A 40,867-nucleotide genomic window follows, 5' to 3' on the forward strand; every position below is an offset into this window, starting at 1 on the left:
GAAAAAATCAAAAATGATACAAATAGAATGGCTACAGTGGCTACTATTGCTTTTGCTTCCAATACAGTATGGAACGAATTTAAAAATATAGCGCTAAATCATATCCTTTTTAGAACTTAGCCCTTTTTTATTATCACAAGTTTGTAGTAGTTTTCTATGACTAAATTGTAATGTTATTTATGGTTGCGAACATATAATATACATATTGTTTTTATGGTTTTTTCTTATTATTTTATAGTTTTATAAAAGTAAATTTTAACTTTTTATAATACTCTTAGAACAAACGACATGATAAAGCCAAAAACAATGTATACAAGTAGTGGAGGTGTCAATATAGCGTATCAGGTATTTGGCGAGGGGTCTATTGATTTGGTATATATTCCTGGGTGGGTTTCTAATATTGACTTGATGTGGTTTTGCCCAGAATTGGTTAATTTCTTTGAAGAACTTGGCAAATTCGCAAGAGTGATTCTTTTTGATAAAAGAGGTACGGGTCTTTCGGATAGAGTGGTAGAATTTGCTACATTAGAAGAACGTATGGAAGATATTACTGCTGTTATGGATGCAGCAGGATCAGAAAAAGCTATCCTATTTGGTCATTCTGAAGGGGGTAGTGTTTCTGTATTATTTAGTGCAACCTATCCAGATCGTGTAATCGCTTTGATTGCCTTTGGGATTTTTGCAAGACGTATATATTCAGAAGAGTATCCTTGGGCACCTACAGATGAAGAGCGTCAGGAAGTATATGATATGATCTCAAATAATTGGGGAAGTGGTGCTATGAACTTAGAATCTTTAGCACCTTCTAAAGCACAAGATAAAGCATTTATGGAATGGTTGGCTAGCTATTTTCGTTCTGGGGCAAGCCCTAAAGCTGCATTGATACTAACCAAAATGAACACTCAAGTAGATATTATAGATATTTTGGGGACTATAAAAGTTCCGACATTACTATTGCAGTGTAGGGATGATATAGACGTAAAGATCGAAGAAGGTAGATTTATTGCAGAGCGTATACCAGATTCGAGGTTCGTAGAACTTGAAGGGAATGATCACTTATTTTGGGCTGGTGATACCAAGATAGTTTTAGAGGAGATAAAAACGTTTATAGAAACGGAAACGATACTACTAAAACCTGTATATGACAAAAAGTTATATACCTTTATGATAGGATATTTTCAAACCGTAAATGCGTATCAATATACAGTGAGAAATTTGGTAAAGAAATTTGCAAATAAGTATAAAGGAAACTTGATTATTGATACTGAAAATACCTTTGCTATTACTTTTGAAGGGCCTAGTAAAGCAGTAAATTGTAGTGCAGAACTTGTAGAAGCTGTTAAAAGCTTTAACACGCAAATTTCAATAGGTATTGATATTAAAGAGTGTTCTATCAAAAATTATGTTTGTGATGAGACGGATCATTTTGTAAGCTTTATAAAGAGCCAATCATATACTAATGAAATTTTACTTACACAAACGGTAAAAAACTTATTAGTTGGTGTAGATATGGACTTTACACCTAGTAAGACTATTTTTAAAACAGAATTAGGAGCTTCTTTGCTTTTATTTACGGTAACCAAAAGATTACAATCAAACACTAATAAAGTAATTGTACAAAAAAATCTACAGCCTGACTTTTTTTTACATAAGGTAATTAAAAGTATAAATAATCATTTAAGCAATGATTACTATGGGGTTACTATGCTTTGTAGGGAGGTAGGAGTAAGTGAACGACAATTACAACGTAAATTAAAAGCAAGTACCAACAAATCTCCTAATCAATTGATTTCTTCAATCCGACTTAATAAAGCAAAAGAATTAATAAAGAACGGTCAAAATACGATTGCAGAAATAGCTTTTCAAACAGGTTTTTCGAGTCCTTCCTACTTTTCCAAATGTTTCAAAAAAGAATTTGCAATATGTCCATCTGACTTAATATACTCTGATAGTGAATGATTTTTGATGTAGAAAATATTGAAACAAATGTTTTAAATAAAGCATCAATCCTTTATTTGTAAAAATTCATTTCATCAATATACTCCCAAACGGGTTCTGGCAATAATGGCCTAATATTTTTATCTAAGGGGATAGCCTTCCTGATAAAAGTCGAAGAAATCTCCATTATGGGAGCATCTATTCTATGGATTTTTGGGTGATCGGTAAATTGATTTTCTACCACACCTTCTGCAATACGAGGATATACATAAATGTGATGTTTTTCTAAGATCACCTCATAATTTTTCCATTTATGAAAGCTTTTTAAATTATCCTCGCCCATGATCAAATGAAATTCATCTTCAGGATATTTTTCTTGTAAATAAATCAATGTATTTACCGTATAGTTTGGTTGTGGTAATTTAAACTCTATATCGCTAGGATGCAACTTGGGGTAATATTGTGTAGCTCGATACACCATTTCATAGCGATGATGATTATCTAATAAGGAACTCTTTTTTTTATGGGGGTTATGAGGAGTAACTACCATCCATAATTCGTCCAGATCAGAATATTCTGCCATATGATTTGCAATAGCAAGATGCCCAATATGTATTGGGTTAAAAGTGCCAAAGTAGAGTCCAATTTTTTTCATCAGAAAGAATCTTTTTCTTTTAGATACGTTACCATCTAGTATCTAGAAAGCTTATTTAGAAAGAAATTTTTTCACTAGTTGCAGTACTTCGCTTTTTGCATTTTCCAGATTATCGTTAGTGACAATGGCATCAAACTGAGGTGCCGTGGCCATTTCTGTAGATGCTTTAGAGACCCTCATATTGATTTTATCTTCAGATTCTGTTTTACGCTTTTTTAAACGAATTTTTAATTCTTCTATACTAGGAGGTTTGATAAAAACCGCAAGCGTTCTATCGGGATAAATTCTTTTAATATCTAACCCACCTACTACGTCAATATCAAATATTACATGTTTTCCCTGATCCCATAAGCGTTGTACCTCGGTTTTTAGAGTACCATAAAAGTTATCACGATATACCTCTTCCCACTCTAGAAATTCGTCGGCTTTAATTTTATCTTTAAAATCTCTTAAGGATAAAAAATAATAATCTTTTCCATGAATTTCTCCTCCTCGTGGTTCGCGCGATGCAGCAGAAATAGAAAAGCCAAGATTAAGTTCTTCTTGATTCAGTAAATATTTAACTAAAGTAGTTTTTCCGCTTCCTGAAGGAGCAGAAAGCACAATAAGTTTACCTTGGTTCATTTAGCTATAATACGTTTAGTAATTGTTCTTTGATTTTTTCGAGTTCATCTTTCATCTGCACCACCAACTGCTGCATGGGAGCATAATTAGATTTACTACCAATAGTGTTAATTTCGCGACCCAACTCTTGTGTGATAAAACCTAATTTTTTACCGTTAGAATCTGCAGAGTCCAAAGTAGTTGCAAAATATTCGAGATGATTTGATAATCGCACTTTTTCTTCTGTAATATCGAATTTTTCCAAGTAATAGATTAATTCTTGTTCAAAACGATTTTGATCGACTTCTTCTTTTAGTTCGGCAATAGCTTTATTCAGTCGCTCTCTAACACCTTCCATACGTTCAGGATCCATTTCCATCACCTTGTCAAGTAAAGCACTTATATTTTTGATACGAATATTAAAATCTTTTTCTAGAGCTTTTCCTTCATCAACACGATAACTTTCAATCTCAGATAATGCTTTATCTAAAGCTTCCTTGATCGCATTAAACTCTTTTTCATCAATTTCTTCTCGTTCTGTTTTTAATGCATCAGGCATGCGAATAGCCATTTTTAAAAGTTCTGTAGCATCTCCGGGGTGTATAACAGAGAGTTGCTTCATATATTCTTTTACAACTCCTTCATTCACTTTGTTCGACGTCTCTTCTGCTGTTATTTCTACATAAAGCCCAAAATCTACCTTACCTCGTGCTAGTTTTTTGGCTATAGTGTTTCGCATTTCAAGCTCCTTCTCTCTATATTGAGAAGGGATTCTGGCATTGAGATCTAGGTTTTTACTATTAAGTGATTTTACTTCAATAGTTATTTTTTTTGTGGGTAACTGAAGGATAGATTTCCCAAAGCCCGTCATCGATTTGATCATAGAATTGTACTAAAAATTACACGAAGATAATGAAAAGTAGTGAGGTAAGAGCAGTAAGGATAATTTACAGGATAATACAAGGTAAATGTTTAGGTCGTTTAGGCTTCTGGGTTTTTATCTCTTATCTTTTTGTATAGTCTGATTCCTAACATTAGTAGCACTGATAGAGATATGATACCAATAACGCCAAATACCCAATTTACTGCATCTTTTAGTATTACAAGGAAAATAACTGAGAACAAAATTATTGTAGAACCTTCGTTCCAGATACGCATTTTACCAGAAGACCATTTAATTATATCATTCTGAAGTTGATTGTAAATATGATGGCATTTTAAGTGATATGCAAATAACAATACTACAAAACCAAGTTTAACATGCATCCAGGGTTCTTGTAACCATTCTGGGACAATGATCAACAACCATAAAGCAAATAAGGTAGCTAGTATGGCCGATGGCCAGGTAATAATAAACCAAAGTCTTTTGGCCATTAATTTAAGTTGCTTACCTAATATTTCTTTATCAGGGAGTGGTTTTTGAGAAGCTTCTATTTGATAAACAAATAATCTGGGGATATAAAATAACCCTGCAAACCAGGTAATAACAAAGATGAGGTGTAATGACTTTATGTAATTGTAATATTCGCTCATATAAATAATAAATCAATGATAGAAGAAAGAACGTTTTGATTCTTGGGCGAAGATAACTGAAAATCTCGAATGTGTTCTGATTATATAAGTTGCTTTTTTAAGCAACTTCAATTTGTTTTGACTAATAAATAATAATCCTGATAAGTATATTTTTGAAAGTAGCATATTGTTTATCAATGAAGTATTGTAATATTTTTTCTATATTTGTTATAGAAGAAATTATGTAGCGGTTGCTACACACCTATTCTCTGTCATAAGGAAGAAACTGGGAGAATAAGTGAATTTTTTGCGGAAACCTCCGTATACCTTATCCATTTAAATAGGATTTTGGTGTACGGAGGTTTTTTTATGGATAAATTGAGTTAAAGAAAAAAGTAGGGGAATGATTTCAATGTCTGATATAACAAATACGTATCAACTTATTAAAAATGATATTTATGAGACACCACTGATTTATTCATCAGCATTGAGTGCTATATCAGGAGCGAATGTATATCTAAAAATGGAGCATTTACAGCATACAGGTTCTTTTAAAATACGGGGATTATTAAGTAAGTTATATAGTGTTGACAAAGAAGACTTCGAAAAGACGTTTGTTGCCGCTTCAACAGGAAATCACGCAGCGGCTTTTGGATATGCTTCAAAGGTTTTTGGTTTTAGAGGCGTTTTATTCCTTCCGCATACAACCAGTAAGGTAAAAGTAAAAGCGTTACAGTCATATGATTTGACAATCCATTTTTATGGAAAAAATAGCATGGAAGCCGAACAAAAAGCGGTTGCGTATGCCAAAGAAATACAAGGAATTATGATTCATCCTTATAATGATTTAGAAATTATTAAAGGGCAGGGGACCATAGGTTTAGAAATAAAGAAACAGTTACCAAATGTAGATGTTGTGCTTACACCTGTTGGTGGGGGTGGACTTGTTGCAGGCATAGCTTCATATTTTAAGGAGTTTGAAACAGAAGTTGTTGGATGCCAGCCTAAAAATGCAGCAGAGATGTATGAATCTGTGCAGAATAATAGAATAGTGAAACCAAGTATACAAAATACTATTTCTGATGCTACGGCAGGAGGAATCGAAGACAAGGCCATCACCTTTGATATATGTAAAAAACACCTCTCTAGTTTCGAACTTATACAAGAAAACACCATCAAAAAGGCAATAGCATTTATAGTCAATAACCACCATACATTAATAGAGCCTGCATCAGCACTTCCGGTTGCAGCGCTGTTCGAGCATAAAAAGTACCAAGGAAAAAATGTGGTTTTGGTACTTACCGGAAAAAAAATAAACACAACATTACTAACCGAAATATTAATAGAGTATGACCACAATTATTAATCAAAAGGAAATCAAATCTATTGTTAAGGATATCGATGTTGTTGCAGCAATGAAAGAGGGTTTTGTACAATATAGTAACCAGAATACGATGGTTCCGCCAGTAGGAGAATTACTTTTTAATAACCCTAAAGGAGAAACCCATATCAAATATGGATACATAAAAGAGGATGATTATTTTGTGATTAAGGTGGCTTCTGGTTTCTATGGTAATGTTAAGTTTGGGATTTCGACTAGCCAGGGAATGATGCTTCTTTTTAGTCAAAAAACAGGTGAGCCTAGAGGGATATTGTTAGATGAAGGATTACTTACAGATATTCGTACTGCGGCAGCAGGTGCCATGGTCTCACAATATTTTGCTCCCAAAAAAATAAAAGGAATTGGCATTATAGGTACCGGTATTCAGGCAAAATTGCAATTACAATATCTTCAGAGATTTTATCCGAATATTTCGGTTTGGGTATGGGGAAGAGATGCTGAGAATACGAAAAAATTTAAAAATCAATTAGGGGAGTGTGAAATAAAAATAGCGTCATCTACTACCCAGGTTGCACAAAATTGTAACTTGATTGTAACCACAACCCCATCAGAAATTCCTTTGCTTAAAGAAGAAGATATTTTGGAAGGTACACATATTACTGCGGTAGGTGCTGATACAGAAAACAAACAAGAGCTAGAAAGTGCATTGCTACAGAAAGCAGATATTGTGGTGGTAGATAGTATTAGTCAAAGTAAAACAAGAGGAGAGGTATTTAGAGCGTTAAAAGATGGTTTTATAACACAAGCCAATGTCGTCGAGTTGGGAATAGCGATCCAGACTCCCTCTTTACAACGTAAAAACGATACACAGATCACCGTTGCCGATTTAACAGGTGTTGCGGTACAAGATATTATGATTGCAAAAGCAGTGTATAAAAAATATATGAATAATTAAAAAAGATGAAGTATGAATATTCCAATTTTTGAGCTAGAGCGAGTACAGTCATTATTCGAAAATACTGTAGATTATAATTTAACAGAAAGTGGTTTTCATCCTTATACCTTACAAGAATTGTTGACCAATGATGAAATAAAAGACTTAACAAATTTGGTATTAGGATATGGACAAACAAATGGTTCTATACCACTTCGTAAAAGAATAAGCGCACTTTATAGTGGAGCAGATGAGGAGAATATACTGGTAACCAATGGTTCTTCTGAGGCTAATTTTATTGCTTGTCATACCTTATTAGAAAAAGGAGATGAAGTAGTGATGATGGTTCCAAACTATATGCAAATATGGGGGATTGCAAAAGAAATGGGTTGTATTGCAAAAGCATTTCACCTTAAAGAAGATGACCATTGGAGACCTGATTTAGAAGAGCTAAGGTCTTTGGTGACATCAAAAACCAAGATGATAGCACTTTGCAACCCTAACAACCCAACGGGGTATACACTTAGTGGTGATGAAATGTTAGAAATTGTTGATATAGCAAAGAGCGTTGATGCTTGGATTTATTGTGATGAGGTCTATATGGGGGCAGAACTAAATGGTCAAACCATCGATAGTTTTGTAGGGGTATATGATAAAGTAATGGTAAATGGGGGGTTATCCAAAGCATATGCTTTACCCGGATTGCGTCTTGGTTGGTTGGTTGGACCAGAAGATGTTATTGCAGATACCTGGGCATATCATGATTATACTTCTATAACGGCAGGGGTTATGAGTCATCATATTGCAGAAATTGCATTACGACCAGAAAGACGACAACAGATATTGAGAAGAAATAGGACCATGTTGAATGAAAACCTGGTGGCAGTAAAAGAATGGTTAGATCAATATGGGGATTTATTCGAGTATGTCGCTCCCAAAGGAGGTGGGATGTTATTTGTAAAATACAATCTAGATATTAACTCTACCAAATTAGCAGAATGGTTGCGAACAGAAAAAAGTGTTTTTATTCTGGCAGGCGATTGTTACGGGATGGATTATCATTTTAGAATTGGAATAGGAGAACGTAAGCAATATATTTTAGAAGGCCTGGAGCGCATTAAAGAAGCGTTAGAGGAACGTTTTGATATAAAAACGAAAAGAAAAAATGTAATAAGTAATATAATGAGATTCTAAGACTAAAAAACCATAAAGCAACGTCACATCTTATGTCGCATTTTATGGTTTATTTGGTATAAGGTGTCAACTGGTCTTTGCCGTTAAAAGCTTTGTTCTGATTTCTCTATTAAGAAAATACCCGGTAACAATAGTAGCTAATACATCGGCAATAGGAAATGAGATCCAAACCCCTAATTCTCCCATAAATTTTGGTAAAACCAAAATTAAAGGAATAAAAAAGAATCCCTGGCGTGACAAAGTGAGAAGCAATGCAGGGATTGCTTTTCCAACGGCCTGAAAATAAGCACCCCCTATTAACTGAAGCGCAATTATTGGTGTGGCTGCAAATACCAAACGCATTGGTGTTGCTGTATGAGAAAGTACAAATTGGTTTAATGCCAATTCTTTTGCAGTAAGATTAGGGTTGTCACTTAGAAACAATGCAGAGATTTCTGAGGGAAAAATCATTAAACCTACAAACACAAGAGTGGCTACCAAAGCAGCATATTTGATGGCCGTATTGATAGATTCTCGAACTCTGGTATAGTGTTTTGCACCATAGTTGTAACCAGCAATGGGTAAAAATCCTTGCGTAACACCAAAAACAGGAAACAATGCAAACATAAGCATACGTCCTATGATTGCGTATACAGCTACCAAACCTTCTTGTCCCAGATCGAATAAAATATTATTCATCAATAAATAAGTAATACTAACAACCGCTTGTCTGGCCAATGTAACCCCACCAAGTGAGGCAATTTCTGAAACTATTTTTTTTTGCAGTACGAAATGTCTAAATCTTACTTTTAGTTCAGAGTTTTTAGAAGAAAAGAACCATGCAATGTATAAAAAACATGCCAGATAAGATCCCGTAGTTGCCCATGCAGCACCATGCATGCCCATGTCTAATAGTTTAATGAAAACATAATCCATTAGCAAGTTTCCAACCGTTGGTATGATCATGGCCGTCATTGCAAATTTTGGCTTTCCTTCTGCTCGTATTACTGTATTTCCCATCATGGCAAAACCAAGGATGGGGACCCCGTACAAAACGATAATATAATATATTTTAGCGGGATCGAAAATGCCTCCTTTTCCTCCAAACCTTGGGATAATAGTATCTACAAATAGAAGCCCCAAAATTACTAATGAAACTGTGCATAGTAGGGTTAAGATGATTTGGTTTCCAAAAGTTTGTAATGCCTTTTCTTTATTACCAGCCCCTAATGCTCTCGATATAATGCTAGAGCCTCCAATACCAATTGCCATTCCTAATGCTGCAATAAAAAAAGACACAGGTAATACTACATTAATAGCAGCAATGGCAATAGGGCCGATCCAATTACCAACAAAAATAGAATCGATGAGGACATTAAGTGACATCACCAATATTCCTATAGAAGCAGGAACCGCTTGCTTAATAAGTAGTTTTCCTATTGTTTCTGTACCAAGTGCTTCAGAGGTTACTTTGGCCATTATACTGATTGCGTTTTAACAGGTGCCCACTTATTTACCCAATTGGCAATAAGATCAGCCCAATCATCACGATCATTTAGACAAGGAATGGTAGTAAACTCTTTTCCGCCAACTTCATGAAAAATTTCTTCTCCTTCCATAGCGATTTCTTCCAGCGTTTCTAAACAATCAGCAACAAAAGCAGGAGTAACAATAGCCATTTTCTTGATTCCTTCTTTTCCCATTCGTTCTATAGTACGATCGGTATAGGGTTGTAACCAAGGATCAAATCCTAATCGTGATTGAAATGAAGTTGAATAGGTTCCTTCTGGTAAACTTAGTTTTTCTGCAACCATTTTGGTGGTTGTATAGCACTGATGACGATAGCAGAATTCATGCGCAGAAGATGGTGTATTGCAACAACTACCATCTATCTTACAATGTGATTGAGTAACATCACTTTTTCTAATATGTCGTTCGGGTACACCATGATACGAAAACAAAAGATGTTCATAATCCAAACTTTCTAACTTTTCGTCAATACTTTGAGATAAGATATCAATGTACCTTGTATCTTTATAAAATGCGGGTACATTTGTTAGTTTCATTTCAGGAAAGTGAGCTGCTCTCAATTCTTCTGCTAATACCAAAATGGTTTCTGTAGTCGCCATTGCAAACTGAGGATAAAGAGGGACAATCATTACTTCTCTCACTCCTTGATCATGCAACTCCTGTAATCCTTTTTTTATGCTCATAGATCCATATCGCATTGCAAGTCCGATAGGGATAGCCGTACGATCTGAAACTTTTTTTTGTAAGCGTTCTGATAATACGATAAGAGGCGATCCTTCTTTCCACCAGATTTTTTGATAGGCAGCGGCAGATTTTTTTGGTCTTGTATTTAGAATAATTCCTTTAACGATTAATGTACGAGCCCATAAAGGAACATCGATCACTCGAGGGTCCATTAAAAATTCACCAAGATATTTTTTTACATCTTTTGGATCGGTGCTGTCTGGTGATCCTAAATTAACAAGAAGAACTCCTTTACTCATGGTTTGTATTTTTGTAGCGCAAAAATACAAACTATCAAATGTTATGAGCTTAAAAACGATAAGACTTTTTGATGATGGTATTGATGAGCGCATGATATGCTTTAAACTGAAACGGTATAGTATAAGGCTTAAGATATGTAAACAACAGTATTTTTTGCTTTTACAGAAAGGTATTCTGCTAAAATTTAATAAGTGCAAGAGACGATTAGTTCAAAATCAACCAAAGTAAAAGTGTATTCTCATATGGTAATATCAGGGTTAAAATACGTTAAATAATGATAAACTAAAATGCGAAATAGTTTTATTTTAGTATTTTGTAGACAATTAAAAGCAACGATGAACCCGGCTTGGTTATGGCGATTGTAAAAAATATTTTTTTATGATCTTTCTTTCATGAGCTTAAGGTTACATGTGATGATACTATATATTAATTTAAAAACACATGAAACGAATAATTTTAGATGTCGAAAAAGAGAAATTACCTTTTGTAATTGAGTTATTAGAGCAATTCGAATTTGTATCGATTATTGGTGACGCCACCGAGGAAGATAAAGGAATGTATGATTCTATTGTATCCTTACAAAAAGGAGTTGGAATCCCCAGAAACGAATAATTACATAGGTTATGATAAACCTGTTACGTACTTTTTTGGAGTAGTACCGAATTTCTTTTTAAATGCTGCAATAAAATGGCTTGCAGTACTATACCCTACCTTTAATCCTACTTCATTTACATTATGTCCACCAGATGCAAGTAGTTGCCTAGCGACTTCCATTTTGTAATCGAATAAAAAAGCAAATACAGGTTCACCATAGATTTGCTTAAATCCGTCTTTGAGTTTTTTTAAAGGTAACCCTATTTCTTTGGATAATTCCTGTAATGTAGGTGGTTCTGACATTCTGGCGATGATTATTTCTTTGGCTTTTCTTATTTTTAGAACATTTTCTTCATCTACCAAAAATGGACATTGTTCTATGTTAGCATCTTCTGGCCTGTTAAAGTACAAGCTTAGTAATTCATAGCATTTAGCCTTAAGGTATAACAATTTTACAGAAGGATGTAGGCTATAACTCATGATTTGATTTAGAACAACTGCCATAGATGGGGATATGTCTGCATCTGTATAATATTTTTTATCTCTATTGCCTTCACCTAGAAAAGGTATATAATCTGCTTCTTTAGAAAACAAAGCATGAAATTTTTTTATAGATATGAGAACCGTGATAAGCCAGGCATCTGTTTGCATTTCGAGATTCATCGGTAAATCTCGTTGTGGGTTGTATAATAGTAACGAGTTTTCTTCAGAAAGGTTAATCGAATAACTTCCGTTATTAAAGTTAAAGGTTACAGCACCTTTTATACAAAAATGAAATTGAATATAACTACTATCAATATCGCGCACAACGCATTGATTTTCATTTGTTTCATTTTGAAATTTAAGAATGTGAAAACCGGTTTCAATTTGAGTTTCTTCTAGAATTCCTGGAGCGTTGTTTTTCAATTCAATTTCCATAATACAATCTATTAGTTATTTAGAATAAGTCTAAACTGTCGTTGCAAGAACAACCCGTAGCAATACAAAAATAGCCCTTTTTAAGGATTTATGATAAAATAATGCCGCAAATAACGTTTTTCGATACTAAAAACTCTTCTAGCGTTATTTTTTTAAAACTATCTAAAATATTTTTGTCCCAAGGAAAATAGATCATAACTGCATGGAGCCCCATTTAAGAGCGAAAGGAACAAATTTTTATACCATAGGACTTAGCTATAAAAAAGCTGACGCAGAGATTAGAGGACGCTTTAGTGTTAGTGATCATGCCAAAGAAAGCATATTGCAACAGGCAAAAACTGAAGGTATAGAAGCGTTATTGGTTACATCAACTTGTAACAGAACAGAGTTGCATGGTTTTGCCCAACACCCATTTCAGTTAATCAAGTTGTTATGTGAACACACACATGGTACTGTAGAAGAGTTTGAAAAAGTTGCCTACGTTCATAAAAACAGTAAAGCCGTAGCCCATCTGTTTAAAGTGGGTACGGGATTGGATAGTCAAATACTAGGAGATTTTGAAATTATTAGTCAATTAAAACTGAGTTTTAAAACGTCAAAAAAGGTAGGAATAACAAACCCTTTTCTAGAACGATTGATCAATGCTGTAATCCAGGCAAGTAAGCGAATCAAAAATGAAACCGAAATATCTTCTGGTGCCACTTCGGTGTCATTTGCATCGGTACAATATATTCTTAAGAACGTAGAAAATATCTCTGATAAGAATATATTACTTTTTGGTACAGGAAAAATAGGTCGTAATACTTGCGAAAATTTAATTAAGCATACCAAAAATGATCATATTACTTTAATTAATCGTACCAAAGATAAAGCAGAAAAGGTGGCCGGTAAGTTTAATCTTGTGGTAAAGGAGTATGCTAATATTCAATCTGAAATTAAGAATACAGACATTTTGATTGTCGCTACAGGTGCCCAGAATCCTACTATTTCTAAACAATTAATCCATTCTGACAAACCCTTGCTAATTTTGGATCTTTCGATTCCTAAAAATGTAGCAACAAACGTTACAGAATTGCCTAATGTAACATTGGTTCATTTGGATCACTTGTCCAAAATGACAGATGATACTTTACAGAAAAGAAAGCAGTATGTACCACAGGCCGAAGCAATCATAGAAGAAGTAAAAACTGAATTTAATGATTGGCTTGAGACAAGAAAATTTGCTCCAACAATCAAAGCGCTTAAGAATAAGTTAATTACTATGAAGGATATGGAGATTAACTTACAACGAAAAAAGTATGCAGATTTTGATGAGGAACAGGCCGATATTATAAGTAGTCGTATCATTCAGAAAATTACCAATCATTTTGCCAATCATCTTAAAGATGATACTACTTCGGCAAATGAGAGTTTAGAATTAATTCAGAAAGTTTTTCAATTACAAAATAAGTAACATTGACAAAGACAATTCGTATAGGTACCAGAGATAGTGAATTAGCACTTTGGCAGGCCAATACTGTACAAAAACAATTAAATGATTTAGGATACGACACGAATTTGGTCCCCGTAAAATCTACAGGAGATCTTGTTCTTGATAAACCTCTATACGAATTAGGAATAACTGGCATTTTTACGAAAACACTGGATGTTGCCATGTTAAATGGCGATATAGATATTGCGGTTCACTCTATGAAAGATGTACCCACGGCTTTACCAAGTGGAATTGTGGAGGCTGCGGTTTTGAAAAGAGCAGATGTTAAAGATATTTTAGTACATAAGGGATTAGATTTTTTAGAGACAGAGGGAGTGATCGCTACAGGAAGTTTACGTAGAAAAGCTCAGTGGTTACATAAATATCCATCGCATACAGTTGTAGATTTACGCGGTAATGTAAACACAAGAATGCAAAAGCTAACCGATAATGATTGGCAAGGTGCTATATTTGCAGCTGCAGGTTTAGAACGAATTAACCTAAAGCCAGAGAATTATATTGATTTAGATTGGATGATTCCAGCTCCTGCTCAAGGTGCTATGCTGGTTGTTGCAAAAGAAGAAGATACTTTTTGTAGAGAGGCTTTGGCAAGTCTTAATAATGAGGCCTCACAAATTTGCGTTCATATAGAACGTGAGTTTTTAAGAGAGTTAGAAGGAGGTTGTACTGCACCTATTGGAGCATTGGCGAAAATAGATGCCGATCAAATTCATTTTACAGGAGTATTGCATGGTTTGGATGGAAAAGATATGATATCGGTGACAAAAACAGTTAGGATTTCAGAAAAAGAAGATTTTGGTAAAAACTGTGCACAAGAAGTATTAAATAATGGTGGGAAAGCACTTATGAAGAGGATAAAAGCAGCGATAAAATAAACTTAAAATACCCTCACCCTAACCCTCTCCTTTGGGAGAGGGAATTGTGATTGATGAATAAAAAAACTCAAATATCAAGATTACTTCGAAAAGAGCAAACAACAGCTGAGGCAGCATTGTGGAAACTTCTTCGTAATAGAAATTTTGATAATTTGAAATTTAGGAGACAACATCCAATAAAAGAGTATTTTGTTGATTTTATAAATATTGAATACCAAATCGTTATTGAGCTTGACGGAAAATATCATAATAGTGATATCCAGAAAGAAAAAGATCAATTAAGAGATTTGCATTTGGAAGCTTTGGGATATAAAGTACTAAGATTTAAAAATGATGTAGTTTTTGATAATCATAAACTGATTTTGCAAAGTATAAAAAAGAGTGTTGAAGAATTTCTCCCTCTACCTCAGGGAGAGGGTCGGGGTGAGGGAATTGCAAAGAAACATCTTATTAAGGATAATGAGGATAATAAAGAAGAAGGTTATACCATATTATCTACCAAAAAATTATCAGTTGCGCAAAAGGAACTGATATTGAATAGTGGCCTTGGTTTTGTAGAATATGATGCTATAAAGATTGAATTGCTTGAAATTGAAATGAATGATGAGGTGCACCATGCAATTTTTACGAGCAAGAATGCTGTAAAAGCAGTTTTAAATACGACATCACAATTGAATATTAAAAACTGTTATTGTGTAGGAGACAATACTAAAAAGCTATTAGTAGATCATGGGCAAAATGTGATAGAAACTGCTCAAAATGCTTCTGATTTGGCCAAAATTATTGTAGAAAACTATAAAAACACTTCGTTTCAATTTTTTTGTGGAAACTTAAGAAGAAACGAATTACCCGATATTTTGAAACAACACAGTGTAAAATTAAAAGAACAAATAGTATATAATACTCATATGAACTCGCGTATATTTGATCGTGTTTTTGATGGGATTTTGTTTTTTAGCCCGTCTGGTATACAAAGCTATATTGCAAAAAATAGAATTGGAGACAGTATTACTTTCTGTATAGGTAATACTACCGCTTCAGAAGCGATTAATTATACAGATACCGTTCGAGTAGCGAACAAACCTACTGTAGAAAATGTTATTATACAGGCTATAAAATATTTTAAAAAATAAAAGGTAGATGTTGACAGGTGCATAAAAACTTCATGACACTACCCTTAATAAAAGACCCGATAGGGCTGTAATTATATGACACAACTTAAAAACGACTTATTCTTAAAGGCTTTAAAGGGAGAAACTGTGGAGCGACCTCCAGTTTGGATGATGCGTCAGGCAGGTAGATACTTGCCAGAGTTTATGGCGTTAAAAGAAAAGTATGATTTCTTTACAAGATGCAGGACTCCAGAACTAGCATCAGAAATTACAGTACAACCTATAGATATCATTGGGCCAGATGCTGCGATTTTGTTTAGCGATATTTTGGTGATTCCGCAGGCAATGAATATCGAAGTCGAAATGAAGGACGGAATTGGCCCCTGGTTGCCCAACCCTATTCGATCTCTTAAAGATGTAGAACAAGTAGTTGTACCCGATGTTTATGAAGAATTAGGATATGTGATGGATGCGATCAAACTAACCAAAGAACGTTTGGATAATCGTGTTCCTCTTATTGGTTTTGCAGGATCGCCTTGGACCATTTTATGTTATGCTGTGCAGGGACAAGGGTCTAAAAATTTTGATAAAGCCAAAGAACTGTGCTTTACACAACCAGAAGCTGCACATCAATTACTACAAAAGATTACAGATACCACTATTGCCTACTTAAAAGCAAAAGTGGCTACGGGTGTAAATGCTGTACAGGTATTTGATAGTTGGGGAGGAATGCTTTCTCCTGTAGATTATCAAGAGTTCTCATGGAAATATATTCAGCAAATAGTAGATGCATTAAAAGACGAAACTCAGGTAATCGTTTTTGGAAAAGGGTGCTGGTTTGCACTACAGGAAATGGCAAAATCGGGAGCTGCGGCATTAGGAGTTGATTGGACTTGTTCTGCACGTAATGCACGTTACCTAAGCGGAGGAAATATTACGCTGCAAGGTAATTTTGATCCATCAAGGTTGTTATCACCCCCTGCCGAGATTAAAAAAATGGTAAAACAGATGATTGATGAGTTTGGTAAGGATCGATATATAGCTAATTTAGGACATGGTATTTTACCAAACATTCCGGTAGAAAATGCTAGAGCTTTTGTAGACGCAGTAAAAGAGTATCAGGGATAGTATGAATCTATACAGGGTGATCATAGGATTAAGTTACCAACAAATAGGTCGTTTATCCTGGGTCATGCTCCTTAATCCTATATGTATTTTACCAACACTTCGTGCAACACAAAGCACCATGCTTATTTGTAATAAAAATTATGGTAAGGAACACCATGGTAACGGGGTCGCGAATGCATATCGACATGCATTATGGAATATGCTATTGTGTTATCAGGTTTTTATACGCACAAAAAATAAAGAAAAAGCGATAAAATGGGCAAAAACGATTACCGATTTATATGAAAAAATTGCACCTAATGCTCCTATAGAAAATGCTATGGATTTACATAATAATAACATAGGAAGAATGCTTTTTAAGGCCATTACCAAATACACTGAAGAAGAGGTGTTGGTTGTATTGAAAAATAAAGTAGAAAGTGCAATAGAGGTAACTAGTATTGTGACTATGAAAAACCATGAAAATCAACTGGTGTACTTGGTTTAGATATTTGGATTTGATGGTTTTTAGACTGGATATTGACACTATAAATATTTTTTTGAACAATTTTGTACTAATTCTGTTTTTTAGATACGAAAAATAACACTATCTTTGTCAAGATTTGACAAGTCACATGAAAGAAACTTTTGGAGAGTACATTAGACTTTTGAGAACGAAAAGAGGATTTACATTAACTCAGTTGGCAGCACAATTAGATTTGGATGCGGCTAACCTAAGTAAAATTGAAAATGGAAAAAGGGAGTTTGATGTCAAACGACTCTCAAAACTGGCCAAAGTTTTTGATTTAGATATCCAGAAGTTAAAAGAGGAATATGTTAGTGATCAATTGGCAAAACAAATCTATGAAATGGATTGTTCGACAGAGTTACTTAAGGTAGCAGAAGAAAAAGCCGAATATAGAAGAAAACTTAAAAAATAAAATTGCATTTCCTACCCTGCAATTTTATTGTGATCTTATTTCGAACGATACATATATGTATAAAAGTTTGAAAGGAGTTTATATACAATAACATAAAAGATAAAAATTAGATGTAAGAAGTGATGTGCGTTTAGCATATTTGATGGCTAAAAAAAATTGTGTATTTATTTTGATAATAGGCAAGGACAAATGATACGATTTGACCACTAATACGTACAGAACTCTTACATCGATTTTATAGAGAGCTATTCATTTACTGTTAAAAATTAGAACAATTTTAATGGTATTATAGACCCGCTTCATAATAGAAGTTAGCACTTGGTATAGTATTTGGAGACTTTCTACAATACTTGCTTTAGCAAAGGCCGGGAACTACGTTGATGTACGATAGTTTAAAATTATAACAAATGAAAATAGAGCTGAAAACTCAGAACTTTCCAAAATTCGAATTATTACCTAATCAAGACTTTATTTTGTTTTTGATCAAGAATGAATTATTGGGAACCAAGTTTATGAATCAATTAAATACCGTAGGTATTGATACCTCTTTTGGAGGTATAGAATTAGGTGAGGCAATTTTATCTTTGATGGGCTTTCAACACAGAAATGATAAGCTGTGGGAATGGTATTATACGATTCTAAAAACCTATATCGCCAGAGTGAAATTTGGTGATAGTGTAGTGATCAGGTCCGTAGCTTTTGATTTTTATGTAGCACTTAGAGTACGATTGCATATTGAAGAAGAAGGTAAATGTAATCATTTACATTAGACTGGTATTAGTATAGAAACGGCCTATTTTTTGTTTTCTATGGCTTCTATATCACACAATTCTGATAACGTAATATCAAAAGCATTTGCAATTTTTAGTAATGTTTTGATGGTGGCATTGGTTCGTGCCATTTCCAGGCGTTGTATCACGCTTTTATCCAATTCTGCACGATATCCTAATTCGCTTTGAGACAGCTTTTGCTGTAATCGTATTGCTCGTATACGATTGCCTAGCTGTATATAAAAATTTATAGGATTAGGATACCTCACTTCTCATAAATCATAATGATAAGGGCAAGGTATTAGTAATCAATAGCATAAAGGACTATTTAAAAAGAGCCTCATTTATGTAACCTATTAAATTAAAACAGATGGATATATTTGAATGATACTTTATATATTAGTTTAGAGATGGGAGTGGTGCTTATTTGACCCTTAGTGTTTTAATTTGTTGTTAGTTCAAAATGATTTACAATTTTCCAAAATAGTTATAATAGCGTTCAATAAATTATAACAAATGAAAATAGAGCTGAAAACTCAGAACTTTCCAAAATTCGAATAAAAAAGAGATATGAAAACAAGTTAATTGCTCACGATTAATCAAAACATATTTGGGAGTCTTTTTTAGATTCCCAAATGTTTCCGATTATTGTTTTTAAAAAATGAACTACTTGATATCTAACGATATCTTTATAATAATAAATTATAAGATTAATGAAAAACATTGTATTGATATTTTTTTTAATATTCTTTTTGACTGTAACTGCTCAGAATTACCTTCCATATTATAAAATTATCAACGATGCAGAAATTGCATATCTCGATGCAAAATACCAACGCTCTGATTCGTTATATCAAAAAGCATTTGCGATGGTGCCTAAACCTTTTAAAGAAGATTATTTATTGGCAGGGATCAATGCCGATAAATTGCAAAATACCGATAAAGTATATACCTATCTTAAAAAAGGAGTAGTATTAGGGCTTACCCAAAAACGAATTAAAAAGGTGACTAAAAAATTACCGTATTTTAAAAAATCGAAGTATTATAAAATCCTTAAAACGGAGTATGCAGTTTTACGAGAAAAACATCTAAATACCCTTAACATACCTTTACGTGAAGAAATTATCAAAATGGTAAAAAAAGATCAGGCAGCGAGAGCGCCTATTATTACAGGAATTCGAACTACCATGCGTGCTGACAATCAAAATTATAAACGCTTGTTAGAAATTATAAAAAATAATAATGATCGATGGCCAGGGTTTTCTGATATAGGAGAAATAACGAATGGCAAATATGATGTTAGTAAAAGTAGTATGCTTATGCCATTACATTTTCAAGAGGAATGGGTTGAAGTGTTAAGACCTTATCTTTTTGAAGCAGTAATGAAAGGAGAAATGTACCCTTATCATTTTGCGAGAATTTATGATTATAAATTTCCTACTGGGGATTTTTGCCAAATTTACGGCACTTATCTCAATATGCCAATCTGTAATTGCGATGAGGCAAATGAAAGACGTAAAAAAATAGGATTCGAACCCTTGGCAGATTATTACAGAAAACAAAATATAAAGTATACCTGCAAAGAATGATTCTTATACTTTCAGAACGATTAGACGAGAGTACTAATGATGTGATGGATTGGATTTTGGGTACAGAAAGCTCTGTAATAAGAGCTAATGCCTATGATTTACAAATAGAAAATATTGATATAAATAAACATGAAATTTTCTTAAAATATAAAAAAGATTATCAACTCAGATGAGATTACCGCTGTTTGGTATCGACGAGGGAGTATTGGTTATGAATATCCAGATATAGAAACAAAAAATCAGATATTAACACAACATATTTATAATCACCTCCACGACGAATGGCAGGAACTGGTTGGTTTTTTGGTACGATGGTTTAAAGATCATCCCACCATACCTTTTATAGGAGAATATGGTAGCCAGGATCAAAAATTAAAACAACTGGAATATGCAAAAAAAGCGGGCTTACAAATACCCAATACTTTTATTACTTCTAGTAAAAAAGACTTGATAGACTTTTATAATTGTTGTCATCATACAATTATTACCAAAGGAATTGAATCATCTGCTTCTTATACTTTTGGTAATATCTCGTTAGAGGGATATACAGAAGAAGTAACCAAAGAATTCATAGATCAATTACCCAATACATTTTTTCCCAGCTTGTTTCAAGAAAACATTAAAAAAGCTTATGAATTAAGAATATTCTTTTTAAAAGATACTTTTTATTCTATGGCAGTTTTTTCACAACAAAATGAACAAACAAAAACTGATATGAGAAAATATGATGATTCGTTTCCCAACAGGACTGTACCTTATATTTTACCTCTAGACATAGAACAGAAGTTATTAGAAGCAATGAATGCTTTGGGCTTAACAACAGGATCCATCGATATGATTGTTGATGATAATGAGGGTTATTGTTTTTTAGAAGTAAATCCCAGTGGGCAATTTGGGATGGTATCTGTACCCTGCAATTACTATATAGAAGAAGCCATAGCAAAACAATTACTATAAAAATGGATAACAATAAGTTTTATAAAGAATTTAGACCAGCAGTCCTAAAAGAACTACCAATTAGTCATCAAATGCTTACTGTTTTTAAGTCAGATGTAAGTATTATTACTTCTCAAGATAGTACCTTCAACGGTATTGAAATAAAGAAATACAATACCGAGCTGTTGGGAGGAACCAGACATTATGCTCCAATTTCTAAAATGATAGATTTTGGATAAAAAAGTAAAATTGTTTAGTAATTGTATACCTGTAAAAGGTGTTTCTAGAGCAGTAATTTGCGATATGCAATTACAAACCATACATTATATACCTGATAGTTTATATGATTTGATTATTGAGCATTTTGGGAAATCACCAAATGAGATTAAAAAAGCGTATGATCATCAATACGATGCTATTATCGATGAATATTTGAGCTTTCTAGAAGAGAAGAATTGTATTTTTTATACAGATTTTCCAGAAAAATTTTCTGATATCGATTTAAAGTGGGAGTATCCTTACCCTATATCAAATGCTATTATAGATAGAGATCATACTTCTAGTTATGATATTTTTAAAGTACTTAAACAGTTAGACGAGCTATATTGCAAAAGTGTACAATTACGTTTTTTTGATGAGGTTCAAAAGTCATATATTATAGAAGTTTTAGATTTTTTGAACTACGAAGAAAGTATATTATCTTCTATCGAAATATATGTGCCACATTCAGATTGGACAGCTATTGTAAATGTTTCTAATGTATTTAAAGAATATCTTAGAGTATCTCAAATCTGTGTTTATAGCGCATCCAAGAATGAGATTTCGGATATTAACAATGACGGAAGGCTTTTAATGTATACAGATCAAGAGATCAACTCAGAAAAACATTGTGGTGCAATTTCTATGGATTATTTCAGTGTAAATTTGAAAACTTTTACCGAATCTCAAAAGTTTAATTCATGTTTAAATAGAAAAATATCAGTGGACAGTAAAGGAGAAATAAAAAATTGTCCATCCATGGAAATAAGTTATGGAAATATTGAGAATACTTCACTAAAAAAAGCACTTGAACATCCTAACTTTAAGAATCATTGGAGCATTACCAAAGATCAAGTGACAATATGCAAGAATTGTGAATTTAGATATGTCTGTACCGATTGTAGAGCATATGTTGAGAATCCAGAGGATGAGTATTCAAAACCTTTAAAATGCGGATACGATCCTTACACCAATAATTGGGAAAAATGGAGCACAAACCCTCTTAAAGAAAAAGCAGTTTTGTATTATGAAATGCCAGAAATTATAAAGAAATAGTAGTAATCAAATCACCCCCGAGCACACTTTTAATCGTAAAACTTTCTTTATAGACTGTATTACTTGCCTTTTATAAGAAGCATTGGTTTTCATTTCTGCAAGAATGGTATTTATTGTTTTTACTTCATCTTGTGGCATTAAGATCAGATCACAACCAGCTTTAGAGGCCAGGAGAGGAGCATTATCCAAAATTGTAACCGCTTTCATGATATTAAGCGCATCAGAAATAATAACCCCTTTAAAACCCATTTTTTCTTTTAACAAACTGGTTACAATTTTTCTTGAACAACTAGAAGGTATCCCATTAGTATCGTATTCTTTGTTATTTTTTATTGTAATATGAGCCACCATTATAGAAAGCACACCGTCTTCAATTATTTTTTTATAATTGTCAACTTCTTGCATAGGGCCGTCTATATAAACACTTTGTTTATGTGTATCCCCTTTAACAAGGCCATGGCCAGGAAAGTGTTTTGCAGTAGCAATAATACCCCCTTGCTGAGTACATTTTATAAAGTGATTAGCCAATCGAACTACAGTTTCTTTAGTATTACCATAACTTCTGGATTTGATCGCCTCATTATTTGGACTAATATCCAATACAGGCGCATAATTATGATGTACGCCTATTTCTCTAAGTTCTTGATTTATTGCAGTAACAACCTCATCAGATCTTTGTTCTGTTTTGATATCTATTGTTTTACCCACATCACGAGCACCTTTAATTCTACTTGCAAATAGACTGGGTTCTGCATCCATGCTATACAACAAAGGCAAGCTTTTGTTGGCAATAGAAAGTTTGTTAAGAGCTATAATATCTTCTGTATGTTGTTTTTTACTGCCTTTTAAAAATACAACCCCACCAACAGCATTTTGAGTAACTAATTTTTTTATTGTTGTATGTGGTTTCCCAATCTCACCGCCAGACGTAATAATCATTTGTGCCACCTTTTGGCGATCAGATAATGTATTGTAAATAGAATCAACCGTATATTCTAATTCAGAATTATAGGAATAAAAGTCTTGAAGGCTAAATTTTGGAGACTGAGCGTTTACCCCAAACGAGCAAAAGAATATAATAAAAATACTAATTGAAAATTTTTGCATAAATAAAGGTTTATATATCATTTTTATTTTTCGATGGGTACATGATCCAATTGTCCCCATTCGTTCCAGGAACCGTCGTATACAGACATATTTTGATATCCAGATAAATCGGCTGCAAGCATAAGAATACATGCCGTGATTCCTGATCCACAGGTAAAGATCAGTTTTTTATTTTCTATTGAAAAGTCTTTTAGAATTTTACTTAATTCTGTAGTAGACTTCATTTGGGTATTTTCTATGAGAGTTTTATAAGGCAGGTTCTTCGAATTTGGTATATGGCCCCCTTTTAAATCTGTTCTGGGTTCTGGTTCTGTAGCGTTAAATCTACCAGAAGAACGAGCATCTAGGATTAAGGTATCTTTTAGAGTTATAGCGGCTAAGACGTTTTTAGCATCACTAACTAGTTTGGGGTTAAAATTAGCTTCAAAGTTACCCCTGGGATACAATTCTTCTTCTTTATTTTCGGGTTGACAAGGTAGTTTTTCCTTTTGCCATATAGGAAGCCCACCATCTAACACTGCCACGTTTTTATGCCCCATAATTTTAAACATCCACCATACTCTGGGACTTGAATAAATGCCTAACTTATCGTATACCACAACGGTATGATGCGTATCAATACCTAATTGTTTGCAAGCTTCAGAAAAAGATGCTGGAGAAGGTAACATATTAGGGAGGTCAGTATTCAGATCAGAAAATGTTTTTTTAATATCAAAAAAACGACTTCCTCTAATTTTTAAATTCGAAACGCTAGAATCATTTGAAGTAGTAACTTTTTTGATCGTAGCATCAAGAATTACCAAATCAGGATGATCTAAGTGTTCTGCAAGCCATTGAACAGAAACGAGTGGTTGTGTGATTTGTAATGTATTCATGTGTTAAAGATAGGTTATCAAGAGGTCATAAATTTGTGTAACATATGATGGGTTTGTTGCTGTAGTTTTTTCTTAAAAAAACGAGTGCCGCCCAAAATTTTTCCTTTCCAACCCATGGCCTGCGATGCCCATTTATGTAAATCAAAATTATCGGTATGTTTTATAATCTTACCGTCTTTAAACACGAATTGTGCATCTATTTTATTATGAACACTTCTACCAGTTTTACTAAACAAATACCAAGCTTCCCAATGTGCACTACCAGTGTGCTTATGTATCTTAATGTCAGAAAATTCTATCTGAAGATTCTTTGCGTTTTTGCATAGCATTCGCCACATACTTTTTGCATGCTCTCCTTGTAGTTTTCCAAAAGCAGGATCTTCAAAAATAATATCTTCATGATAACAGGCTATCATTGTATCTGCATCACGATTATTAAATGCGGTATAAAAGGTTTCTATAAGTTTCTCCATAACATCTACGCATTAAAATAAGGATGATGAAGATAAGAATAATTAATCGAGTTTATCGGCCAGTTTCTTAAATACTTTTTTAGGATTTTTATCTTCGTATAGAACTGCATGTACGGCATCTATGATAGGGGTTCGTGTCTTTTTGGTAGTATCCAGTTCATAGGCTGTTTTAGCAGCATAATATCCCTCTGCGACCATATTCATTTCCATTTGAGCGCTTTTTACCGTATACCCCTTACCAATCATATTGCCAAACATACGGTTACGAGAAAAAGTAGAATACCCCGTCACTAATAAATCTCCTAAATAGGCAGAATTATTAATATTACGTTTCATTTTATGTATTTTCTTAATAAAACGCTTCATTTCTCTAATGGCATTACTCATTAATACACTCTGAAAATTATCACCATACCCAAGTCCATGAGCAATTCCTGCTGCCAAAGAGTATATGTTTTTAAGCACTGCCGCATATTCGGTACCTATAATATCATCACTTATTTTACATTTGATATATTCGCTACTTAGGTGATTTGCCATAATAGTGGCTTTCTCTTTGTCTCGTGATGCAATCGTAAGATAAGATAATCGTTCTAGAGCAACTTCTTCTGCATGACATGGCCCGGTAATTACCCCTATATTATCAAAAGGAATAGTATATTCATCATGAAAATGTTCTCCAACAATAAGCCCTGTTTCTGGTACAATACCCTTAATAGCAGAAAATATAATTTTATCTTGGATAGAAGTTTTTAACTTTTCTAATTCACTATGAAGAAAGGCCGACGGAATCGCAAAAATCAGATAATCTGCATAGGCCACAGCCTCATTTATATCATTGGTAAGTTTAAGCTGATCTATTCTAAATTCTACAGAACTTAGATAGTTAGGATTGTGTTGTTGCTTTTTAAGATGTTCAAGGGCATAGGTACTTCGCATATACCATCCAACTTCATTAAGGTTTTCGGTAAGCATTTTTACAATGGCAGTTGCCCAACTACCACCTCCTAGCACTGCAAATTTTGGACTATTTTCCATAAAATATTTTCTGGGGTCAAAAATAAGGAAAATAGAAGTCATATTAAAAACCTAACAATCAATTACTTGTGATTTTGGCACGTCTTTTGGAAGTTATATTTTGAAATTGAAAACACAGAGCTTATGAAAACGCTAAAATTACTTTCGATTATTTTATTAGGATCTATTATACTTACTTCTTGTGTAGCAGAGGTTGTTGTAGAAGAAGATGTATACATTGAACCACAACCGTTTGTAAATTCGAATACAGGAATTAGCCTAAATGCATTATTGAATTCTTATGAGATATGGTATGTTGATATCGAACGTACAAACGGTAATGTAGAAATTCCTTTTTTACAAAAAGCATTCACGATTTCTTTTAAGAACGGAATTTTTTATGCTAATAATAACCTTGTAGGTATGGGGAGTAATGGTAATGGTTTTGGGTTGGATGTTGGAGAATATGATCCATTTAGAATAGAAGTAGATATTACCCATGATATTGATGGAACCTATACGTTTAGAGTTAACCAGCTTTCTAATAACGAAATAGAACTACGGGACATTGTTTCTGGAACCAGTTATTATTTAATTGGTCATCAACGCAACAACTTTGACTATGATGCCGTCTTTTATGATAACATTCATTATTTCTTACAGGAATATGAAGTTTGGGAGAAAATATATACCAGTGAAATGGGTGTGCTAAATGAATTTGATAATGAGAACTATTTGAAATTCGCATACTTTGGAGCAGGAGATAATTTTGAGAGTTCTAGGGATCAAGTGGGGATATCTCTCGACGATATTATCTATGATTATGTAGGACATTACGAAATTAAAGATATTCTTAACATTTTTGATAAGAAAACTTTAACACTTGATTACGGTTATCTAGACAATGAATTCTTCGAGTTGTCCGTTATCAATGACAGTACGATAGAATTATTTCACCCATCGTCAGAAACTGTATATCGATTTGCGGGTAGAGGTAATATTGTGTTTAAAAAATCGATCTCTCAAAACGATAGAAATAGAATTAAAAAAGCTGATTTTATGAAGCTTACAAAATAAAATATAGCTAGTTGGTAGCTTAAAGATAGTTAACTTTTTGGTTGGTTATTTAGTTGGGAATCGCTCTACAAGAGAAATCTTGTTTGAGCGATTTCTTTTTTGATAGGTAGCACAGATCAACTTAATGATTATTTAAACTAAATAAAAATAATTAAGCAACTCTTTGCGATATCCTGCATCTATTAGAAAAAGTAAGACTATTTAATCAAACAAATTATGAAAAAACTATTTTGCATAATACTATGCTTATGTTTATCGAGTTGTTGGTATCATCCAAATGATGATGATACCACATTTCCTCCTTATGAACCTCCTTATGAAGCTGTAATACTAAAAAGAAGTGAATTGAACAGTTCTATTGTTCTACAAGAAAAACAGGCCACTGTCGAACCAGCAAAAATTTATGTTGTCGAGGATTATATTTTTATTAATGACAAGCGAAGAGGTTTTCACATTTTTGATAATTCAGATCCTGTAAATCCTATAAAAAAGAGCTTTTTAAAAGTACCAGGCTGCACCGATATTGCTATTAGAAATAGTACTTTTTATATCAATCAAGCAACAGATTTGGTAGTACTTACTTTTGACCTACATGATTTTAGTTTCGAGATTGTTAAACGGGTTGAAAACGTATTTCCTAAAGTAGCTTCTCCAGACGGCTATATAGAGCATGCAAATGAAGATAGTGTGGTTGTAAATTGGTTAGAAAAATAAAAACAATAGTATAATGAATACAAAACATATTTTACTACTAATAAGTTTTATTATTATAAGCTTGTTTGTTGGTTGTAGCACAGATAGTGATAGTTCGGCTGCAGAGTCTACCTCAGATGGGCAAGGAGGTTCTTTGGCAACATTTATACTAAAGAATGATTATTTATATACCGTCGATTCATTTGACCTCACTGTTTTTAATATAAAAGAGGTTAAAAACCCAGTTGAGGTAAATTCAATTAACGTAGGTTTTAATATCGAAACATTATTTAATTACCAGGACTTTTTGTTTATCGGTTCGAGTGATGCTATGTTTATTTATGATATCACCAATGCAGAATTACCAAAACTAATGTCTCGATCTGATCATTTTAGGTCTTGTGATCCCGTAGTGGCAAATGATACCAATGCCTATGTAACTTTGCATACTAATTCGTTTTGTGATGGGTTAGTAAATGAGCTTAGAACCTATAACATAGAGGATGTTGAAGCACCAGTTTTATTAAACACAAGAAATCTAAAAGAGCCAAAAGGACTAAGTTTATTTGGTACCAATTATCTTTTGGTTTGCGATGACACTGTCAAAATATTTGATGTTTCTGATCCAAATGATTCAAAGTTTATAAAAGAGATCCCTACCAAAAATGCTATAGACATTATTATTAGGGATAATCATGCCTTTATTATTTCAGCGTATAGTATAGAACAATACGAATTGAATAATGAGGATATTGAAAATTTCAAGAAAATAAGCACTTTTAACTTCTAATTATATATGAGGATAACATTTGGGGTTTGATTGGGTAAAAAGATAAAACCTCTAATTAAGTGCATTACTTTTTATAGTAGAAACTTTGATAAAGTGCTTTTTTAATCTAAAAGCACTTTTTTTATACAGTTTTAGGCCCAATTCCGTATTTTTATAAAAGACAACTGTTATCCATAAAAATGGAATTGAGTTGTTGTATAATACCAATAAATTGAAAGTCAATTTGATTATGAATTCATAATTTATTGTAAATATTGATTGTTTGTAATATGTTATGATTGAAAATTATTTAAAATTGACTCAAAATGCAATCAAAATTTAATTTATTTCTAAAAGGAAGTATCTTTACTCCTTTCAAAAAGCAATAGTATCGTATGGCAACAGCAATAGTAGATTTCGGAATCCAGGAAGCATTGCAACAATTAGGTGTTTCTGAAAATAATAAAGGAACGTCAACGGGAACAGATTGGTTCTCGTCTGAAAATGCAATCTCATCATATTCACCAGTTGATGGAGCATTAATTGGTACAGTAGCGACGACTTCAACATCAGATTATGAAAAAGTGGTACAAACAGCTGTAGAAGCTTTTAAAAGCTGGAGAGTGTTGCCAGCTCCCCAGAGAGGAGAAATCGTAAGGCAGTTTGGAGAAGAATTACGCGTTTTAAAAGAACCGCTAGGTAAACTAGTTTCTTACGAAATGGGGAAATCCTATCAAGAGGGGCTGGGAGAAGTACAAGAGATGATCGACATCTGTGATTTTGCAGTAGGATTATCTAGACAATTGCATGGGCTTACGATGCATTCTGAACGTCCTGGGCATAGAATGTATGAACAATACCATCCATTAGGGATTGTGGGGATTATTTCTGCATTTAATTTTCCGGTTGCTGTATGGGCCTGGAATACTGCCCTGGCTTGGATTTGTGGAGATGTTTGTATTTGGAAACCTAGCGAAAAAACACCTCTTTGTGGGGTAGCTTGTCAAAATATAATTGCCAAAGTATTAAAAAATAATAACCTGCCAGAAGGAATTTCGTGTTTGATTAATGGTGATTATAAGGTAGGTGAAATGATGACTACTGATAAAAGAATACCATTAATTTCTGCTACAGGTTCTACTCGTATGGGAAAAATAGTGGCATCTACCGTAGGACAGCGTTTAGGAAAATCACTCTTAGAATTAGGAGGCAACAATGCAATTATTGTAACCCCAGATGCTGATATCAAAATGACCGTAATAGGAGCTGTGTTTGGAGCCGTAGGAACAGCTGGACAACGTTGTACATCGACCCGTCGATTGATTATTCATGAATCAATCTATGATAAAGTAAAAAATGCAGTAGTAGATGCATATGGCCAGTTAAGAATTGGTAATCCACTAGATGAAAACAACCATGTAGGGCCTTTGATTGATAAAGATGCAGTAAAAGGATATCAAAATGCCCTAGAAAGTGTAGTGAAAGAAGGAGGTACCATTGTGGTAGAAGGAGGGGTGCTCTCTGGCGAAGGTTATGAAAGTGGTTGTTATGTAAAACCGGCTATTGCAGAAGCAGATAATACGTTTGATATTGTACAACACGAAACCTTTGCACCGGTTTTATACTTATTAAAATATAAAGGAGAGATAGAGAATGCCATTCAAATCCAAAACGGTGTAGCGCAAGGATTGTCATCGGCTATTATGACCAATAACCTAAGAGAAGCAGAAAGATTTCTTTCGCATGCCGGATCAGACTGTGGTATTGCTAATGTAAATATTGGTACTTCTGGAGCAGAAATTGGTGGTGCTTTTGGAGGAGAAAAAGAAACAGGAGGAGGTCGTGAGTCTGGATCTGATGCCTGGAAAGTGTATATGAGAAGACAGACCAATACGATTAACTATACTACCGAATTGCCATTGGCACAAGGGATCAAGTTTGACTTATAATACCAGTTCTTATATGAACTAGTATACTTTTAATTTTCTATTGCATAAGGAGGTTAAAGTAAAGCCGTATAAAACATGTTTTATACGGCTTCTTTTAGTCACAAATAACTAAAATCAACATGGGGGGTAATCTTAAAGTTTCCATAGTATGCCTATTCCGGCATATTGATTTCTATAATTTCTAAAAGAACGAGCATCTATGTCTGTATAGTTAGTATTTCGAACTCTCGAATAGAGTGTTGCGGTTATAAATAACCCATCACTAATTCGATGCGAAGCGTTTAATGTAAAATTGGTGTATTGATATCTAAGCTTTTCTCCGATACGGGCTTCTGTATCTCTTGCTTCAATCTCTTTGTAATTTCTGGTTACAAAAGCGAATGAGCTGCTTATTTTGGTGGTTTTGTTTTTATAGAATAGTCCAATTTCCGGAGCCATTTGGTCAAACCCAGAACGATTGGTAGAGTTATCTATTCTGGCGTAGTAGGTAAACTTTGGTCTTATTTTGAATTGCTCACTTATGGGTAGTTCATAAAATAAATTTCCTTTTAAATAATCCCAGTCTCGTTCTCCTTCAGTAAAAGTATCACTGGCATTAAAAGTATCGTACAGTCGTTTTTTAGCTAAAAAACTGATGCCTACTTTATGTTTAAGTCTGCTTATTTCAAAAGATTGTACGCTGGATAGTTGCGCTCCAAATTCATCAAACTGTAAATCCCTAACTCCAAATGCATCAAAGTCTTTAAAATTGTAGAATCCTTCTATCGAAATTTCGTGTTTTTTAAAAGGTACCAACTCAATTCCTGTTGTTGCTCCGTAATTGGTATACCCCAAAGGATTAATCAATACATCTTGATCTCCGCCCAAACCTTCTCTATTCATTCTTTTAAATCTAGCTTCAGACAAAAAGGTCACTTTTTTAGTAAACCGGTATTCATATCGAACTCTGGCATTTAGACTCCAGTAGCTATCGTCTATATTTTCATAAAATACCCTATAAAAAGGATTTACAAATAGTTTCAGTTTGCTTTTTCCTTTTTTATACCGAAATCTATAGGTAATGGCAGCATCCTGATAAAAACTACTGGATATTAGGTCTTCTTTGGTCAGTATAGTATCATTCACTCGTATTTCGTTAGGACTTTTAAAGTAATTGTACTCGTACCCTCCTTGCGTTTCTATAGTAAACGTATTTTTACTTTGCGAAAAACTGATTGTACACACTAATAGTGCGATCCATATTAAAGTTGTTATTCTCATTACAATTTTTTCTTTTTTAAATTTTGTTATATAGCTTGTGCTATTACTTCTTTTAACCCCATTTTGTTTACCAGTTGTATTCCCAGGCCTGGTCGTACATTTATTTCCATAATTTGCGGCCCCTTATTGGCATCGATGACAATATCAATTCCCAGATAATTGAGCGGAAAAGCCTTTGCGGTAGCCACCGATATTTCGAGAATCTTTTTCCAATAGGGTATGGGGGCACCATACACCAAAAAATCGCTATCAGGATGATGATTCATGTATCGTCTCCCGTCATAAACTTCTAATAACCTTCCTTCTTTCATATCTACGCCGATGCCTACGCCATTTTGATGAAGATTGGCCTTACCGTCAGATTTATTAGTAGGCATTCGTAGCATGCCCATCAAAGGCCTATCATGTAAAGTGATGATTCTAAAATCAGGAACTCCCACTGGGTATATTTCATGAAAGAAAGGATGAGGTTCTATACACTCTTCTACAAGAACCCGATCATGAGAACCCAAAGAGAAAAATCCCATAATGATCGATGCCATATGCTGAAATATTTCTCTTTCAGAGATTGGTTTTCCGCTGGATTCCCAATTACCATGTGCATTTTTTTTAAGAATTTTGATACCTCCGCCACCACATCCGTTGGCTGGTTTTATGGCCATTGCAGGGTGCTGCTTGCATAGCTCCCATGCTTTTTTTATGTCACTGTTGTATTCGATCACAGCATATGTTTTTGCACAGGCAATATTGTTTTGATGTAACACCTCTTTGGTCAATACTTTATCGTCTGCAAGGGCATAGTGTTTTTTTGGATTATTAGGATAAATCAGATTAATATTTCTTTCGTTTAGCCCAATCACCTTAGAATAGGTATTTGGTTTTTTAGTAAATAGTATAGAAAACATAGAACTATGATTTTTAAGATTATTTATTTGTTTTTGGCAGAGGCTAGATATTACGCTCAGAGAGCAATAAAGGTTTGAACCTAAAAAGTTCTACCCATCGTATACCAATATATCGCCCTAAGAAAGCTGCAAATACGATGACCAATAAGATAAGTTCTGGAAACAGAATCAAAATAGAAGGCAGCCACGACCAGGATAGTATCAGGTAAGAAATAGTGGTAGCGATAAGAGTTTGAAACAATTTATCGATCGCTCTTAGATATCCATCTTCTACCGTTGCACGAGAAAAGCGCTCTGCCGATATGGTAAGAATGATGATAGGGAAAAAAGTTAGTTTGGTAAGCCATTGAATATTGTTTTGAATTCCTAAATGGGTAGCAATCAATATTACACATACCATAATTGTTAATGAGATGACGAGCTTAGGAGTATATAGTAATCCCATTTTATCAAAGGGATAAGATATAAGCCCTATAAGTATGATAAGGGATACAAATATTACCATTCCCGATACAAAACCTGTATGCGATAAAGAAAAAGCGATAAGTACAGGCAGAAATACGCCAAAGGTTTTTAAACCAATAATATTTCTTAGTAAAGCAACTAATAGTCCGCCAATGGGTAGCAATAATAATAGATATAATGATGAAAGCGATATAATGTCTTTATCAACCAGATTCCAAAGAGAAAACCCAGGTAAGTTATGAAGTTCTTGAGAGCTCATTTTTAGAAAAGATACATGATGTAGTTTGTTCATCTCATAGATATAATCAAACTGAATACCTGCCGTATGTGTTATCAGGTATTGATCTCCCTGGTAAATTTCCAAATAATTGGCAGGTAGGTATGCAAAGTGGTTGTTAAGCCCATCAAAGGGGACCCATGTATCATTGATCAATAGCTCTACCCAGGCATGTGATGTTCTCTTAGTAATTGTTTCTAAAATAATACCTCCTTTTATTCTGGCAGGATATCCCAGGTTTCGGCATAAGGCTACGAATAGTCTACTTTTACCATTACAAGAAGCTTTTTTCTGAAGAATAGTAGTTACCGCATCGGTAAGTGTAATGATAGGAGCCGATGGGATTGCATAGATATAGTCATATATATTTTGGATAACCTCTTTGTCGTTTTTTGCGCCTTTTACAAGTTCTTTTGCAAGATTGTCGACCAGTGTGTTATCAGATTGAATATTAGCTGTAGGACTTAAATACTCTTTAGAAACATGAGTTGGTTTGCTAAAGGTTTTGGGGACAACAAACCATTTTTCTTTTCCTTCAAAAGTAAATGCGTAATTAATAGAATGATAAGCATTTTTATCTTTGATACTCCAGATAGCTCTTGTATTTTCTTTTTGTTCTACTCTTTTTAGAAAAGATAAATCGTTGTCATTTATGATCTGCTCTTTAGAAATTCTTTGTCTGCTGTTACTTTTAGGAACATAGGTTTTTAATGAGATATTTGTAGTATCTGTTGATTTGAAAAAAAACCGATAGTTAACTTGATAAACCTGAGCAGAATTAAAATTATCATAGTTCTTAAATACCGGAGGAATTTTAAACCCGATCGAGATTATTGCAAGAATTGTTAATAAGAATAATGCAGTTTTTAGATTTGTTTTCAAAGTCATAATCAGCTATTTTTGGATTATAACAGGTGGAAACCATTTCACCCTACCTCGAAGCAAAAAAAAATTATGGAGCAATCCTCAAAATCTGTATGTGATCAAATTGTCTTTACCAAATTGTTTGAGTCCCATGCAGAATCTGTTAGAAATTTTATTTATTATAAATGTGGCGATAAACAACAGGCAGAGGATGTGATGCAGGAAGCTTTTATAAAATTATGGGACAACTGTAAAAAAGTAATTTTTGAAAAGTCAAAAGGATTTTTGTGTACTGTGGCTAATAATTTGTTCTTAAATCAGGTAGCTCGTAAAAAAGTTCGGTTAGAATACACCAAGCTACCTCATCGCAATAGTAATATAGAATCTCCCGATTTTATAATGGAAGAAAAAGAGTTTATGGATAAACTACAAGCAGCCATTGCCGAACTTTCTGAGGCACAACGAGAGGTTTTTTTGTTAAACCGAATCGATAAAAAAACTTATAATGAAATTGCCGAAATGCTGGGTATTTCTGTTAAGGCGGTAGAAAAAAGAATGCACAATGCACTTAAGCAACTTAGAAAACTAGTAAAAAATATATAAGAAGGTAGGGAATTTTGAAACTCACCTGTTATAATCCTGATATAAGGAAGAAAATATGTTGAACGAAAAAGAAAATCCATATTTGGCTAAGTGGTTAAATGACGACCTCGATCCCAAAGAGTTGGAAGCGCTAAAGGAACTTCCAGAGTATGAGGATTACAAAAAGATTGTAGAAGGATTAGAGTATTTCACTCCTCCGTCTTTTGAGGTGCAATCCTCATTGGCAACTACCTTAGGAAAAATTTTTGAACCCAAAAGGAAAAAAGTAATTAGGTTACGACCTATTATATATACCCTTTCTGCGGCAGCCTCTATTGCATTACTTATAGGTGTCTTCTTTAGTAAAGTAACGTATACCGCACAACCGGGAGAGCGCTTGGTAATCCAATTACCCGATGAAAGCTCTGTAGAGCTTAATGCAGCTTCTAGCCTAAGTCATAATCGCTTTTTTTGGACTAGTAATAAGGAAATAACCCTAGATGGAGAGGCATATTTTAAGGTAAACCCTGGCAAAAAATTTACGGTGGTGACCACCTATGGAGAAGTAGCTGTACTAGGAACTCAATTTAATGTAAAAAGCAGGACAAACGAATTTACAGTAGGATGTTATGAGGGTAAAGTACAAGTAGCTACCCATACCCAACAACAAGAAGTACTAGAAAGAGGAGAAGGTGTATCTTTAAAAAATAACAACCTTGTAAAAGAAACGATTACGGGTACAGAACCCCTCTGGAAAAATCGAGAAAGTTTGTTTAATAGCGCACCACTTAGAAACGTATTAGACGAATTAGAACGACAATATAAAATCACTTTTAGGCGTTCAACTATTGATCAGGAAATGCTTTATACAGGTGGGTTTAATTATGATGATTTACAAATTGCTTTAGAAGCTGTTTTGGTTCCTATGGGGATAGAATATGTTATTAATGGAAAAGTAGTTATACTTTCTACATCCCAATAAGAAACCATTTCTGTTACAAATGAGTTATACCATTTATATTTTGAATTTACTGGAAAAGAAAATTAAGATTTTTTTGTTTCAGTGAAGAAGAAAAATCAAGCATAGCAGCGCTACGGTTTATTTTTATTATGAAACTGAGGTAAAAAAAGAACATTTTATTCCGGTAGATTTAAAGTGTAAATGGTATTACTTGTCAGTTCTAATTGAGTCTTGTTTTCTAATAACCTATCAGGTCTAGGTTATGAATAAATATGTTACAACCACTATGAGGTATTTTTTATTGTTGATATTTTTTTGTCTATCTACAGTTCAAGGACAGGTGTCCAAAAATTATAAGAATACTTCATTGCAACAGGTTCTTGATGAACTTGCACAATCATATGACCTTATTTTTTCTTTTAGTGATGATACGGTAAAAAACAAAGTCATTTCATTAGTAATTCAAAATACACCATTAGATGAGGTATTGGTTACTTTAGGAAAATTAACAAACCTTACATTCAAGAAAATATCTGACCGACAGGTTATTGTTAGTATTCCCAGTACCAAAGTAGAAGTCTGTGGGTATTTATACGATCAAATCACCAATGCACCACTTTCTTATGCGTCGGTATTAGTAGAAAGTGATCAAACAGGAACCATTGCTAATGATGATGGTTTTTTTCAGTTAGGTATTGTCGAAGAAAATTCTTTCATCACAATACGTTTTGTTGGGTATCATGATAAAAAAGTGTCTGGTTCTTTTTTTAAAAATTCTGATTGCCCTAGAATTCCTTTACTTCTTAGTACTACATCTCTCGACGAGGTGCTTATTACAGAATATATTACCACCGGAATCGACAAAAATATAGATGGATCTATTGGGATATCTAATAAAGAACTCGGGATTCTTCCGGGACAAACCGAAGCCGATGTTTTACAAAGTATACAATTGATTCCTGGGATCAATAGTCTGGATGAATCGGCTGCCGGGATCGAAATTAGAGGCGGGTCTCCAGATCAAAACCTGATTCTTTGGGACCAAATAAAAATGTACAATACAGGTCATTTTTTTGGGATGATCTCTGCCTTTAATCCAAACGTAATAAAAAGTGCAAAAGTTTTTAAAGGAGGAGCAGACCCCAAATATGGAGATCGTGTATCAGGGATTATCGATATATCAAGCGATAAAGAGGTGCCTAAAACATTTGAAGGAGGAGTAGGCGTAAATGGTACTCACGCAGATGCGTTTCTCAAAATCCCAGTTACTAATACCACGGGGTTCGTCGTTTCAGCAAGACGATCCTATACCGATTATATCGAAACACCAACCTTTAACGCACTTTCTGAAAAAGTATTTCAGAATACAAAAATCGTAGAAACCGCTAATCAAGTTAACACTATACCAATAGATGAAGAGGAAGAAGATGAAGAGGAAGAAGAGGAATTGCTAGAACGAATAACAAATAACAATTTTTTCTTTTATGATCTAAGCGCAAAACTGATTATCGATGTTTCTGAAACAGATAAAATTCTAGCAAGTGGTATTTATACCCGTAACGATCTGGTTTTTGAGATAAGTGATGAAGAAGATTTGATCACAGATGAACTGAATGTACAAAACAAAGGAGTTAGTTTCTCCTGGGAAGGAACCAAATTAAAACATCTTACTCATAGCATAAAAGGATATTACTCAAAATTTGACTCTGATTATCTATTTACCGAAAAACAAGAAACGGTGATAGAAGAGCAGTCTGTTAGAAAAAATGTCGTAAAAGATAGAGGTCTGGATCTTGAGCTTGCGTATACACTAGATTCAAAAAATGTAGTGCAAATGGGGTATCAGTTTTCGAATAATGAAGTTTTTTATGCCGTTACCCGAGAGAGTGAGTTCGAAACTACCATAAACGAATCGAATAAAGTTGATAATAACGTTAATACATTATACGCAAACTATAAATTTTTACCCGTAAACAAAGGGTTTGTAAATCTTGGCGCGCGTGTATCACACTACTCTGTAGTAGATAAATTTTTTATAGAGCCCAGAGCAAATGTAGAGTATCCTTTAACCCGACAATTACGAATAAAAGCAACAGGAGAACAGCGGTACCAACCCATAAGCCAGTTAATAGAATTTGAGGATACCCAGCTACGTTTAGAAAATAAGATTTGGTTGCATAGTGATGATGAGGTACCTGTATTAAAAAGCACACAGTTTTCTGGTGGGTTCTTGTTTTCTGAGCGAGGATGGAATTTTGAGATCGATACGTATTATAAAAATATCACGGGTCTAACCTCGCTTACCAATGGTTTTAATACCACAGAGGATGAATTGTCTACCGGTAAAAGCTCTATTTTTGGAGTAGATATCTTACTGAAAAAAAAGTTTAAAAATTTTAGATCCTGGATGGGATATACCTTTAATGATATTGATTATACCTTTACAGAAATACAGGAAACGTCTTTTTCTGGTAACAACGATATTCGACATAATTTTCGAATTTCGAATACCTATGAAAATGAGCATTGGGAGTTTTCATTAGGTTGGTTATGGCGATCTGGGGCTCCATTTACAGATGCAGACCTTGTCGATGACACTATCGAGTTTGGTGCCACCAATGCCAAACGATTACCGGCATACCATCGATTAGATGTTTCTGCTATTTACCGTTTTAAAATCAACCAAAAAGGAAATTGGAGAGGGCAATTGGGTGCTTCGATACTAAATATATATAATAGACAAGTACCCTTATCTATTGGGTATCGACTAGACGATACAGCAACAGGAGAAATCCAATTAGATCGACTACAACAAGAATCTTTGGGTATCATGCCCAATATGGTATTTCGATTGTATTTTTGATTTATGTTGTGGAGTCACTTGGTTATTTAGTCAACTATAATAAGCCCCGGTTTTAACTTTTCTTCTAATACTTTTTCTATTCTAGGGATAAATTCAACCAATGAAGTATAACGAACATCTTTTGAGTTAAAAACTAGTAAGCTAACATGGTATTTTTCTAAGTTTTGTTGATGACTCATGTTTTTATCAATACTCAACAATACCTTTAGGTTCTTAGATTCCATACGTTGTAGTAAATCTCCATTTTTAATACCACTCCAACCCATTTCAGGAACTGTTAATACTTCATATTTTTCATTAAAACGATATTTCAGTTTTCTAGGTAAATTTTCATCAAGCAGCAGCTCCATTATCTGTTTCGATTTCGATTACGTAAACGGCTAACAACTCCAGTACTTTTTGAGCAAACGATTTCTTTACAGTAGGATAGTTCTCCAAAAATTCTTGGATATTTTCTCCTCCCTGTAAATAATCAAACAGTATTTTGATAGGAACCCTGGTATTTTTAAACACAGGGGTTCCCCCTAAAATATCAGGAGACACCGTAACGTATTTACTTAAAGCACTCTTTAAGTCCATAACATTCATTTTTACATTCATGACAAAGATAGTTTATAATATACAATATTTTTTAATACTTAACCAATGAATATTATCCCTCGCTCGTGCCAGAATACATTTGCTTTTAACTTAAACCAACCCTAGCTTATGGGATGTTTTATTTTGTAGTATGTAATTTTTTTGGAAAAACCCACAACATTACTGCTGTGGGCTTATCTTTTATTGCTTACTCATACCGCTACGAAGTTGTAAACTTCGCAGAGCTGGAGTGGTTTGATTTTTTACTATTTTATCTTATAATCGGAACTCAATATCACGCCCATCGTGATACACAACTTCTTGAATAAGTTTTTCTTCTGAATCTAAAAAAGCAACAAATGAATCTACTGAAGCTAAGTTGTTACTAAAATCAAAATCTTTTAGAAGAGTTTCTTTTGAAATTGCATTATGATATAGATAGAGGTTTATAAAAACTAAGTTGTCATTAAATCCAGAAAATGTAACTACCATATGACTTTTATCCCTAATTGATAAATTACCTAATAGATCAGAATGAACTCCTTTACACTTCAAGTTGATTTCATTTCTGATTTTAGCAAATTGATTCTCATCAATATCCAGCTTTGAAAAAACCTTTTTTTCAATCTCCTTTCTTGAAGGGTGGTTGAGCGTTTTTTTTGATAAAAAATCACTAAAATTAAAATCTGTATAATATGGATAAACAATATAACCACTATCTAGTTTTTCAGGATATTCACTTATAATTTTACTATTTAAAATTTCTAAAAAAATTCTCTTCTCATCTTTTTTATCAAAACCACTATTGCAGGAAAATACTACAATAATGCAGAATGCATAAATATTAGTTCTCAATCTCATTATTCCTATTTTTTAGGTTTGATATTTCTACTTTGGATTATATATTCATTACCATCTTTTTTGAATAATAAAGTAGGATTTACTTTATTGTCATACTCTTCAAAATATCTTTCTCTTGTTGCCAATCCCAATTGTTCTCTAAATCGATTTATTCTTGATACAACATTCCCTTCGCTAGCGCGAGCGTCTCGCTCGTGCCGCAAATTATCAGTTTTTAATTTAAACCAACCCTAGTAAAAAACCATCACTATCTATTTCTATTACTGTATGGTCATTTTGATAATTTCTGGCACTACTATATTTCCAATCTACAGGATTTGTTACAAAACCGGTTACTACAGGATTATTATGAATATAATCTATCTTTTGTTTAATTACCTTATCTGTCCATAATTCTATGGGCTTGTTATGTTGTTGCCAAAATTGTCTTTTGGTAATATTACTATTCTTTTTTCCTGCTTTTTCCATCATCCATAATAACCATTCTTTTCTACTTTCCCTAGGGTTATCTTCTATAGCCTTTATGATTTTTTTAGAAGTATATCCCTTAAAATCTCGAATCAATCCAGAAGGATCATTATTTGTAGAACGAAACACCAAATGCACATGGCTAGGCATAAAACAATAGGCATATACTTCCATACCTTTATGTTTTCTGCAATGATCAATACTTTGTGCTAATGTAGATAAGTAATTTTCTCTTGTAAATACATCAATCCAATATACTGTAGCAAAGCTTATAAAATAAACCCCTTCTTTGTTATAAAACTTATATTTTCTACTCATTTTGCTAACCTACAAAATGGTAGTTTCATTTTTTGATATTTATTATGACCTTAGTGTCAAATATAAAAACGAGGTCGTCTAAAAAGTTATTTTTAGGCGATTTTCTTTTTCATCCATTATGGTTTTTGTTGATTTTTTTCAATTTTAGGATTAAAAGATGTGTTTTAAAAAGGCACACGCAATCC

44 protein-coding genes are annotated in these 40,867 nt (G+C 33.6%); 24 read left to right on the plus strand and 20 right to left on the minus strand.

Annotation, left to right across the window (positions count from 1 at the left end):
- Positions 1–288: 288 nt before the first annotated feature.
- On the plus strand, positions 289–1,959 hold the full coding sequence (locus ABW636_RS20645; protein ID WP_367591990.1) for an alpha/beta fold hydrolase: 1,671 nt from the start codon (positions 289–291) through the stop codon (positions 1,957–1,959).
- A gap of 52 nt (positions 1,960–2,011) precedes the next feature.
- Here the strand turns inward: ABW636_RS20645 and nadD are convergent, their stop codons facing one another.
- The 4 genes from nadD to ABW636_RS20665 form a co-directional block, all read right to left on the minus strand.
- On the minus strand, positions 2,012–2,593 hold the full coding sequence (nadD, locus tag ABW636_RS20650) for a nicotinate (nicotinamide) nucleotide adenylyltransferase (RefSeq protein ID WP_367591991.1): 582 nt from the start codon (positions 2,591–2,593) through the stop codon (positions 2,012–2,014).
- Between the two features lie 51 nt (positions 2,594–2,644).
- Positions 2,645–3,217: a guanylate kinase gene (gene gmk / locus ABW636_RS20655; protein ID WP_367591992.1), complete on the minus strand. Its 573-nt coding sequence runs from the start codon at positions 3,215–3,217 to the stop codon at positions 2,645–2,647.
- 4 nt (positions 3,218–3,221) lie between these two features.
- The gene (locus ABW636_RS20660) at positions 3,222–4,079 is read right to left on the minus strand and encodes a YicC/YloC family endoribonuclease (protein WP_367591993.1); all 858 of its coding nucleotides are present in this window, start codon (positions 4,077–4,079) and stop codon (positions 3,222–3,224) included.
- Positions 4,080–4,177: 98 nt separating this feature from the next.
- Positions 4,178–4,729 (minus strand): CopD family protein, encoded by a 552-nt coding sequence (locus tag ABW636_RS20665; RefSeq protein WP_367591994.1) that lies wholly within the window; start codon positions 4,727–4,729, stop codon positions 4,178–4,180.
- Between the two features lie 382 nt (positions 4,730–5,111).
- Between ABW636_RS20665 and ABW636_RS20670 the strand changes: the two genes are divergently transcribed.
- The 3 genes from ABW636_RS20670 to ABW636_RS20680 are packed head-to-tail and all read left to right on the plus strand — an operon-like array spanning position 5,112 to position 8,178.
- Positions 5,112–6,074 carry a pyridoxal-phosphate dependent enzyme gene (locus ABW636_RS20670; RefSeq protein WP_367591995.1) on the plus strand — a complete coding sequence of 321 codons (963 nt, stop codon included), beginning with the start codon at positions 5,112–5,114 and terminating at the stop codon, positions 6,072–6,074.
- Positions 6,058–7,005 (plus strand): Rossmann-fold NAD(P)-binding domain-containing protein, encoded by a 948-nt coding sequence (locus ABW636_RS20675; RefSeq protein WP_367591996.1) that lies wholly within the window; start codon positions 6,058–6,060, stop codon positions 7,003–7,005. The genes ABW636_RS20670 and ABW636_RS20675 overlap by 17 nt, the downstream gene beginning before the upstream one ends.
- 12 nt (positions 7,006–7,017) lie before the next feature.
- Positions 7,018–8,178 (plus strand): aminotransferase class I/II-fold pyridoxal phosphate-dependent enzyme, encoded by a 1,161-nt coding sequence (locus tag ABW636_RS20680; protein ID WP_367591997.1) that lies wholly within the window; start codon positions 7,018–7,020, stop codon positions 8,176–8,178.
- Positions 8,179–8,244: 66 nt separating this feature from the next.
- On the opposite strand, the gene ABW636_RS20685 is transcribed toward ABW636_RS20680, so the two are convergent.
- Complete coding sequence (locus ABW636_RS20685; RefSeq protein ID WP_367591999.1) at positions 8,245–9,636, minus strand: MATE family efflux transporter; 1,392 nt, start codon at positions 9,634–9,636, stop codon at positions 8,245–8,247.
- The gene (hemH, locus tag ABW636_RS20690) at positions 9,636–10,670 is read right to left on the minus strand and encodes a ferrochelatase (protein ID WP_367592000.1); all 1,035 of its coding nucleotides are present in this window, start codon (positions 10,668–10,670) and stop codon (positions 9,636–9,638) included. Before hemH ends, ABW636_RS20685 begins: the two co-directional genes overlap by 1 nt.
- A gap of 442 nt (positions 10,671–11,112) precedes the next feature.
- Between hemH and ABW636_RS20695 the strand changes: the two genes are divergently transcribed.
- Positions 11,113–11,283, plus strand: coding sequence for a hypothetical protein (locus tag ABW636_RS20695; RefSeq protein ID WP_367592001.1), 171 nt, complete (start codon positions 11,113–11,115; stop codon positions 11,281–11,283).
- Positions 11,284–11,292: 9 nt separating this feature from the next.
- Here ABW636_RS20695 and ABW636_RS20700 read toward each other — a convergent pair whose 3' ends face one another.
- Positions 11,293–12,183: a helix-turn-helix domain-containing protein gene (locus ABW636_RS20700; RefSeq protein ID WP_367592002.1), complete on the minus strand. Its 891-nt coding sequence runs from the start codon at positions 12,181–12,183 to the stop codon at positions 11,293–11,295.
- Positions 12,184–12,385: 202 nt separating this feature from the next.
- Between ABW636_RS20700 and hemA the strand changes: the two genes are divergently transcribed.
- The 7 genes from hemA (at position 12,386) to ABW636_RS20735 (ending at position 18,480) form a co-directional block, all read left to right on the plus strand.
- On the plus strand, positions 12,386–13,636 hold the full coding sequence (gene hemA, locus ABW636_RS20705) for a glutamyl-tRNA reductase (protein ID WP_367592003.1): 1,251 nt from the start codon (positions 12,386–12,388) through the stop codon (positions 13,634–13,636).
- A gap of 2 nt (positions 13,637–13,638) precedes the next feature.
- Positions 13,639–14,550: a hydroxymethylbilane synthase gene (gene hemC, locus ABW636_RS20710; RefSeq protein ID WP_367592004.1), complete on the plus strand. Its 912-nt coding sequence runs from the start codon at positions 13,639–13,641 to the stop codon at positions 14,548–14,550.
- A gap of 53 nt (positions 14,551–14,603) precedes the next feature.
- On the plus strand, positions 14,604–15,683 hold the full coding sequence (locus ABW636_RS20715; protein WP_367592005.1) for a DUF559 domain-containing protein: 1,080 nt from the start codon (positions 14,604–14,606) through the stop codon (positions 15,681–15,683).
- Positions 15,684–15,758: 75 nt separating this feature from the next.
- Positions 15,759–16,790: a uroporphyrinogen decarboxylase gene (hemE, locus tag ABW636_RS20720; RefSeq protein ID WP_367592006.1), complete on the plus strand. Its 1,032-nt coding sequence runs from the start codon at positions 15,759–15,761 to the stop codon at positions 16,788–16,790.
- Between the two features lies 1 nt (position 16,791).
- Positions 16,792–17,277, plus strand: coding sequence for a DUF6973 domain-containing protein (locus ABW636_RS20725; protein WP_367592007.1), 486 nt, complete (start codon positions 16,792–16,794; stop codon positions 17,275–17,277).
- A 127-nt stretch (positions 17,278–17,404) separates the two neighbouring features.
- A complete protein-coding gene (locus ABW636_RS20730; RefSeq protein ID WP_367592008.1) occupies positions 17,405–17,710 on the plus strand; it encodes a helix-turn-helix domain-containing protein in 306 nt (101 codons plus the stop codon).
- Positions 17,711–18,117: 407 nt separating this feature from the next.
- A complete protein-coding gene (locus ABW636_RS20735) occupies positions 18,118–18,480 on the plus strand; it encodes a hypothetical protein (RefSeq protein ID WP_367592009.1) in 363 nt (120 codons plus the stop codon).
- Between the two features lie 23 nt (positions 18,481–18,503).
- Here the strand turns inward: ABW636_RS20735 and ABW636_RS20740 are convergent, their stop codons facing one another.
- Complete coding sequence (locus ABW636_RS20740) at positions 18,504–18,749, minus strand: helix-turn-helix domain-containing protein (protein ID WP_367592010.1); 246 nt, start codon at positions 18,747–18,749, stop codon at positions 18,504–18,506.
- A gap of 444 nt (positions 18,750–19,193) precedes the next feature.
- On the opposite strand from ABW636_RS20740, the gene ABW636_RS20745 reads away from it, so the two are divergent.
- From ABW636_RS20745 to gwsS, 5 genes are read left to right on the plus strand one after another with little or no spacing between them, the layout of a single operon-like run.
- The gene (locus tag ABW636_RS20745; RefSeq protein ID WP_367592011.1) at positions 19,194–20,069 is read left to right on the plus strand and encodes a hypothetical protein; all 876 of its coding nucleotides are present in this window, start codon (positions 19,194–19,196) and stop codon (positions 20,067–20,069) included.
- Complete coding sequence (locus ABW636_RS20750) at positions 20,066–20,242, plus strand: hypothetical protein (protein ID WP_367592012.1); 177 nt, start codon at positions 20,066–20,068, stop codon at positions 20,240–20,242. Before ABW636_RS20745 ends, ABW636_RS20750 begins: the two co-directional genes overlap by 4 nt.
- Positions 20,243–20,294: 52 nt before the next feature.
- Positions 20,295–21,026 carry a grasp-with-spasm system ATP-grasp peptide maturase gene (gene gwsG, locus ABW636_RS20755; RefSeq protein ID WP_367592034.1) on the plus strand — a complete coding sequence of 244 codons (732 nt, stop codon included), beginning with the start codon at positions 20,295–20,297 and terminating at the stop codon, positions 21,024–21,026.
- 2 nt (positions 21,027–21,028) lie between these two features.
- Positions 21,029–21,244: a hypothetical protein gene (locus tag ABW636_RS20760; protein ID WP_367592013.1), complete on the plus strand. Its 216-nt coding sequence runs from the start codon at positions 21,029–21,031 to the stop codon at positions 21,242–21,244.
- The gene (gwsS, locus tag ABW636_RS20765) at positions 21,237–22,319 is read left to right on the plus strand and encodes a grasp-with-spasm system SPASM domain peptide maturase (protein WP_367592014.1); all 1,083 of its coding nucleotides are present in this window, start codon (positions 21,237–21,239) and stop codon (positions 22,317–22,319) included. Before ABW636_RS20760 ends, gwsS begins: the two co-directional genes overlap by 8 nt.
- 6 nt (positions 22,320–22,325) lie before the next feature.
- On the opposite strand, the gene ABW636_RS20770 is transcribed toward gwsS, so the two are convergent.
- The 4 genes from ABW636_RS20770 to ABW636_RS20785 are packed head-to-tail and all read right to left on the minus strand — an operon-like array spanning position 22,326 to position 25,812.
- A complete protein-coding gene (locus ABW636_RS20770; protein ID WP_367592015.1) occupies positions 22,326–23,426 on the minus strand; it encodes a glycoside hydrolase family 3 N-terminal domain-containing protein in 1,101 nt (366 codons plus the stop codon).
- A gap of 23 nt (positions 23,427–23,449) precedes the next feature.
- Positions 23,450–24,301 (minus strand): sulfurtransferase, encoded by an 852-nt coding sequence (locus ABW636_RS20775; RefSeq protein ID WP_367592016.1) that lies wholly within the window; start codon positions 24,299–24,301, stop codon positions 23,450–23,452.
- Positions 24,302–24,318: 17 nt separating this feature from the next.
- The gene (locus tag ABW636_RS20780; RefSeq protein WP_367592017.1) at positions 24,319–24,774 is read right to left on the minus strand and encodes a nuclear transport factor 2 family protein; all 456 of its coding nucleotides are present in this window, start codon (positions 24,772–24,774) and stop codon (positions 24,319–24,321) included.
- A gap of 42 nt (positions 24,775–24,816) precedes the next feature.
- Complete coding sequence (locus ABW636_RS20785) at positions 24,817–25,812, minus strand: NAD(P)H-dependent glycerol-3-phosphate dehydrogenase (protein WP_367592018.1); 996 nt, start codon at positions 25,810–25,812, stop codon at positions 24,817–24,819.
- Between the two features lie 123 nt (positions 25,813–25,935).
- On the opposite strand from ABW636_RS20785, the gene ABW636_RS20790 reads away from it, so the two are divergent.
- The 4 genes from ABW636_RS20790 (at position 25,936) to amaB (ending at position 30,279) form a co-directional block, all read left to right on the plus strand.
- Positions 25,936–26,868, plus strand: a complete 933-nt coding sequence (locus ABW636_RS20790) for a nicotinic acid mononucleotide adenyltransferase (protein WP_367592019.1) — start codon at positions 25,936–25,938, stop codon at positions 26,866–26,868.
- A gap of 216 nt (positions 26,869–27,084) precedes the next feature.
- Entirely contained in the window at positions 27,085–27,582 is a 498-nt protein-coding gene (locus ABW636_RS20795) for an LVIVD repeat-containing protein (protein WP_367592020.1), read from the plus strand.
- A 13-nt stretch (positions 27,583–27,595) separates the two neighbouring features.
- On the plus strand, positions 27,596–28,351 hold the full coding sequence (locus tag ABW636_RS20800) for an LVIVD repeat-containing protein (protein WP_367592021.1): 756 nt from the start codon (positions 27,596–27,598) through the stop codon (positions 28,349–28,351).
- A 374-nt stretch (positions 28,352–28,725) separates the two neighbouring features.
- Positions 28,726–30,279 carry an L-piperidine-6-carboxylate dehydrogenase gene (gene amaB / locus ABW636_RS20805; protein ID WP_367592022.1) on the plus strand — a complete coding sequence of 518 codons (1,554 nt, stop codon included), beginning with the start codon at positions 28,726–28,728 and terminating at the stop codon, positions 30,277–30,279.
- 132 nt (positions 30,280–30,411) lie between these two features.
- Here amaB and ABW636_RS20810 read toward each other — a convergent pair whose 3' ends face one another.
- From ABW636_RS20810 to ABW636_RS20820, 3 genes are read right to left on the minus strand one after another with little or no spacing between them, the layout of a single operon-like run.
- Complete coding sequence (locus tag ABW636_RS20810; RefSeq protein ID WP_367592023.1) at positions 30,412–31,539, minus strand: hypothetical protein; 1,128 nt, start codon at positions 31,537–31,539, stop codon at positions 30,412–30,414.
- A gap of 26 nt (positions 31,540–31,565) precedes the next feature.
- On the minus strand, positions 31,566–32,444 hold the full coding sequence (locus ABW636_RS20815) for a sugar-transfer associated ATP-grasp domain-containing protein (protein WP_367592024.1): 879 nt from the start codon (positions 32,442–32,444) through the stop codon (positions 31,566–31,568).
- Between the two features lie 43 nt (positions 32,445–32,487).
- The gene (locus ABW636_RS20820; protein WP_367592025.1) at positions 32,488–34,074 is read right to left on the minus strand and encodes a 7TM domain-containing protein; all 1,587 of its coding nucleotides are present in this window, start codon (positions 34,072–34,074) and stop codon (positions 32,488–32,490) included.
- Between the two features lie 66 nt (positions 34,075–34,140).
- Here ABW636_RS20820 and ABW636_RS20825 point away from each other — a divergent pair, with 66 nt between their 5' ends.
- The 3 genes from ABW636_RS20825 (at position 34,141) to ABW636_RS20835 (ending at position 38,456) form a co-directional block, all read left to right on the plus strand.
- The gene (locus tag ABW636_RS20825; RefSeq protein WP_367592026.1) at positions 34,141–34,653 is read left to right on the plus strand and encodes an RNA polymerase sigma factor; all 513 of its coding nucleotides are present in this window, start codon (positions 34,141–34,143) and stop codon (positions 34,651–34,653) included.
- Positions 34,654–34,708: 55 nt separating this feature from the next.
- Entirely contained in the window at positions 34,709–35,614 is a 906-nt protein-coding gene (locus tag ABW636_RS20830) for a FecR family protein (protein WP_367592027.1), read from the plus strand.
- Between the two features lie 241 nt (positions 35,615–35,855).
- Entirely contained in the window at positions 35,856–38,456 is a 2,601-nt protein-coding gene (locus ABW636_RS20835; RefSeq protein WP_367592028.1) for a carboxypeptidase-like regulatory domain-containing protein, read from the plus strand.
- A 26-nt stretch (positions 38,457–38,482) separates the two neighbouring features.
- Here the strand turns inward: ABW636_RS20835 and ABW636_RS20840 are convergent, their stop codons facing one another.
- The 5 genes from ABW636_RS20840 to ABW636_RS20860 all read right to left on the minus strand — a co-directional run bounded on the left by ABW636_RS20840 (position 38,483) and on the right by ABW636_RS20860 (position 40,682).
- Positions 38,483–38,806: a DUF5615 family PIN-like protein gene (locus ABW636_RS20840; RefSeq protein WP_367592029.1), complete on the minus strand. Its 324-nt coding sequence runs from the start codon at positions 38,804–38,806 to the stop codon at positions 38,483–38,485.
- On the minus strand, positions 38,790–39,056 hold the full coding sequence (locus tag ABW636_RS20845) for a DUF433 domain-containing protein (protein ID WP_367592030.1): 267 nt from the start codon (positions 39,054–39,056) through the stop codon (positions 38,790–38,792). Before ABW636_RS20845 ends, ABW636_RS20840 begins: the two co-directional genes overlap by 17 nt.
- 255 nt (positions 39,057–39,311) lie before the next feature.
- On the minus strand, positions 39,312–39,896 hold the full coding sequence (locus tag ABW636_RS20850; RefSeq protein ID WP_367592031.1) for a hypothetical protein: 585 nt from the start codon (positions 39,894–39,896) through the stop codon (positions 39,312–39,314).
- A 5-nt stretch (positions 39,897–39,901) separates the two neighbouring features.
- Positions 39,902–40,099 (minus strand): hypothetical protein, encoded by a 198-nt coding sequence (locus tag ABW636_RS20855; RefSeq protein WP_367592032.1) that lies wholly within the window; start codon positions 40,097–40,099, stop codon positions 39,902–39,904.
- 16 nt (positions 40,100–40,115) lie between these two features.
- On the minus strand, positions 40,116–40,682 hold the full coding sequence (locus tag ABW636_RS20860; protein WP_367592033.1) for an REP-associated tyrosine transposase: 567 nt from the start codon (positions 40,680–40,682) through the stop codon (positions 40,116–40,118).
- Between the last annotated feature and the right edge of the window lie 185 nt (positions 40,683–40,867).

It is taken from the genome of Aquimarina discodermiae (assembly GCF_040786235.1).
In the GTDB taxonomy this organism is placed as follows: Bacteria; Bacteroidota; Bacteroidia; order Flavobacteriales; family Flavobacteriaceae; genus Aquimarina.

Coding starts and splice junctions, on each gene's coding strand:
- ABW636_RS20700 (WP_367592002.1), bottom strand. CDS start 12,183: ATGGAAATTGAATTGAAAAACAACGCTCCAGGAATTCTAGAAGAAACT.
- ABW636_RS20735 (WP_367592009.1), top strand. CDS start 18,118: ATGAAAATAGAGCTGAAAACTCAGAACTTTCCAAAATTCGAATTATTA.
- hemE (WP_367592006.1), top strand. CDS start 15,759: ATGACACAACTTAAAAACGACTTATTCTTAAAGGCTTTAAAGGGAGAA.
- hemH (WP_367592000.1), bottom strand. CDS start 10,670: ATGAGTAAAGGAGTTCTTCTTGTTAATTTAGGATCACCAGACAGCACC.
- ABW636_RS20685 (WP_367591999.1), bottom strand. CDS start 9,636: ATGGCCAAAGTAACCTCTGAAGCACTTGGTACAGAAACAATAGGAAAA.
- ABW636_RS20725 (WP_367592007.1), top strand. CDS start 16,792: ATGAATCTATACAGGGTGATCATAGGATTAAGTTACCAACAAATAGGT.
- ABW636_RS20835 (WP_367592028.1), top strand. CDS start 35,856: ATGAATAAATATGTTACAACCACTATGAGGTATTTTTTATTGTTGATA.
- ABW636_RS20670 (WP_367591995.1), top strand. CDS start 5,112: ATGATTTCAATGTCTGATATAACAAATACGTATCAACTTATTAAAAAT.
- ABW636_RS20675 (WP_367591996.1), top strand. CDS start 6,058: ATGACCACAATTATTAATCAAAAGGAAATCAAATCTATTGTTAAGGAT.
- ABW636_RS20780 (WP_367592017.1), bottom strand. CDS start 24,774: ATGGAGAAACTTATAGAAACCTTTTATACCGCATTTAATAATCGTGAT.
- ABW636_RS20850 (WP_367592031.1), bottom strand. CDS start 39,896: ATGAGATTGAGAACTAATATTTATGCATTCTGCATTATTGTAGTATTT.
- ABW636_RS20795 (WP_367592020.1), top strand. CDS start 27,085: ATGAAAAAACTATTTTGCATAATACTATGCTTATGTTTATCGAGTTGT.
- ABW636_RS20695 (WP_367592001.1), top strand. CDS start 11,113: ATGAAACGAATAATTTTAGATGTCGAAAAAGAGAAATTACCTTTTGTA.
- ABW636_RS20775 (WP_367592016.1), bottom strand. CDS start 24,301: ATGAATACATTACAAATCACACAACCACTCGTTTCTGTTCAATGGCTT.
- ABW636_RS20660 (WP_367591993.1), bottom strand. CDS start 4,079: ATGATCAAATCGATGACGGGCTTTGGGAAATCTATCCTTCAGTTACCC.
- ABW636_RS20840 (WP_367592029.1), bottom strand. CDS start 38,806: ATGGAGCTGCTGCTTGATGAAAATTTACCTAGAAAACTGAAATATCGT.
- ABW636_RS20730 (WP_367592008.1), top strand. CDS start 17,405: ATGAAAGAAACTTTTGGAGAGTACATTAGACTTTTGAGAACGAAAAGA.
- ABW636_RS20745 (WP_367592011.1), top strand. CDS start 19,194: ATGAAAAACATTGTATTGATATTTTTTTTAATATTCTTTTTGACTGTA.
- ABW636_RS20645 (WP_367591990.1), top strand. CDS start 289: ATGATAAAGCCAAAAACAATGTATACAAGTAGTGGAGGTGTCAATATA.
- ABW636_RS20770 (WP_367592015.1), bottom strand. CDS start 23,426: ATGCAAAAATTTTCAATTAGTATTTTTATTATATTCTTTTGCTCGTTT.
- ABW636_RS20825 (WP_367592026.1), top strand. CDS start 34,141: ATGGAGCAATCCTCAAAATCTGTATGTGATCAAATTGTCTTTACCAAA.
- ABW636_RS20760 (WP_367592013.1), top strand. CDS start 21,029: ATGGATAACAATAAGTTTTATAAAGAATTTAGACCAGCAGTCCTAAAA.
- ABW636_RS20810 (WP_367592023.1), bottom strand. CDS start 31,539: ATGAGAATAACAACTTTAATATGGATCGCACTATTAGTGTGTACAATC.
- ABW636_RS20715 (WP_367592005.1), top strand. CDS start 14,604: ATGAATAAAAAAACTCAAATATCAAGATTACTTCGAAAAGAGCAAACA.
- ABW636_RS20790 (WP_367592019.1), top strand. CDS start 25,936: ATGAAAACGCTAAAATTACTTTCGATTATTTTATTAGGATCTATTATA.
- ABW636_RS20815 (WP_367592024.1), bottom strand. CDS start 32,444: ATGTTTTCTATACTATTTACTAAAAAACCAAATACCTATTCTAAGGTG.
- ABW636_RS20785 (WP_367592018.1), bottom strand. CDS start 25,812: ATGGAAAATAGTCCAAAATTTGCAGTGCTAGGAGGTGGTAGTTGGGCA.
- ABW636_RS20820 (WP_367592025.1), bottom strand. CDS start 34,074: ATGACTTTGAAAACAAATCTAAAAACTGCATTATTCTTATTAACAATT.
- amaB (WP_367592022.1), top strand. CDS start 28,726: ATGGCAACAGCAATAGTAGATTTCGGAATCCAGGAAGCATTGCAACAA.
- ABW636_RS20800 (WP_367592021.1), top strand. CDS start 27,596: ATGAATACAAAACATATTTTACTACTAATAAGTTTTATTATTATAAGC.
- ABW636_RS20845 (WP_367592030.1), bottom strand. CDS start 39,056: ATGAATGTAAAAATGAATGTTATGGACTTAAAGAGTGCTTTAAGTAAA.
- hemA (WP_367592003.1), top strand. CDS start 12,386: ATGGAGCCCCATTTAAGAGCGAAAGGAACAAATTTTTATACCATAGGA.
- ABW636_RS20665 (WP_367591994.1), bottom strand. CDS start 4,729: ATGAGCGAATATTACAATTACATAAAGTCATTACACCTCATCTTTGTT.
- gmk (WP_367591992.1), bottom strand. CDS start 3,217: ATGAACCAAGGTAAACTTATTGTGCTTTCTGCTCCTTCAGGAAGCGGA.
- ABW636_RS20750 (WP_367592012.1), top strand. CDS start 20,066: ATGATTCTTATACTTTCAGAACGATTAGACGAGAGTACTAATGATGTG.
- nadD (WP_367591991.1), bottom strand. CDS start 2,593: ATGAAAAAAATTGGACTCTACTTTGGCACTTTTAACCCAATACATATT.
- ABW636_RS20830 (WP_367592027.1), top strand. CDS start 34,709: ATGTTGAACGAAAAAGAAAATCCATATTTGGCTAAGTGGTTAAATGAC.
- ABW636_RS20860 (WP_367592033.1), bottom strand. CDS start 40,682: ATGAGTAGAAAATATAAGTTTTATAACAAAGAAGGGGTTTATTTTATA.
- ABW636_RS20680 (WP_367591997.1), top strand. CDS start 7,018: ATGAATATTCCAATTTTTGAGCTAGAGCGAGTACAGTCATTATTCGAA.